Origin of the sequence: Sphingopyxis sp. LC363 (assembly GCF_000756385.1) — a bacterium.
Classification (GTDB): Bacteria; Pseudomonadota; Alphaproteobacteria; order Sphingomonadales; family Sphingomonadaceae; genus Sphingopyxis.
Genome location: NZ_JNFC01000016.1, coordinates 1 through 56,707 on the forward strand (window position 1 = coordinate 1; position 56,707 = coordinate 56,707).

The 56,707-nt window shown below is 66.0% G+C and carries 52 protein-coding genes and 1 pseudogene (1 of these 53 cut by a window edge); 33 read left to right on the forward strand and 20 right to left on the reverse strand.

The genetic code is table 11. The features are described from left to right. Together FG95_RS07625 and FG95_RS07630 are read right to left on the reverse strand one after the other, a co-directional pair. Positions 1-1,494 (reverse strand): annotated as a pseudogene (locus tag FG95_RS07625) (hypothetical protein); the annotation flags it as partial. A 71-nt stretch (positions 1,495-1,565) separates the two neighbouring features. Beyond that, entirely contained in the window at positions 1,566-2,192 is a 627-nt protein-coding gene (locus FG95_RS07630) for a DUF4126 domain-containing protein (RefSeq protein ID WP_037555071.1), read from the reverse strand. A gap of 123 nt (positions 2,193-2,315) precedes the next feature. Here FG95_RS07630 and FG95_RS07635 point away from each other — a divergent pair, with 123 nt between their 5' ends. Further along, positions 2,316-3,113 carry an NUDIX hydrolase gene (locus tag FG95_RS07635; protein WP_052182196.1) on the forward strand — a complete coding sequence of 266 codons (798 nt, stop codon included), beginning with the start codon at positions 2,316-2,318 and terminating at the stop codon, positions 3,111-3,113. Between the two features lie 175 nt (positions 3,114-3,288). Then, positions 3,289-3,516, forward strand: a complete 228-nt coding sequence (locus tag FG95_RS07640; protein WP_037555073.1) for a hypothetical protein — start codon at positions 3,289-3,291, stop codon at positions 3,514-3,516. 111 nt (positions 3,517-3,627) lie between these two features. On the opposite strand, the gene FG95_RS07645 is transcribed toward FG95_RS07640, so the two are convergent. After that, a complete protein-coding gene (locus tag FG95_RS07645; RefSeq protein WP_037555075.1) occupies positions 3,628-4,488 on the reverse strand; it encodes a carbon-nitrogen hydrolase family protein in 861 nt (286 codons plus the stop codon). An 84-nt stretch (positions 4,489-4,572) separates the two neighbouring features. On the opposite strand from FG95_RS07645, the gene FG95_RS07650 reads away from it, so the two are divergent. Then, the gene (locus FG95_RS07650; protein WP_081933061.1) at positions 4,573-7,506 is read left to right on the forward strand and encodes a M16 family metallopeptidase; all 2,934 of its coding nucleotides are present in this window, start codon (positions 4,573-4,575) and stop codon (positions 7,504-7,506) included. A gap of 95 nt (positions 7,507-7,601) precedes the next feature. Continuing rightward, positions 7,602-8,489 carry a hypothetical protein gene (locus FG95_RS07655; protein WP_152567604.1) on the forward strand — a complete coding sequence of 296 codons (888 nt, stop codon included), beginning with the start codon at positions 7,602-7,604 and terminating at the stop codon, positions 8,487-8,489. 74 nt (positions 8,490-8,563) lie between these two features. On the opposite strand, the gene FG95_RS07660 is transcribed toward FG95_RS07655, so the two are convergent. Both FG95_RS07660 and FG95_RS07665 read right to left on the reverse strand, forming a co-directional pair. Beyond that, a complete protein-coding gene (locus tag FG95_RS07660; protein WP_037555078.1) occupies positions 8,564-10,348 on the reverse strand; it encodes a cation:proton antiporter domain-containing protein in 1,785 nt (594 codons plus the stop codon). Between the two features lie 64 nt (positions 10,349-10,412). Continuing rightward, positions 10,413-11,627 (reverse strand): NADP-dependent isocitrate dehydrogenase, encoded by a 1,215-nt coding sequence (locus FG95_RS07665; protein ID WP_037555079.1) that lies wholly within the window; start codon positions 11,625-11,627, stop codon positions 10,413-10,415. A gap of 160 nt (positions 11,628-11,787) precedes the next feature. Here FG95_RS07665 and FG95_RS07670 point away from each other — a divergent pair, with 160 nt between their 5' ends. Both FG95_RS07670 and FG95_RS07675 read left to right on the forward strand, forming a co-directional pair. Continuing rightward, a complete protein-coding gene (locus tag FG95_RS07670) occupies positions 11,788-12,525 on the forward strand; it encodes a phosphatidylserine decarboxylase (RefSeq protein ID WP_037555080.1) in 738 nt (245 codons plus the stop codon). A gap of 2 nt (positions 12,526-12,527) precedes the next feature. Continuing rightward, positions 12,528-13,301: a CDP-alcohol phosphatidyltransferase family protein gene (locus tag FG95_RS07675; RefSeq protein WP_037555081.1), complete on the forward strand. Its 774-nt coding sequence runs from the start codon at positions 12,528-12,530 to the stop codon at positions 13,299-13,301. Here FG95_RS07675 and FG95_RS07680 read toward each other — a convergent pair. Further along, positions 13,285-13,545: a hypothetical protein gene (locus FG95_RS07680; RefSeq protein WP_037555082.1), complete on the reverse strand. Its 261-nt coding sequence runs from the start codon at positions 13,543-13,545 to the stop codon at positions 13,285-13,287. The two genes, FG95_RS07675 and FG95_RS07680, sit on opposite strands and share 17 nt — an antisense overlap. Before the next feature lie 311 nt (positions 13,546-13,856). On the opposite strand from FG95_RS07680, the gene rpsB reads away from it, so the two are divergent. The 12 genes from rpsB to rpmE all read left to right on the forward strand — a co-directional run bounded on the left by rpsB (position 13,857) and on the right by rpmE (position 25,340). Then, entirely contained in the window at positions 13,857-14,708 is an 852-nt protein-coding gene (rpsB, locus tag FG95_RS07685; RefSeq protein WP_037555084.1) for a 30S ribosomal protein S2, read from the forward strand. Positions 14,709-14,842: 134 nt separating this feature from the next. Next, positions 14,843-15,769: a translation elongation factor Ts gene (gene tsf, locus FG95_RS07690; RefSeq protein WP_037555085.1), complete on the forward strand. Its 927-nt coding sequence runs from the start codon at positions 14,843-14,845 to the stop codon at positions 15,767-15,769. Between the two features lie 115 nt (positions 15,770-15,884). Then, positions 15,885-16,607 (forward strand): UMP kinase, encoded by a 723-nt coding sequence (gene pyrH / locus FG95_RS07695; RefSeq protein WP_037555086.1) that lies wholly within the window; start codon positions 15,885-15,887, stop codon positions 16,605-16,607. A gap of 25 nt (positions 16,608-16,632) precedes the next feature. Next, positions 16,633-17,187 carry a ribosome recycling factor gene (gene frr / locus FG95_RS07700; protein ID WP_037555087.1) on the forward strand — a complete coding sequence of 185 codons (555 nt, stop codon included), beginning with the start codon at positions 16,633-16,635 and terminating at the stop codon, positions 17,185-17,187. A 159-nt stretch (positions 17,188-17,346) separates the two neighbouring features. After that, positions 17,347-18,027, forward strand: coding sequence for a polyprenyl diphosphate synthase (gene uppS / locus FG95_RS07705; protein WP_037555088.1), 681 nt, complete (start codon positions 17,347-17,349; stop codon positions 18,025-18,027). Between the two features lie 4 nt (positions 18,028-18,031). Beyond that, positions 18,032-18,703, forward strand: coding sequence for a phosphatidate cytidylyltransferase (locus FG95_RS07710; protein ID WP_037555090.1), 672 nt, complete (start codon positions 18,032-18,034; stop codon positions 18,701-18,703). A 1-nt stretch (position 18,704) separates the two neighbouring features. Next, positions 18,705-19,868 (forward strand): 1-deoxy-D-xylulose-5-phosphate reductoisomerase, encoded by a 1,164-nt coding sequence (locus FG95_RS07715; RefSeq protein ID WP_037555091.1) that lies wholly within the window; start codon positions 18,705-18,707, stop codon positions 19,866-19,868. After that, positions 19,861-20,991 (forward strand): RIP metalloprotease RseP, encoded by a 1,131-nt coding sequence (gene rseP, locus FG95_RS07720; protein ID WP_037555092.1) that lies wholly within the window; start codon positions 19,861-19,863, stop codon positions 20,989-20,991. The genes FG95_RS07715 and rseP overlap by 8 nt, the downstream gene beginning before the upstream one ends. Before the next feature lie 72 nt (positions 20,992-21,063). Next, positions 21,064-23,745: an outer membrane protein assembly factor BamA gene (bamA, locus tag FG95_RS07725; protein ID WP_037555138.1), complete on the forward strand. Its 2,682-nt coding sequence runs from the start codon at positions 21,064-21,066 to the stop codon at positions 23,743-23,745. After that, positions 23,745-24,428, forward strand: a complete 684-nt coding sequence (locus FG95_RS07730) for an OmpH family outer membrane protein (RefSeq protein WP_037555093.1) — start codon at positions 23,745-23,747, stop codon at positions 24,426-24,428. Before bamA ends, FG95_RS07730 begins: the two co-directional genes overlap by 1 nt. Positions 24,429-24,432: 4 nt before the next feature. Then, entirely contained in the window at positions 24,433-24,912 is a 480-nt protein-coding gene (gene fabZ / locus FG95_RS07735; RefSeq protein WP_037555095.1) for a 3-hydroxyacyl-ACP dehydratase FabZ, read from the forward strand. 200 nt (positions 24,913-25,112) lie between these two features. Next, positions 25,113-25,340: a 50S ribosomal protein L31 gene (rpmE, locus tag FG95_RS07740; RefSeq protein WP_037555096.1), complete on the forward strand. Its 228-nt coding sequence runs from the start codon at positions 25,113-25,115 to the stop codon at positions 25,338-25,340. 9 nt (positions 25,341-25,349) lie between these two features. Here the strand turns inward: rpmE and FG95_RS07745 are convergent, their stop codons facing one another. Next, the gene (locus FG95_RS07745) at positions 25,350-26,822 is read right to left on the reverse strand and encodes a glycerol kinase (RefSeq protein ID WP_037555097.1); all 1,473 of its coding nucleotides are present in this window, start codon (positions 26,820-26,822) and stop codon (positions 25,350-25,352) included. A 312-nt stretch (positions 26,823-27,134) separates the two neighbouring features. On the opposite strand from FG95_RS07745, the gene FG95_RS07750 reads away from it, so the two are divergent. The 3 genes from FG95_RS07750 (at position 27,135) to FG95_RS07760 (ending at position 31,603) form a co-directional block, all read left to right on the forward strand. Then, complete coding sequence (locus FG95_RS07750) at positions 27,135-28,541, forward strand: DEAD/DEAH box helicase (protein WP_037555098.1); 1,407 nt, start codon at positions 27,135-27,137, stop codon at positions 28,539-28,541. Positions 28,542-28,688: 147 nt separating this feature from the next. Then, complete coding sequence (locus tag FG95_RS07755; protein ID WP_037555099.1) at positions 28,689-30,356, forward strand: MFS transporter; 1,668 nt, start codon at positions 28,689-28,691, stop codon at positions 30,354-30,356. A gap of 206 nt (positions 30,357-30,562) precedes the next feature. After that, entirely contained in the window at positions 30,563-31,603 is a 1,041-nt protein-coding gene (locus tag FG95_RS07760) for an alpha/beta fold hydrolase (RefSeq protein ID WP_052182194.1), read from the forward strand. On the opposite strand, the gene FG95_RS07765 is transcribed toward FG95_RS07760, so the two are convergent. The 7 genes from FG95_RS07765 to FG95_RS07795 form a co-directional block, all read right to left on the reverse strand. Beyond that, entirely contained in the window at positions 31,557-32,309 is a 753-nt protein-coding gene (locus tag FG95_RS07765; protein WP_037555100.1) for an alpha/beta fold hydrolase, read from the reverse strand. The two genes, FG95_RS07760 and FG95_RS07765, sit on opposite strands and share 47 nt — an antisense overlap. 46 nt (positions 32,310-32,355) lie before the next feature. Continuing rightward, on the reverse strand, positions 32,356-32,595 hold the full coding sequence (locus tag FG95_RS07770) for a hypothetical protein (RefSeq protein WP_037555101.1): 240 nt from the start codon (positions 32,593-32,595) through the stop codon (positions 32,356-32,358). Positions 32,596-32,756: 161 nt separating this feature from the next. Continuing rightward, entirely contained in the window at positions 32,757-33,428 is a 672-nt protein-coding gene (locus FG95_RS07775) for a spermidine synthase (RefSeq protein WP_037555103.1), read from the reverse strand. Between the two features lie 6 nt (positions 33,429-33,434). Further along, a complete protein-coding gene (locus tag FG95_RS07780; protein WP_037555104.1) occupies positions 33,435-34,685 on the reverse strand; it encodes an N-succinylarginine dihydrolase in 1,251 nt (416 codons plus the stop codon). 2 nt (positions 34,686-34,687) lie between these two features. Next, positions 34,688-35,689 carry an arginine N-succinyltransferase gene (locus tag FG95_RS07785; protein ID WP_037555106.1) on the reverse strand — a complete coding sequence of 334 codons (1,002 nt, stop codon included), beginning with the start codon at positions 35,687-35,689 and terminating at the stop codon, positions 34,688-34,690. Beyond that, a complete protein-coding gene (locus FG95_RS07790) occupies positions 35,686-36,897 on the reverse strand; it encodes a hydrolase (protein WP_037555108.1) in 1,212 nt (403 codons plus the stop codon). Before FG95_RS07790 ends, FG95_RS07785 begins: the two co-directional genes overlap by 4 nt. A 47-nt stretch (positions 36,898-36,944) precedes the next feature. Beyond that, a complete protein-coding gene (locus FG95_RS07795; protein WP_152567605.1) occupies positions 36,945-38,156 on the reverse strand; it encodes a hypothetical protein in 1,212 nt (403 codons plus the stop codon). A 235-nt stretch (positions 38,157-38,391) separates the two neighbouring features. Here FG95_RS07795 and FG95_RS07800 point away from each other — a divergent pair, with 235 nt between their 5' ends. Beyond that, positions 38,392-39,534: a GGDEF domain-containing protein gene (locus FG95_RS07800; RefSeq protein ID WP_235211495.1), complete on the forward strand. Its 1,143-nt coding sequence runs from the start codon at positions 38,392-38,394 to the stop codon at positions 39,532-39,534. Positions 39,535-39,536: 2 nt separating this feature from the next. Here FG95_RS07800 and FG95_RS07805 read toward each other — a convergent pair whose 3' ends face one another. Further along, a complete protein-coding gene (locus FG95_RS07805; RefSeq protein WP_235211496.1) occupies positions 39,537-39,848 on the reverse strand; it encodes a WYL domain-containing protein in 312 nt (103 codons plus the stop codon). 156 nt (positions 39,849-40,004) lie between these two features. Here FG95_RS07805 and FG95_RS07810 point away from each other — a divergent pair, with 156 nt between their 5' ends. The 6 genes from FG95_RS07810 (at position 40,005) to trhO (ending at position 47,476) form a co-directional block, all read left to right on the forward strand. After that, the gene (locus FG95_RS07810; RefSeq protein ID WP_037555112.1) at positions 40,005-42,098 is read left to right on the forward strand and encodes a malate synthase G; all 2,094 of its coding nucleotides are present in this window, start codon (positions 40,005-40,007) and stop codon (positions 42,096-42,098) included. 254 nt (positions 42,099-42,352) lie between these two features. Then, positions 42,353-43,255, forward strand: a complete 903-nt coding sequence (gene dmeF, locus FG95_RS07815) for a CDF family Co(II)/Ni(II) efflux transporter DmeF (protein ID WP_037555113.1) — start codon at positions 42,353-42,355, stop codon at positions 43,253-43,255. Positions 43,256-43,325: 70 nt separating this feature from the next. Further along, positions 43,326-43,820, forward strand: coding sequence for a hypothetical protein (locus FG95_RS19840; protein WP_052182195.1), 495 nt, complete (start codon positions 43,326-43,328; stop codon positions 43,818-43,820). A gap of 43 nt (positions 43,821-43,863) precedes the next feature. Continuing rightward, the gene (locus tag FG95_RS07825; RefSeq protein ID WP_037555114.1) at positions 43,864-44,487 is read left to right on the forward strand and encodes a DJ-1/PfpI family protein; all 624 of its coding nucleotides are present in this window, start codon (positions 43,864-43,866) and stop codon (positions 44,485-44,487) included. A 92-nt stretch (positions 44,488-44,579) separates the two neighbouring features. Beyond that, the gene (locus FG95_RS07830) at positions 44,580-46,595 is read left to right on the forward strand and encodes a GMC family oxidoreductase N-terminal domain-containing protein (protein ID WP_037555115.1); all 2,016 of its coding nucleotides are present in this window, start codon (positions 44,580-44,582) and stop codon (positions 46,593-46,595) included. A 152-nt stretch (positions 46,596-46,747) separates the two neighbouring features. Continuing rightward, a complete protein-coding gene (gene trhO, locus FG95_RS07835) occupies positions 46,748-47,476 on the forward strand; it encodes an oxygen-dependent tRNA uridine(34) hydroxylase TrhO (RefSeq protein ID WP_081933062.1) in 729 nt (242 codons plus the stop codon). Between the two features lie 5 nt (positions 47,477-47,481). Here the strand turns inward: trhO and FG95_RS07840 are convergent, their stop codons facing one another. Next, positions 47,482-48,108, reverse strand: a complete 627-nt coding sequence (locus FG95_RS07840) for a class I SAM-dependent methyltransferase (RefSeq protein WP_037555116.1) — start codon at positions 48,106-48,108, stop codon at positions 47,482-47,484. A gap of 92 nt (positions 48,109-48,200) precedes the next feature. Between FG95_RS07840 and trxB the strand changes: the two genes are divergently transcribed. Beyond that, complete coding sequence (trxB, locus tag FG95_RS07845) at positions 48,201-49,166, forward strand: thioredoxin-disulfide reductase (protein ID WP_037555117.1); 966 nt, start codon at positions 48,201-48,203, stop codon at positions 49,164-49,166. Here the strand turns inward: trxB and FG95_RS07850 are convergent. From FG95_RS07850 to FG95_RS07865, 4 genes are read right to left on the reverse strand one after another with little or no spacing between them, the layout of a single operon-like run. Next, on the reverse strand, positions 49,163-49,984 hold the full coding sequence (locus FG95_RS07850; RefSeq protein ID WP_037555145.1) for a hydrolase 1, exosortase A system-associated: 822 nt from the start codon (positions 49,982-49,984) through the stop codon (positions 49,163-49,165). The two genes, trxB and FG95_RS07850, sit on opposite strands and share 4 nt — an antisense overlap. Continuing rightward, positions 49,969-50,637 carry a hypothetical protein gene (locus tag FG95_RS07855; protein ID WP_037555118.1) on the reverse strand — a complete coding sequence of 223 codons (669 nt, stop codon included), beginning with the start codon at positions 50,635-50,637 and terminating at the stop codon, positions 49,969-49,971. Before FG95_RS07855 ends, FG95_RS07850 begins: the two co-directional genes overlap by 16 nt. 16 nt (positions 50,638-50,653) lie before the next feature. Continuing rightward, complete coding sequence (locus tag FG95_RS07860; RefSeq protein WP_037555119.1) at positions 50,654-50,932, reverse strand: acyl carrier protein; 279 nt, start codon at positions 50,930-50,932, stop codon at positions 50,654-50,656. After that, positions 50,929-51,918 (reverse strand): GNAT family N-acetyltransferase, encoded by a 990-nt coding sequence (locus FG95_RS07865; protein ID WP_037555120.1) that lies wholly within the window; start codon positions 51,916-51,918, stop codon positions 50,929-50,931. The genes FG95_RS07860 and FG95_RS07865 overlap by 4 nt, the downstream gene beginning before the upstream one ends. A gap of 35 nt (positions 51,919-51,953) precedes the next feature. Between FG95_RS07865 and FG95_RS07870 the strand changes: the two genes are divergently transcribed. The 4 genes from FG95_RS07870 to FG95_RS07885 form a co-directional block, all read left to right on the forward strand. Further along, positions 51,954-53,486 carry an acyl-CoA ligase (AMP-forming), exosortase A system-associated gene (locus FG95_RS07870; RefSeq protein ID WP_037555121.1) on the forward strand — a complete coding sequence of 511 codons (1,533 nt, stop codon included), beginning with the start codon at positions 51,954-51,956 and terminating at the stop codon, positions 53,484-53,486. Next, positions 53,483-54,712 (forward strand): pyridoxal-dependent decarboxylase, exosortase A system-associated, encoded by a 1,230-nt coding sequence (locus FG95_RS07875; protein ID WP_037555122.1) that lies wholly within the window; start codon positions 53,483-53,485, stop codon positions 54,710-54,712. The genes FG95_RS07870 and FG95_RS07875 overlap by 4 nt, the downstream gene beginning before the upstream one ends. Positions 54,713-54,884: 172 nt before the next feature. Then, positions 54,885-55,538, forward strand: coding sequence for an XrtA/PEP-CTERM system exopolysaccharide export protein (locus tag FG95_RS07880; protein ID WP_037555123.1), 654 nt, complete (start codon positions 54,885-54,887; stop codon positions 55,536-55,538). Between the two features lie 48 nt (positions 55,539-55,586). Continuing rightward, positions 55,587-56,707: the 5' portion of an XrtA system polysaccharide chain length determinant gene (locus FG95_RS07885; RefSeq protein ID WP_037555124.1), read on the forward strand. The gene runs 409 nt beyond the window's last position; the window shows 1,121 of its 1,530 coding nt (coding positions 1-1,121); its start codon is at positions 55,587-55,589; the stop codon falls past the right edge of the window.

Genomic DNA, 56,707 nt, shown 5'->3' on the forward strand with positions numbered 1-56,707 from the left:
GGTTTCGGGCTCCGGCGTCGGCTCGGGCGGCGGCGGCAACGTTGATCGGAGATACCAGTTCTCGCCGCTGCCAGCCGTGGTGCCGCCGCGAAACAGGAAATATTCAAAGGCGCCGACGGCGATCCGGCTGTTGAGTGCGAAGGCACCGCTTGCGGTCGTCGCGCCATTGATCGCCTCGACGACAAGAATGCCGTTCTGCTGGGTGACCGCGCCGGTTCCGCCGGCATTGAACACACTGATCCCCGTCGTGCCCGAGGCACTGCCGCCATCGATCACCAGCTTGTCGGAAAGCGATGCGTCGTCGCCCAGTACGGTATCGATCAGCAACAATCCATCGTTGCCGACATAGTCGCCGCCGACGGTAAAGCTGTCGCCCGGCGCATTGCCGCCGTTGGTCAGATCGATGCGTCCGGCGTTGATCAGCGTCGCGCGCTCGCCCGCCGTGAAGGCGACGATCCCGCCTTGCTGGCCACCGCCGAAGATCGTGCTCGACGCGTCGAGTTCGAAGCGCCCGGTGCCCGTGCCCGCGTCGCCGAGCGTCAGCAAGCCGTCGAACGTCAGTTCGCTGTCGTTCGTCGCCTGGATATTTTCCCAGCCGTCGAAGCGCGCGACCCCGTCCGTCGTGACATTGTCGAAAACCAGCGCATCGCTGCCCACCCCGCCCGTGATCCGCGGCGAGCCGCCGAGGTTGGCATTGGTTAGATTGGCAAGCCGGGCGCTGTCGTCGTCGCCGCCCAGGTCGACCGTGCCGTGGACGACGCCGCCGCCGTCCCAGACGAGGCTGTCGGTGCCGACGCTCATCAGCACGTCGCCGCCCACCGACCCGCCGGTGATCGTCATGCTGTCGGTGCCGCCCGACACGCTGATATTACCGCCGATCGTCCCGCCCGAAAGGATGATCGTGTCGTTGCCGAAGCCGGCGACGAGGTTGCGGTCGATGATCCCGCCCGACATGTCGAAGAGATTGTCGGCAAGCTTCATATTGACGCGGCCGATCCGCCCGCCGGTCATCCGTGCCGTGTCGCCGTCGTCGAAGGCATCCACGATGCGGCCGCCGGTCATCTGGAACGTATCCATCGAACCGCCCTGATTGAGCCGGTCGATCTCGCCGCCCGTCATGACAAAGTCGTCAATGCCTTCGCCTTGCTGCACCTGGCCGGTGACGGTCCCGGCGCTAATCGAGAAGCTGTCGTCGCCATTGCCTTGGTCAACCGCGCCCTCGATCCGGCCCGAATCGATGACGACGATGTCGGCGCCGCCGCCGAAGTTGACGTCGCCCGCGAGGGTGCCGGTGCCGCCGGCCGGGAGGGTGAGTTGGTTGTTTCCGCCCGGATCGTCGAGCCCGCCCACGGACGTGCCGCTGTCGCAGATATGGAGATCGTCACCCGCGGTGGGCGTAAAGACGCATTGCGCAAGGGCGGGAGAGGCCTGTCCAAGCGCGAGGGCGGCGACGGAAGACAGGAGTATCGGCCTGAGGGACTGCTTCGGGGACATGGGACATCGCTCCCTTATCGGGTCGGTGCCCCCCTGTTCGTCGAGCTTATTAACTGAATATTGCCAAACTGTTAAGCATCGATTGGCGCCGCCGGCTCGTCGCCCAGCGCGCGCTTCAGCGTCGCCTTGACGTTGCGGAGCAGCCGCCGCAGTGCGATGATCACCACGATCGCGGCCACCGCGAGCAGGATCGCGATAATGATCGCGAGCGGCGGATAGGCGATGGCGAGTGCGAGCAGGCCGCCCGTCGCGACATCTTCGCCGGTGGAAACCGCGGCGTTGCTGAAGGGCTCGGGGCTGACGTTGACGACCGCGCGTGTCGTCGCCTTCGCCCCGTGGCTAAGCAGCGCGCCGCCACCGCCGAGCAGGAAGGCAATGACCTGCCATGCGGGGTCCGAGGAATCGACGAGCGCAAGCGCGAGGAGCGCACCGCCCAGAGGGCGGACGATGCCGTGAACCGTGTCCCAGACCGAATCCACCCACGCGATCTTGTCGGCGAGGAACTCGGCGAGCGTCCCAATTGCCGCCACGCCCAACACCCAGGGATTGGCGAGAATCTGCAGCGCCGCGAGATGTTCGGGGAGCGGGAGCCAGCCGAACCGCATCGCGACGCCGGTCGCCAATATAGTGAGGTAGAGCCGCCAGCCGGCAAGAAGGCTGAGGCTGCCGGCGACGCCCAAAATCTCGACGATTCCCAATATCCTGCTCCCCGTTCCGGATCGCCCGATTGCGCGTCATCTTGCACCCGTCCGCGCGCACCCGCAATGCCGGGATGAAATGCCGAGATGACAGGGCGGCGCGGCACAGTTATCGATTTCGTCATGACCGACACCACTTCGCCGACCACACCGCCCGCCGTCTTGCCCGATGGCGCCGTGCCCGCTGCGACGCTTGTGATCATGCGGCCGTCGGACAGCGGCGGCCCCGACGAGATATTGATGGTCAAGCGGTCGGCAAAGATGGCCTTCGCGGCGGGCGCCGTCGTATTTCCGGGGGGGCGGGTCGATCCCGACGATTATCGCGTGGCGGGCCGCTATGGCTTCGGGGTCGACGAGGCCGATGGCGCGGCGCGTGTCGCCGCGCTGCGCGAGACGCTGGAGGAAACCGGGCTGGCGGTCGGCTGGCCGGGGTTGGCGGAAAAAGAGGTGGCGGAGGTGCGTCGAGCGCTGCTCGACGGCACGCTGCTTTCCGATATTCTGGCTGCGCGCGGCGATCGAATCGCGTTGGAATCATTCGTTCCCTTCGCCCGCTGGTGCCCGAATTTCAAAGAGGCCCGGACATTCGATACGCGATTTTATGCCGTCGCCGCCCCGCCGCACAGCCATGAACTGACGGTCGAAGAAGCCGAGCACAGCCATATCTTCTGGGCGAGCGCCGAGGAGACGCTGGCGATGGCTGATCGCGGCGAGGTGTCGGTGATCTTCCCGACCCGCCGCAATCTCGAGCGTATTGCACAAGCCACTGATTTTGCAGGATTTTCCGTTCATTCTCGGCAGTTTCCGGTCGAACTCGTCACGCCGTGGGTCGAAGATCGCGAAGGGCAGAGCTATCTGTGCATTCCAGCGCATCTCGGCTACCCCGTGACAAGCGAATCCTTCGATCGCGTGCGGCGCGGATAAGCGCTATTCTTTGCGACAAGTTTTTCCCTATTTATTATTTACTAAGATTTGGCGAGCTAGGGCAAATCGTCGTTGCAATTGCTGAAGGCCGTGCCTAAGAAGGCGCTGCAGAAGCAGACCGGGGAGGTTCCTCCGGTGTGATTCGACAAGAGTAATCCAGTGGACGGAGAATAAGATGAACCTGCTTAAGAAGGCTGCGATCTCTCTCGCAGCGACCTCGATGCTCGCGGCTCCGGTCGCCGCATCGGCAGCCCCCGCGGCTCGCGCGGCTTCGGCCGTTGACGGCCAGAGCGAACTCGAAGGCAGCACGAGCTGGATCATCGCTGTCCTCGCTCTCGTTGCCGTCGTTGGTGGCATCATCATCGCGTCGGACAACGACGACGACGAACCGACCAGCCCGTAATTTCGGCTGATCGTACCGATACCAAAAGGCTCCGAGCTCCGCTCGGGGCCTTTTGTGCATTTGGGGTTCCGAATATCGATGGCTGGCGCGCGCAGCCATTGCGTCGATTGGTCAGGGCGTGATGTTTCGCATTGCGCGGGATCGTTCCAGCGGGATCGCCAGACGAGCGCGTTCGCTGGCCGCCGCATCGACGGGGGCCAGCGCCAGCACATAGTCCTTCCCGGCCATCGCTTCCTCTCCGTTGGCGTCGGCAAGGATCGCTCCCCATGGATCGATCGCGACGCTGTGGCCATAGGTTTGCCGGCCGTCGACGTGCGTGCCGCATTGCGCTGCTGCCAGGACATGGCATTGCGTCTCGATCGCGCGCGCGCGCATCAGCACATGCCAATGCGCCTCGCCGGTCGATACGGTGAAGGCGGCAGGAATCGCGATGACCGTCGCGCCGCGGTCGGCCAGCGCCCGATAGAGTTCGGGAAATCTCAAATCGTAGCATATGCTGAGACCCATCCGTCCGAGCGGCGTGTCGACGATCGTCAACCTGTCCCCGCCCACATAAGTCGCCGATTCCCGCCAGTTTTCGCCTGAAGGCAGCGCGACGTCGAACATGTGGATCTTGTCATAGCGCGCCCGGATGCCGCCGTCGGCGGCGATGACATGACTGCGGTTGACGCGCCGCTCGCCGTCGTCGGCAAGCAAGGGCATCGATCCCGAATGTAACCAGACTCCGTGCTTTTGAGCCATTTCCTGTAACGCCGAGGGCCAAGGGCTGTCGGCTTCGCGGGCGATATGCCCGCCCGATCGCGTGCGGTCGCGGTCGAGCAGCAGCGACATCTCGGGAAGAAAGGCCATGGCAGCGCCCCGCGCCGCGGCCTCCGCTAGCGCGCGATCGATGGTCGCCAGATTCGCGTCGGGGTCGATGCCGCTCGTCATCTGGATCAGCGCGGCGAGCGGGACGGGAGATGAAGCGTTCATTCTAGCTGGCTAAGCCCATGCTGCGCCCCGGGCAAGCATGACAGTTCAGTGGCCAGCAAGGTTCGGAGGCGATAAGAAGGGGCAATGTCCTATTCTCCCCCGCGCCGCCCGCTTCGTTTCGCCCGTTCGCTTTTTCTGTCCGGCGCCGCCGCACTGCTTCTGGCACCGCTCGCCGCAAGCGCGCAGGCAGACAGCGCGACGGCGACCGCGCAGAGCCAGGCGAAGAACGCCGACTGGCTCTATGCCGGCAGCGACATTCCGCGCGACACCGCGTGGCAGTTCGGCGTGCTCCCCAACGGCGTGCGTTATGCCGTGCGTAACAACGGCGTGCCGCCGGGGCAGGTGTCGATCCGCGTGCGCATGGACGTGGGGTCGATGTTCGAAACCGACGAAGAGCGCGGCTATGCGCATTTGCTCGAACATCTGACTTTCCGCGGGTCTGAACATATCCCTGACGGCGAAGCGAAACGCATCTGGCAGCGCTTCGGCGTGACCTTCGGAAGCGATTCGAACGCGCAGACGACGCCGACGCAGACGGTCTACCAGCTCGACCTGCCCAGCGTCACGCCGGCCAATCTCGACGAAGGCATGAAATTGCTGTCGGGGATGATCCGCGCTCCGCGCATCTCCGAGCTTGCGGTCGCCGCCGAACGCGGCGTCGTGATGGCCGAACTGCGCGAATCCGATGGTCCGCAAAAGCGGATCGCCGATGCGACCAACGCGCATCTTTTCGCCGGCCAGCTGCTCGGCGATCGCTCGCCGATCGGCACCACGGAGTCGCTCGGCAAGGCGAGCGCGACAACGGTCGGCGCCTTTCACGATCGCTGGTATCGCCCCGACCGGGCGGTGGTCGTCATCTCGGGCGACGGCGACCCGGCCGAATTCGCCCGGCTGATCGCCAAATATTACGGCGACTGGCAGGCGGACGGCCCGAACCCGCGGGCGCCCGATTTTGGCAAGCCCGATCCGAAACAGCCCGCCGCGCTCGAAATTGTCGAGGCCAGCCAGCCGCTCGCAATCACCCTCGCGATGGTGCGGCCGTGGAAGAAACGCATCGACACGGTCGAAAACACACGGCGGCTCTACCTCGAATATATCGCCCAGGCGCTCGTCAACCGCCGTCTCGAAAACACCGCGCGCGCCGGGGGCAGCTATCTCGTCGCGACGGTCGAGCAGCAATATGTCAGCCGCAGCGCCGACGTGACGATGGCGTCGATCGTTCCCCTGAGCGACTGGAAGGCCGCGCTCGCCGATGTGCGCGGGGTGATCGCCGACGCCGTGAAAACCCCGCCGTCGCAGGCCGACATCGACCGCGAGATGAACGAGATCGAGGCCTTTCTGCTGAAGGAGCTGGAGAACGCCCGCAACGAACCCGGTGCGCGGCTCGCCGACGATATGGTGCGCGCGGTCGATATCGGCGAGACGGTGACGAGCCCGCAGGGTCAGGTCGACATGTTCAAGGCGATCCGCGCCTCGGCGACCCCGCAGGTGATGCTCGACATCAGCAAGGCGATCTTCGCCGCGCCGGTCACGCGCGTCGTGCTGACGACGCCGACGTCGGCGGGCGGCAACGCCGCAGTGCTCGCCGCGCTGAAGGCGCCGGTGACGGCGCGCGACGATCGGCTGGCGGCGGTCGACGCCGACTTCAAGCAGCTGCCCGCGCTTGGTCCAGCGGGGACCATCACGTCGACCAGCCCCATCCTCGGGCTGCGCGCCGAGCGCATCGAATTCGCCAACGGCGTGACCGCGCTGGTTTCGAACAACAAGGTCGAACCGGGCAAGGTCCGCGTCAATGTGCGCTTCGGCACCGGCAATCGCAGCGTCGCTGCCGACGCGCCGAATCTCCTGTGGACCGGCGATTATGCGCTGGTCGCGAGCGGGATCGGCCCATGGGGTCAGAACGAGATCGACAAGCTGACCAATGGTCGCCAGATTCAGATGAATTTCGCGATCGACGACGATGCGTTCGAGCTGTCGGCCGAAAGCCGCCCCGCCGACCTTGCCGACCAGATGCGGCTCATCGCGGGCAAGCTGGCCGTTCCCCGCTGGGATCCCGCACCGGTCGAGCGGCTGCGTATCGGTTATCTCACCGGATATGATCTCAACGACGCGACGCCCAATGCGGTGCTCGACCGCAATCTGCGCGGCTGGCTGACCGACAATGACGCGCGCTGGGCGGCGCCCGACAAGGCGCAGATCGAGGCGCTGACGCCCGCCGCCTTCCGCGCCTTCTGGGAGCCGCGCCTCGCGAGCGGGCCGATCGAGGTGCAGATTTTCGGCGACCTCGAAACGGTCGATTACAAGAAGATCCTTGCCGAAACATTGGGCGCGCTGCCGTCGCGCAAGACCCTCGCGCCGCCGAGCGGCCAGCGGGTCGCCTTCGCCAAGCATGTGACCGAGCCCGACATCGCCTATCACCGCGGCGAGCAGGGGCAGGCGGCGGCGATGACGGCCTGGCCCACCGGCGGCGGCCTTGCCAGCCCGCGCGACGCGCGCGGGCTCGAGATCCTCGCGGCGATCTTCAATGATCGCTTGTTCGATCGTCTGCGCGCCGAACAGGGCGCAAGCTATGGCCCCGTCGTCGACAGCCACTGGCCGACCGGCTTCGACAGCGGCGGCTATCTGCTCGTCGGCAGCTTGCTCGCGCCGAAGGATCTCGACCGCTTCTATGCCATCGCGCGGGAAATCGCCGCCGATCTGGTGTCAAAGCCAGTCAGCGCCGACGAGTTGGCGCGCAACGCCGGGCCGATCCGCGAACAGGTCGCGCGCGCCTCGACGGGCAATGTCTATTGGATGTTCCTGCTCGAAGGCGCGACGCGCGACCCGCGCGTCGCTGCGGCGGCGCTATCGATCCAGGACGATATCTCGGCGGTTACCGCCGCCGACGTCCAGCGGCTCGCGCGTCAATATCTGGCGCCCGAGCGGCAATGGTCGCTGGCGATCCTGCCCAAGGGGATGACGCTGGCCGATGCGCGCGGGATGGATGCTGCATCGGCGGGGGGGCAGGCGGCCAATTGATTCTGGGTCGCATGTGCTTGACAGCGTCGGGAGTAGAACAGATCGTCTGCGCGAATGTGACTGTGCGATTTGGGAAGCGTATAGAGATGCGACGGTTGATGTTGCTGATTGCGTTGGTCTGGGCCGCGCCGGTTTCCGCCCAGGAAAATGTTGATCGGGAGACGCCGATCATCGTGACCGGCGAGCGTGCGGAGCAGGCCGAGCGCGCCGCCGATCAAGCTCGAGCGATCACGTTGCGCCCTTCGGCCGACAATCCGCTTCCGCGTCGCTATGCGCCGCTGTGCCTTAAACTTTTTGGCATCGACGCCGCCTATGGCGCTGCCATTGCCGAGCGCATCCAAGACAATGTGCGCACGCTGCGCCTGACGGTCGGCGGCGGCGATTGCCAGCCCAACATCTGGATCGGGTTCGTTCGCGATAGCCGGGCCGCTGTGAGGCGCCTGAGCCAGGAAGCGCCGGAACTTTTCTCGTCGCTCAAATCCTTTGAAATCGATCGCATTTTTCGCGGCAGTGGCAAGGCGCAGCTGTGGAACGCCACCGAAATCCGCAACCGTGACGGCCGGTCGATCCCTGTATTTGTTGATGGCCAAACGGGTGCCGAGTACAAGAGCAACAGCCTGTATCAAACCGGGCGGCTGACTTCCCCTATTCGCAGCGATATTAACGGCACGATCCTGCTGTTCGATTCCGGTCATGCCAACGGCCACAGTGTGCGGCAGCTTGCCGATTATGCCACCTTTCGGATTCTTGCGCCGGTGCAAGATTTTGCTGAGGTACCGCAAGGGGGGATGGCATCCATCCTGACGCTCTTTACCGAAGGCGCCGCGCCCCCCGATGGGCTGACCGATTTCGACTGGGCCTATCTTTCCGCATATTACCGGCTGGACCGCGGAGCCAAGGCCAGCGCGGTGCATGATGCCGTCAAGCGGACGGTTCTGGATGGTTCCGGCCAAAGGTTGCGCGAACAAGCGTCCGCCGAATAGCGAGGCTTGCGAAGCCGGCGTCGGAGTAATCTTTCGTCGCGTCGGACTTTGTCCAGACATGGAGTCTTGTCCTCCTAGAGCGACTCCTCACCCGCCGCGTGACGGCGCGTCCGCCTGATCCGTGGCTCCTGCTCGAGCTTGCCCTTGGTCATGATGTCGTGGCGCATCTTGGCACGCACGTCGTGGATCGATGCGATCACCGGCCCCATCGCGACGCCAAGGTCGATCAGCACCGCTTCGGCGAGTTGCAGCGAGCTTTCGAGCGTTTCGGGCACCGCATCGTTCGCGCCCGCCTGATAGAGTGCGCCGGCGTGGTCGGCGTCGCGCGCGCGGCTGATGATCGGCAGCGCCGGGTACTTCCGCCGCAGCTGCCGCGTCATACGCAACTGCTGAACGGGATCGTCCATCGTCAGCACGATGGCCTGGGCATGCTCGATGCCCATCTTGTCGAGGCTGCCGGCGCGCGCGACGTCGGCGAAGCGGACGCTGAAACCGTCGCGCCGCGCCGCGGCGACCGTGTCGATATCGGCATCGACCGCGATATAGGGTCGGCCATGTTGGCGCAGCAGCTCGGCAACGGTGTGTCCGACGCGCCCGAAACCCACGATGACGGTGCGACCTTCGGGCGTTTCCTCGGTCCGTACGTCGCCTGTACGCATCTCGATCCGCCGCGCGACGTCATGCCCGATGCGCGCGAGCAGGGGGGTGATCGTCAGGCCGATTGCGGTGACGAGCTGCCAGAATTCGGCCGTGCTGCGGCTGATCAGCTGCGCCTGCAAGGCGGTCGCGAGCACGATCAGGGTCGTTTCGGACGGGCTGGCCATCAGGAGGCCGACTTCGGCGGCGGTCCCGCGCCGGACAAGGCCCGAAAAGCGGAGCAGGGCGGCGGTCACGATCGCCTTGGCCAGAACGACACCGACGACCGCGGCGATCAGCTGCGGCCACTGGGCGGCGATGGTTTTCAGGTTCAGCCCCATGCCGACGCTGATGAGGAACACGCCGAGCGCCAATCCCTTGAACGGCGCGGTGATCGCCTCGACTTCCTCGTGATACTCGGTTTCGGCGATCATCAATCCCGCGAGCAGCGCGCCGACGATCGGTGACAGCCCGACGGCGGCGGTCGCGAGCGCCGCGACGATGACGACGAGCAGGCTGGCCGCGAGGAATAGTTCGGGATCCTTCGCGCGCGCGGCCTGCGCGAAGATGCGCGGGAGCAGGAACCAGCCGCCGATCGCCAGTGCTGCGACAACCACGGCGCCCTGCCACAGGGTCGTCAGCAAAAGCTCGGCGCTGTCGCCCGTCGCCGTTGGAGCAAAGGCGCCGAGTACAAAAATGATCGGAACGATCGCAAGATCTTCGAACAGCAGCATCGAAAAGGAGGCGCGACCGACCGCCGACTTCGTGCCGGCGATCGGCAGCACCAGCGCCGTCGAGGACAGCGCGAGCGCGATGCCAAGGCCATAGGCCGATGCTGCCGACTGATCGCGAAACAACAGGATGGCGGTGCCGAGGATAGCGCCGCCAAGGAAGAGTTCGGCCGCCCCGATCCCGAAAACGAGCTTTCTGAGCTGCCACAGGCGGCGGAACGACAGCTCGAGGCCGATCGAGAAGAGCAGCAGGATGATGCCGAATTCGGCGAACAGCGCGATATCCTCGGTCGAGGCGATCGTGACATGTTCGAGCCACGGATAATCGGCCGCGAGCGCGCCGAGCCCCGACGGGCCGACGAGCAGCCCGACGAGGATGAAGCCGATCACCGGCGAAATCCGGAATCTCGCGAAGGCGGGGATTACGACGCCCGCCGCGCCAAGGACAACCAGCGCGTTGCCGATGGCGGAGGTTTCGGTTTCGGATACCATAAGGGCCGACCTTATGCAGGCCGGCCCCGATTGGCTAGATGGCTATCTCAACTAATTCGCTTGTTTAAGCGCCCATCTTCTTGTCGAGATTTTCGACGATCGCCTCGAAGAAGCCTTCGGTCGTCAGCCAATTCTGGTCGGGACCGATCAGCAGCGCGAGATCCTTGGTCATCTTGCCGCTCTCGACCGTCGCGACGCAGACCTTTTCGAGGTCGTCGGCGAACTGCACCAGCGCGGCATTGTCGTCGAGCTTGCCGCGGTGCTTGAGGCCGCCCGTCCACGCGAAGATCGATGCGATCGGATTGGTCGAGGTCGCCTTGCCCTGCTGGTGCATGCGATAGTGGCGGGTGACGGTGCCGTGCGCGGCTTCGGACTCGACGGTCTTGCCATCGGGGGTCATCAGCACGCTCGTCATCAGCCCGAGCGAACCGAAGCCCTGCGCAACGGTGTCCGACTGGACGTCGCCGTCGTAATTCTTGCAGGCCCAGACGAACTTCCCGCTCCACTTGAGCGCCGAGGCGACCATGTCGTCGATCAGGCGGTGTTCGTAGACGATGCCGAGCGCGTCGAACTGCGCCTTGAATTCCGCCTGGAACACTTCCTCGAACAGGTCCTTGAAGCGGCCGTCATAGGCCTTGAGGATCGTGTTCTTGGTCGAGAGGTAAACCGGCCATTCGCGAGCGAGGCCGTAGTTCAGGCTGGCGCGCGCGAAGTCGCGGATCGAATCGTCGAGGTTGTACATGCCCATCGCGACGCCCGACGACGGGAACTGGAACACTTCCTCGTCGATCAGCGTGCCGTCCTCGCCTTCGAAAACCAGGCGCAGCTTGCCGGGGCCGGGGACGCGGAAGTCGGTCGCCTTATACTGGTCGCCGAACGCGTGACGGCCGACGACGATCGGGTCGGTCCAGCCGGGGACGAGGCGCGGGACGTTCTTCATGACGATCGGTTCGCGGAAGACGACCCCGCCGAGGATGTTGCGGATCGTGCCGTTCGGCGATTTCCACATCTTCTTGAGGCCGAACTCCTCGACGCGGGCTTCGTCGGGGGTGATCGTCGCGCATTTCACGCCGACGCCATATTTCTTGATCGCGTTCGCGGCATCGACGGTGATCTTGTCGTCGGTGCGGTCGCGTTCCTCGATGCCGAGGTCGTAATAATGAAGGTCGACGTCGAGATAGGGAAGGATCAGCCGCTCGCGGATCCACTGCCAGATGATCCGGGTCATTTCGTCGCCGTCGAGTTCGACGACCGGATTGGCTACCTTGATCTTGCCCATGCTTTCAGCCTTTTTCCTTGGGGAGTCGGAGTTGCAGCGGGCCTTAGGCAAAGCGGGACGATTGATCAACCGCCCGTCGTGCGTCCTCGGTGGTCCGGGCGGCAACGATCGGGCTGCCTTATCCATTGTCAGTATAGAAGCCGCACCTTAGAAGAACGCCATGTCCATAATCATCTCATCGAACCGGCCCGGCGGCGGCATCAAATGGCAATGGCCCTCGGTTCATCCCGAAGGCCGGAAATTCCTGCTGATCTCGGGCATTATCACCCTCTGTCTGTGGCTGCTGCCTATCTGGAACCTGTTCGGCTGGCTGATGCTCGGCGTGACAATCTGGGTCGGCGCCTTCTTCCGCGATCCGGTGCGCATCACCCCGGCGAGCAGCGACCTGATCGTCGCGCCCGCCGACGGACTCGTCACCCAGATCGCCGAAGTGCCACCGCCGCCCGAAATCGCGGGCCCCGACGGGCTCGGCGCCGCGCCGATGCTGCGCGTCTCGATTTTCATGAGCGTCTTCGACGTCCACATCAACCGCACCCCCGTCGCGGGCGCCCTGCGCAAACTCGTCTATATCCCCGGCAAATTCGTAAACGCCGACCTCGACAAGGCGAGCGAGGAGAATGAACGCCAGCATTTCGTCGTTGAGCGCGCTGACGGCGTGCGCATCGGCTTCACCCAGATCGCGGGGCTGGTCGCGCGGCGGATCATGCCCTTCGTGTCGATGGGTAACGAACTCAAAACCGGCCAGCGCGTCGGCCTCATCCGGTTCGGCAGCCGCGTCGACGTCTATCTGCCTGCGGGGACGACGCCGCAGGTGCTGCTCGGTCAGCGCACGCTGGCGGGCGAGACCATCGTCGCGCGGATTGGCATCGGGGAGACGATCGAAGGCGTCGGGCAATAGGGATGGCGGAAGACGCCCAAGTTTCTCTCGATGCCGAGCATCGCCGCATCGGCGGGATTCCGCTGCGCGCCTTTGCGCCCAATGCGATCACGCTGCTCGCGCTTTGCTCGGGGCTGACCGGGGTCCGTTTTGCGATCGATGGCGATTGGGCGGCGGCGATAACGATGATCATCGTCGCCGGGGTGCTCGACGGAATGGACGGACGGATTGCGCGGCTGCTGCGCGCGCAAAGCAAGTTCGGCGCCGAGCTCGATTCGCTCTCCGACGTGATCGCCTTTGGCGTCGCGCCGGCGATGATCCTGTTCTTCTGGTCGCTCAACGCGGCGCCGAAATTTGGCTGGACCGCCGCGCTCGCGCTCGCCGTGTGCTGCGCGCTTCGGCTCGCGCGTTTCAATTCGCGCATGGATGCCGAATTTCAGCCGCACAAGTCGGCAGGCTTCAACACCGGCATTCCTGCACCGGCGGGGGCGGGACTGTCGTTCGTGCCCATCTATCTGTGGCTGACGACGGGCAACGACCTGTTTCGCGAATGGTATGTCGTGATGCCGTGGGCGCTCGGCATTGCGATGCTGATGATCTCGGCGATCCCGACCTACAGCTGGTCGTCGATCCGGCTGCGCCGGTCGTGGCGCCTGTTCGCTCTCGCGGGGGTAGGCCTCCTCGGCGCTGCGCTTGTCACCGCGCCCTGGCTGACCTTGCTTGCGGTCTGTGCGCTCTATGCCGCGACGCTGCCTTTCGGCCTCGCTAGCTATGCGAAGGTCAGGCGGCGCGGCTGATCGCCGGCCGCATCCGCGCCGCGGCGCGGATCGGGCGCGGGGCATCGCGGCGCGCCGGTGAACGGCGCAGCGTCACCTTGTGCGGAGCGGGGCCGGGTTGCGGCGCGGCGTCGGCCGGGAAGGCGCCTTCGCCGAGCAGCGCCGACAGAATCGCATCTTCATTATTCTTGAGCATGGCGAGGATCACCGTGACGCCGAGCCCCGCGGCGAGGGCGAAGAGAAGAGCGGCTGCGACCTGAACCATGATCTTGTCCTTCCGGCTTTCTTGTGCGAAACCTTCGTAATCAGCGACGGTTTTCGTGGGATTTTTGTTCCATGTTCCCGTTTTGTTCTCAAGTCTTTTGCGACGAACGGAGTCGCTTTATCGCCGAACCGAGTCCGTCACGCGCGCTCGATTGAGCGCGAAAAGGCGCCGACACCCCTTGCTTTTGGCGGCCAAGGCGGCTAACGGGCCGCCCATTCCACATGGAAGGCGCACATACCGGTGCCGGGATCATCTCTTCGCGGATGCCTCGGTTCTTGCTTTCCAGAGGACTAACCGGAAGGAGAAAGACTATGGCGGCACCTGTCGTCACGATGCAGAATCTTATCGAAGCTGGCGCCCACTTCGGCCACCAGACCCACCGTTGGAACCCGCGCATGAAGCCGTATATCTTCGGCGCGCGCAACGGCATCCACATTCTCGACCTGTCGCAGACCGTGCCGCTCTTCGCGCGCGCGCTCGACTTCATCGCCTCGACCTCGGCCGCCGGCGGCAAGGTGCTGTTCGTCGGCACCAAGCGCCAGGCGCAGGGCGCGATCGCCGATGCGGCGCGTGCGTCGGGCCAGCACTTCGTCAACCACCGCTGGCTGGGCGGCATGCTCACCAACTGGAAGACGATCTCGGGTTCGATCAAGCGCCTCAAGACACTCGAAGAGCAGCTCTCGGGCGACACCTCGGGCCTCACCAAGAAGGAAGTGCTCAACAAGACCCGCGAACGCGACAAGCTCGAGCTCAGCCTCGGCGGCATCCGTGACATGGGCGGCATTCCCGACGTGATGTTCGTGATCGACGCGAACAAGGAAGAGCTGGCGATCAAGGAAGCCAACGTCCTCGGTATCCCGGTCGTCGCAATCCTCGATTCGAACGTCTCGCCCGACGGCATCGCTTTCCCGGTTCCGGCGAACGATGATGCCGCGCGCGCCATCCGCCTCTATTGCGAAGCGGTTGCCCAGGCGGCAACGCGCGGCGGCCAGCAGGCCCGCGCGAACCGCGGCGAAGATCTCGGCGCCGCGGTCGAGCCCGCCGCCGAAGCCGCGCTGACCGAAGAAGCGGCCCCGGTTGCCGACGCCGCTGCTCCGGTGACCGAGGACGAGCAGGTCCCGGCCGAAGCCGCCGCCGAAACCGAACGCCAGAGCGACGCCTGATCGCTTGCAGGCATGACGGGACGGCGCGGCAAGGGTTCGCGCCGTCCCTGTCATCGCATTGACTTATCGCCCCGCCATGCGCGCGAGGCGTCCCGCGGGCCAGACGGGCTCGCCCCTTTTGAAAGGAATATTCCATGGCTGAAATCACGGCCGCTCTCGTCAAGGAACTGCGCGACCGCACGGGCGCAGGCATGATGGATTGCAAGAAGGCGCTCGCCGAAAACAACGGCGACATCGAAGCGTCGATCGACTGGCTGCGTACCAAGGGCCTCGCCGCCGCCGCCAAGAAGGCCGGCCGCGTCGCCGCCGAAGGCCTCGTCGGCGTCGCCACCGACGGCAACCGCGGTGCGATGGTCGAAGTGAACAGCGAAACCGACTTCGTTGCCAAGAACGAACAGTTCCAGGGCTTCGTCCGCGACGTGACGCAGGTTGCGCTCGCGGGCAGCATCACCGACATCGACGCGCTGAACGTCGCCGCCTATCCGGGCGGCGCCACCGTCGCCGAACAGCTGACGCAGAATATCGCGACGATCGGTGAGAACCAGTCGCTGCGTCGCTCGGCGATCGTTTCGGTGAACTCGGGCGTCGTCACCGGCTATGTCCACAACGCCGCCGCGCCCGGCATGGGCAAGATCGGCGTGCTCGTCGCGCTCGAATCGACCGCCGGCGCCGACGTTCTCGAACCGCTCGGCAAGCAGCTCGCGATGCACGTCGCCGCCGCGAACCCGCTGGCCCTGAACGGCGACGATCTCGACGCCGACCTCGTCGCCCGCGAACGCGCGATCGCCGAGGAAAAGGCCGCCCAGTCGGGCAAGCCCGCCGATATCGTTTCGAAGATGGTCGACGGCGCGATCGCCAAGTATCGCAAGGAAAACGCGCTGCTGTCGCAGCTCTTCGTGATGGACGGCAAGACCCCGGTCGCCGAAGTCGTCGCCGCCGCCGGCAAGGATGTCGGCGCGACGATCACGCTGAAGGGCTTCGTCCGCTTCCAGCTCGGCGAAGGCATCGAGAAGGAAGCAAGCGATTTCGCGGCGGAAGTCGCGGCGGCCGCTGGCGTCTGAAAGACACGATACGGATTGCCGCATTCGCCGCGGCAGTCCGCTTGGCAATGGCGCGTGCCCGCTCTAGGGTGCGCGCCATTCGCTTATTCATCGATACCAAGAGGTTCCCCACGACATGGCATTGCCCGGCATGAAACGCATTTTGCTCAAGCTGTCGGGCGAGGCGCTGATGGGCCCCAGCCCCTTCGGCATCGACCCCGAAACGGTCGCGAGCATGGCGGCCGAGGTCAAGGAAGCCAAGGGCCGCGGCCTTGAAATCTGCCTCGTCATCGGCGGCGGCAATATCTTTCGCGGCATGGCGGGCGCGGCCAAGGGTATGGACCGTGCGCAGGCCGACTATATGGGCATGCTCGCGACCGTGATGAATGCGCTCGCGATGCAGAATGCACTCGAGCAGCTCGGCGTCGAAACGCGCGTCCAGTCGGCGATCGAGATGGACAAGGTGTGCGAGCCGGTGATCCGCCGCCGCGCCGAACGCCATATGGAAAAGGGGCGCGTCGTGATCTTCGCTGCGGGCGTCGGCGCGCCCTATTTCACCACCGACAGCGGCGCCGCACTGCGCGCCGCCGAAATGAAGTGCGACGCGCTGCTCAAGGGCACCAGCGTCGACGGCGTCTATAACGCCGACCCCAAGAAGGATGCTTCGGCGGTGCGTTACGACACGCTGAGCTATGACCGCGTGCTCGCCGACAATCTCAAGGTGATGGACGCGAGCGCGGTGGCGCTCTGCCGCGACAACCATATCCCGATCGTCGTGTTCAACATCCGCGAGCCCGGCAATCTGGCGCGCGTGCTGGCGGGCGAGGGCGTTTCGACCGTCGTCGGCGACGCCGGCTGACAAGATATTCAGAGAGGAAAGACAGATGGCGAAATATGACAAGGCCGACCTCGAACGACGCATGCACGGCGCGGTCGAATCGCTGAAGCACGACCTTGCAGGCCTGCGCACCGGCCGCGCGCACACCGCGCTGCTCGATCCGGTGACGGTCGAGGTCTATGGCAGCCACATGCCGCTGAACCAGGTCGCCTCGGTCAGCGCCCCCGAACCGCGCATGCTGTCGGTGCAGGTGTGGGACAAGTCGAACGTCGGCCCGGTCGACAAGGCGATCCGCTCGGCGGGCCTTGGCCTCAACCCGATCGTCGACGGCCAGATGCTGCGCCTGCCGATCCCCGAAATGACGCAGGAGCGCCGCAAGGAGCTGTCGAAGCTCGCCGGCCAATATGCCGAAAAGGCGCGCGTGGCCGTCCGCAACGTCCGCCGCGACGGCATGGACAATCTCAAGGCCGACGAAAACAAGAAGGAAATCAGCGAGGACGAGCGCAAGCGCCACGAGACCGAGGTGCAGAAGCTGACCGATGCGACGATCGCCGACATCGACGCCGCCGCGACCGCCAAGGAAAAGGAAATCCTGGGCTAAGCCAATGCACGACGCAGCGGCCATCGCGATCCTCCCCGGAACGGGGAGGGGGACCATGCGCAGCATGGTGGAGGGGCACCCTCCATCATACGCTCCGTGTATCCTCATGTGCCCCTCCACCACCTTCGGCGGTCCCCCTCCCCGTGCCGGGGAGGATTTATGAGTCATCATGGCGCGCGCCATGTCGCGATCATCATGGATGGCAACGGCCGCTGGGCGAAAAAGCGCCTGCTGCCCCGCGTCGCCGGACACAAGGCGGGGGTCGAGGCGGTGCGGACGATCGTGCGCGCCGCGGGCGACCTCGGCATCGAGGCAATGACGCTCTACGCCTTCAGCTCCGAAAACTGGAAGCGGCCCGAGGAAGAGGTCAGCGACCTGATGGGGCTGATGAAGCGCTTCATCCTCTCCGACCTCGACGAATTCGCCGCGAACGATGTGAAGCTGAAAGTGATCGGCAACTGGCGCGCGCTCGCGCCCGACGTCGTCGCGCTGATCGAAAATGCGCTCGAGCGCACTTCGGGCAACAAGCGCACGACGCTCGCGGTCGCGCTCAACTATGGCGCACAGGACGAACTGGTGCGCGCTGCGAGCGCCGCCGCCGCGCAGGGCGGGATCACGGCGGAAGCGATCGAGGCGAACCTCGACACCGCCGACATGCCGCCGCTCGATTTGCTCATCCGCACCTCGGGCGAGGTCCGGCTGTCGAACTTCCTGCTGTGGCAGTCGGCCTATGCCGAACTCTATTTCACCGACACCTTGTGGCCGGACTTCAAACCGGCCGATCTCAAAGCGGCGCTCGACCATTTCGCGCGCCGCGATCGCCGTTACGGGGGACTTTAAGGGCATGGCGACAGCGGCGAAATCGGATCTCTGGGTGCGGCTCGTCTCGGCGATCATCCTGTTCGCGATCGCGGGCGCCGCGCTATGGTTCGGCGGCATCGCCTTCGGTCTGTTGCTGCTGGTCGGCGGGGCGCTCGTCCTCGTCGAATGGTTCCAGCTTGTAAAGGCGATGACGCTCGGCGGCGGCGGCAAAACCGCGTTCCACATCCTCGGCCCGATCCTCGTGCTCGGCGCAATGGCGGGGCTGTGGTTCGTTCGCGACCATCTCGGCATGACCGCGGCGCTGTGGGTGTTCGGCATGGTCTGGGCGACCGACATCGGCGCCTATTTCGCCGGCCGCGCCTTCGGCGGCGCGCGTCTCGCGCCGAAAATCAGCCCGTCGAAAACCTGGTCGGGGCTGTTCGGCGGCATGGTCGCGGCGCTGATCGCCAGCGCGACGATCGGCGACCGCGCCGGCATCGTCGGCGTGCCGCTGTGGATCGGCCTGTTCATGGGCCTCCTCGCGCAGCTCGGCGACCTCGCGCAAAGCTGGATGAAGCGCCGCGCCGGGGTCAAGGATTCGGGCAAGCTCATCCCCGGTCACGGCGGCCTTTTCGACCGCGTCGATGGCGTGCTGCCCGTGGCGTTGCTGCTCGGCGCGCTGGCCTTCGCGGGCCAGATCGCGGTGCGCGGCTGACATGACGCGCCGCCTCTCCCTGTTCGGTGCAACCGGCTCGGTCGGGCAATCGACCCTCGATCTCGTGCGCCGCGATGGAGAGGCCTGGCGGGTCGCGGTGCTGACCGCCAATTGCGACGTTGCCGAACTCGCAAAGCTCGCCAAGGAATTCCGCCCAGAATTGGCGGTCGTAGCCGACGAAAGCTGTCACGTCGCGCTTAAGGACGCGCTTTCAGGGACTGGCATCGAAACCGCCGCGGGCGCCGCCGCGCTCGTCGAGGCGGCGCAGCGGCCCACCGACCTCGTCATGGCGGCGATCGTCGGCACCGCGGGCCTCGCGCCGACGATGGCGGCGCTCGAAGCCGGTCATGACGTCGCGCTCGCCAACAAGGAGGCGCTGGTGTCGGCGGGCGAGTTGATGACGGCCGCCGCACGCGCCTCGGGCGCGACGATCCTGCCCGTCGACAGCGAGCATAATGCGATCTTCCAGTGCCTTTCGGGCGGGCGCATCGATCAGGTCCGGCGCATCATCCTGACCGCCTCCGGTGGTCCCTTCCGCACGATGCGCGCCGCCGACATGGGCGCCGTCACCCCGGCGCAGGCGGTCGCGCATCCCAACTGGTCGATGGGCGCAAAGATCAGCGTCGATTCGGCGACGATGATGAACAAGGGGCTCGAACTGATCGAGGCGCATCATCTGTTCCCCGTCGGGCTCGACCGCATCGAAATCCTCGTCCACCCGCAGTCGGTTATCCACAGCCTCGTCGAATATATCGACTGCTCGACGCTCGCGCAGCTCGGATCACCCGACATGCGAATCCCGATCGCGTCGGCGCTCGCCTGGCCGCAGCGGATGGCGACGCCGTGCGCGCCGCTCGACCTCGCGACCATCGCGCGGCTCGATTTCGAGGCGCCCGACGAGGTGCGCTTCCCCGCGACCGCGCTCTGCCGCGCCGCGATCGCCGAGGGCGGCGCGCGCCCGGCGCAGCTCAACGCCGCGAACGAGGTGGCGGTCGCCGCCTTCCTTGGCGGCCGCATTTCCTTCCCCGCGATCGTCGACACGGTGCGCCGCGTGATCGATGCCGACGCCCCGGCCGTCCCGACCTCGCTTCAGGACATATTCAGCGTCGATACCGCATCCCGCGCGGCCGCTCAGCATTTTGTGGACCAGCTCGAACATGCCTAACGTGCCCATCTGGCTCTATTTCGTCGCTTTTCTGGCGGTGCTCGGCCCGCTCGTCTTCGTGCACGAATATGGTCATTATATCGTCGGCCGCTGGTGCGGGGTGAAGGCCGACGCCTTCTCGATCGGTTTCGGGCGCAAGATCCTCGGCTGGACCGACAAGCGCGGCACCGAATGGAAGATCGGCTGGCTCCCGCTCGGCGGCTATGTCCAGTTCGCGGGCGACCGCGACGCGGTCAGCCAGCCCGACGCCGAATGGCAGCAACTGCCCGCTGAAGCGAAATCGCACACCTTCCCCGCGCAGCCGGTGTGGAAGCGTGCGTTGATCGTGCTCGCGGGGCCGGTGACCAACTTTCTGTTCGCCATCCTGATCTTTGCGGCCTTTGCAATGGTTTACGGCGTTGGCCGCACCCCGGCCGTTATCGGCGCGGTAGAGGCGGACAGCGCCGCGCAGGAAGCGGGGCTGCGGGCCGGCGACAGGATCGTCAGCATCGACGGTCGAACAATGGATACGTTCAACGACATTCAGGGCGCGGTGGCGTTCAACCTCGGCAAACCCGCCAGCCTTGAGATTGCGCGCGGCAACGAGCGGTTGAACGTCATATTGCGGCCGCGGATCATCTCCGAACGCGACTCCTTCGGCAACAAGAGCGAGCGCGCCGTGATAGGGATCCGTTCGGGGCCGCCGGTTTATACGGCCGTGGGTCCCGTCGCGGCGTTCCAGGAAAGCACTGCGCAAACCTGGGAGATGGTACGGCTGACGGGGAGCATCCTCGGCCAGTTCGTAACCGGCCAGCGTTCGATCAAGGATATGGGCGGACCGGTCAAGATCGCCAAGCAGTCGGGCGAGATGGCGACACTGGGGATCGGCACGCTGATCTTCTTCGCCGCCTTCATCTCCATCAATCTGGGGTTCATCAACCTCTTGCCATTGCCGATGCTCGATGGCGGTCATCTGGCCTTTTACGCCTATGAGGCGATCCGGCGACGTCCCGCGCCCCCAGAAGCGCAGGAATGGGCGTTCCGATTCGGTTTTGTGGCGATCGCGACCCTCATGCTGGTCGTGACTTTCAACGATTTGGGCTCAATTGGCGTGTGGGACAGGATCGCCCGCTTGATTGGCTAGCGAGTCTGGGGCAGGGAGTGGCGCCAAGCCCGCGGTCAGGCGGGTTTGTCGCTTTTGAGTTATTTTTTCGGGATGAACAGCGTGGCTTCACACAAATTTTCGGCGCGGACGCAGCTGTCGGTGGTTCTTCTGGCCGGCACGATGCTCGCGACGCCGTTGATGGCGCAAGAAGTTGCGCCGCCGCCCGTCCCTGCGCCGACGGTGCCGGCGCCGGCCCCCGAAGCGGCGCCGACCGCGACGACGGTCCAGTCGATCACGGTCGTCGGCAACCAGCGGCTCGAGGCGCAGACGATCCTGTCGTACCTGCGCTTGCGGGTCGGCCAGCAATATGACCGCGCGGTGCTCGACCAGGCGCTGAAGGACCTCGCCGCGACCGAGCTGTTCAAGGATTTCCAGATCACCGACAACAATGGTGCGCTGACGATCCAGGTCACCGAAAACCCGGTGATCAACCGCGTGATCCTCGAGGGCAACAAGCGCCTCAAGGAAGACAAGATCCGCCCCGAGATCAAGATGGCGCCGCGCCAGATCTACACACGCTCGAAAGTCCGCGCCGACGTCGCGCGCATCATCGAACTCTACAAGCGGCAGGGCCGCTTCGCCGCGACCGTCGAGCCCAAGATGGTCTCGCTCGACCAGAACCGCGTCGACGTCGTCTTCGAAATCAACGAAGGACCGAAGTCGAAGGTCCGCCAGATCAACATCATCGGCAACGAGAAGTTCAGCGACGGCGACCTCAAGGACGAGATGGCGACCAAGGAGGCGGGGCTGCTGACGATCCTGTCGTCGAACACCAGCTACGACCCCGATCGCCTCGCCTATGACCAGCAGAAGGTGCGCCTTTTCTACCTGACCAACGGTTACGCCGACTTCCGCGTGATTTCGGCGGTGGCCGAGCTCACGAGCAACAAGCAGGACTTCATCATCACCTATGTCGTCGAGGAGGGCGAACGCTACAAGTTCGGCGACGTCGACGTGCAGAGCGAGATCCGCGACTTCCAGCCCGAGATGCTGAAAAAGCTGCTGCCGATGAAGACCGGCGACTGGTACGACGCCAAGCTGGTCGAGGATACGGTCGAAAGCCTCAGCGAGACCGCGGGCTTGTTCGGCTACGCCTTCGCCGACATCAATCCCGAATTCCGCCGCAATCCCGAAGACCGGACGATGGCGATCACCTTCAACGTCGGCGAAAGCCCGCGGACTTATGTCGAGCGCATCGACGTCAACGGCAACACGCTGACCCACGACAAGGTTGTGCGCCGCGAGTTCCGCCTGAACGAGGGCGACGCCTTCAACAGCTTCGGCGTCAAGCGGACCGAGAGCCGCATCAACAGCCTCGGTTATTTCCAGGAAAATCTGGAGATCGAGCGCAAGGAGGGCAGCGCGCCCGACCGCATCATCCTCGAAACCAATGTCGAGGAAAAGCCGACCGGTGAACTGTCGCTCTCGGCCGGTTTCTCGTCGATCGAGAATTTCCTGCTCCAGGCGTCGATCCGCCAGCGCAACTTCCGCGGTCTCGGTCAGCAGCTCCAAGCCTCGGTCAATTATTCGAGCTATTCGAAGTCGATCGAGCTCGGCTTCACCGAACCCTATCTGTTCGATCGCAACATCTCGATCGGCGGCAGCGTCTATCGCCGCGATTTGAACTCGTTCAACTTCATCGACAACGACCGCCGCACGACCTTTGAACAGGTCACGACCGGCGCGCAGATCAACGTCGGCGTGCCGCTGACCGAATTCATGTCCTTCTTTGGCCGCTACAGCATCAACTTCGACGATGTGACGCTCGACAGGTCGATCTATTATTTCGGCGACGAATGCGATCCGCTGGTCGCCGGCCGTTATCTGTGCGACGCGATCGGCAGTCGCACGACGTCGCTGCTCGGTTACACGCTCGCCTATGACGACCGCGACAATCGCATTCGTCCGACGCGCGGCCAATCGCTGTCCTTGAGCCAGGATTTCGCCGGGCTCGGCGGCAGCGTCAAATATGTCCGCACGCGCCTCGCGGGCAGCAAGCACTTCAACCTCGGCAGCCGCTTCATTCTCAATATCTCGGCCGAGGGCGGCTATATCTATCCGTTTGGCGGGCGCCCGACCCCGACCAGCGACAAGGTTCGTCTGACCGACCGCTTTTTCCTCGGCGAACCGCAGATGCGCGGCTTCGACATCCGCGGCGTCGGTCCGCGCGTCATTCGTTATGCCGCGACCTATGATCCGCTCAATCCGGTGATCGACACCAGCAACGACAATCGCGGCCAGATCGACGACGCGCTCGGCGGGCGTGCCTATTATCAGGGGCGGATCGAGCTCGATATCCCGCTCGGCACCGGGGCGAAGGAACTGGGGCTCAGGCCGTCGATCTTCCTCGATGTCGGCTCGGTGTTCAGCGTGAAACGCCCGACGCTGACCACGCTCGCCGATTTCCGCGATCCCGCGGACGGCTTCACAAAATTCCTCTGCCGCAACGCGACGACGGGCGTCAGCCAATTCGCGACCGAAACCACGACGACGACCGATGGGGTTACGACGGGAACCGGCGACTATACGACCTGCCCGGAAGGCTTCTCGTCGCTCGCGCCGTTCGAGGAACGTTTCTTCGGCGACACCTGGATGCCGCGCGTCTCGATCGGCGCCGGGGTCAACTGGAACTCTCCTTTCGGTCCCTTCCGGATCGATTTCGCTTACGCCCTTCGCAAAGAAGAGGGCGATGATATCAAACGCTTCTCATTCAATGTAGGAACCCAATTCTGATGAAGAAAATATTTGCCGCATCCGCGCTGGCGATCGCCGCGCTGTCGGTTTCGCCCATCCTGTCGGCCCCCGCCATCGCGCAGGCGAAGGGCGTCGGCGTCGCCGACGTGCGCGTCGCCGCCGCGCGTTCGAACGCCTTCCGCACCGCGTCGCAGCAGATCGAAACCACCTACAAGGCGCAGATCGACCAGCAGCAGTCGCGCGGCCAGACGCTGCAGGCCGAAATCAATGTCCTGATCGCCAAATATAACGAAGAGGCGAAAAAGACGCCGCAGAACCAGGCCGCGCTCCAGGCCGCGGCCAAGGCGGTGCAGGACAAGCGCCAGGCCGCCCAAGCCGAACTCGGCCAGATCGGCGCGCCGGTCGACCTCGCTATCGCCTATGTCGAAGACCAGATCAGCGTCCGCATGAACGAGGCGATCAAGGCCGCGATGACCGCGAAGAAGATCGACCTGCTGCTCAACCCCGACGCCGTGCTCGCGCGCGAAAACAATGTCGATATCACCGACGCGGTGGTGACCGAACTCAACCGTATCCTGCCCAGCGTTTCGATCGCGGTCCCGGCCGGCTACCAGCCCGGCCAGCTCGTCCAGCAGCGCAACCAGCAGTTGATGGACGCGGCCCGCGCGTCGCAGGGCACTCCGGCTCCGGCGCCGACCGGCACCCAGCCGACCACGCGCTGATCCGATGGCGGACGGGGAAAATGGGGCAGGGGCGCTGGGCCCGGTGGACATCCGCCGGATCCTGACGCTGCTGCCGCACCGTTATCCGATGCTGCTCGTCGACCGGGTGGAATCGATGGTGAAGGACACCTCGATCCACGCGGTCAAGGCGGTGACGATGAACGAGCCCTTCTTTCAGGGGCATTTCCCCGGCCGGCCGATCATGCCCGGCGTCCTCATCGTCGAGGCGCTGGCGCAGGCCGGCGGCATCCTCGCGGTCGAATCGCTCGGCCTCGGCGGCTCGGGCAAGCTCGTCTATTTCATGGGAATCGACGGGGTGAAGTTCAGGAAGCCCGTCGAACCCGGCGTGCTGCTCGATCTCCACGTCACGATCCTCCAGGCGAAGCGGAATATCTGCAAATTCGAAGGGCGGGCGATGCTGGGCGATCAATTGGCGACCGAATGCCAGTTCACCGCGATGATCGCCGATCCGCCGAGCGACTAAGCGACACGTCTCCGCTTCGTCACCCCGGACTTGACCCGGGGTCCACGACTTCGACGCCGCGATGGACCCCGGATCAAGTCCGGGGTGACGAAGCAGGGGAGTTGCATTTTTCCAGCCAGCCCACTAAGGGCGCCACTTCGCGTTCTCGGACGCACAGACTCAGCCGCTGGTCGGTAACCAGCGGCACAGGAGCTTGAGACATGAAAAAAGACGTTCACCCCGACTATCACATGATCACGGTCAAGATGACCGATGGCACCGAATATCAGACGCGCTCGACCTGGGGCAAAGAGGGCGACGTAATGACGCTCGAAATCGACCCCACCGCGCACCCGGCCTGGACCGGCGGCACCGGACGCCTGCTCGACGCCGGCGGCCAGGTCGCGAAGTTCAACAAGCGTTTCGGCGGTCTCACCCTCAAGCGTTAATTCGGCTCCTCAGCCGAGGACTTTTGCAAGCGCGCTTTGCCATCCGGCAAGGCGCGTTTTGCGTTTCCGGGCGTCCAGTGCCGGCGTGAAACGCGTCGCGGTGCCGCGCATTGTCGCGGCGGCGCTCGCGAGATCGGGATAAAGGCCGGCCCCCGTCGCGGCGAGCATCGCGGCGCCGAGCGCGGTGCTTTCGACGAACCCCGGGCGTTCGACCACCAGATCCAGCATGTCGGCCAGATCCTGAGCCATCCAGTCGTTCGCGGCCATGCCGCCGTCGATCCGCAACTCGGCCCAATCGACCCCGTCGGCGGCGAAGGCCGATTTGAGGTCGTGCGCCTGATAGGCCTGCGCCTCGAGCGCCGCGCGCGCGACATGCGCTTTCGTGCTCGCAAAGCTGAGCCCCGACAGCGCCGCGAGCGCATCGGGCCGCCAGTGCGGGGCGCCGAGCCCCGCGAGGGCGGGGACCAGATAGACGCCGCCATTGTCGGCGACCGACCGCGCGAGCCCCTCGCTCTCGCCCGCACTCGCCAGCAGGCCCAGCCCGTCGCGCAGCCATTTGATCAGGCTGCCGGCGACGAACACCGATCCCTCGAGCGCGTAAGAGCGGGCGCTCTCCTCCTGAACCAGGATGGTCGCGAGCAGGCGGTTCGCCGACTGCGGCCGTTCGGGACCGCTCGCCGACAGGATGAAAGCGCCGGTGCCGAAGGTCGCCTTGGTCTGCCCGGGCGACAGGCACGCCTGTCCGATCGTCGCCGCCTGCTGGTCGCCTGCCATGCCGCAGATCGCGATCGGACTCCCGAACAGCGCGGGTTCGGTCACGCCGACGCGCGTCGTGCAGCCGGTGATTTCGGGGAGCAGCGCCATGGGCACGCCGAGCAGGTCGCACAATTGCTCGTCCCAGCCGCCATCGCCGTTGATATCCATCAGCAGCGTGCGCGAGGCGTTGGTCGCATCGCTGACATGGGCGCCGCCGGTCAGGCGGTAGACAAGATAGGATTCGACCGTCCCGACCGCGAGCCGGTCGCCCGCTTCGCGAAGCTGCGGCCAGTGTTGCAGTGCCCAGCCGATCTTGCTCCCCGAAAAATAGGGATCGAGCAGCAGGCCGCTTCGCTCCTGCACCATCGCCTCGTGCCCCGCCTCTTTCAGCGCCGCGCAATCGGCGGCGGTGCGGCGGTCCTGCCAGACGATTGCGGGCGCCAGCGGCTCGCCCGTCTTGCGGTCCCAGAACACCACCGTTTCGCGCTGGTTGGTGATGCCGATCGCGGCGACCTGATGCGCGCCGCCCGCCCGTTCGACCATATCGCGCGTGCAGGCGAGCGTCGCGTCCCAGATTTCGGCCGCATCATGCTCGACGAGCCCCGGTGCAGGATAATGTTGCCGAAACTCGCGTTGGGCGCTGCCGAGCGGGGTGCCGTCGGCGTCGAAGAGCATCGTGCGGGTCGAGGTCGTGCCTTCGTCGATCACGATGATCTTTTCCGGCATGATGTCCTCCCTCTCCCGTTCGCTCTTCGCCAAGCTCAGCACGAACGGGGGAAGCGAGCAATCCCGTGCCGAGCAATAATCTTGCAATATCGCGCAACCCATGCCATATGATGGTGCAGCGCAGCATGGCGGACCCTTCCGCCGTAACCACCGGCAGCGTGATTTTCCCGCCCGAAACAGGCGCGGGACGAGCCGGACCGGCGCTTTGTCCCCAGAGGCACCCTTTCACGCGGGTCGTTTCGAACCCGCGGCCGTGCGCCGTCCGTTCGATGCGAACGGATGCGCCTGCGCGTCGCCCCATGTGAGTATTTTATGACGACTTTTAACGACTTTGGCCTGCACGCCGACATCAACCGCGCGCTTGCCGCCAAGGATTATACCCAGCCGACCCCGATCCAGACGCAGGCGATCCCGCCGCTGATGAAGGGCCGCGACCTGTGCGGCATCGCGCAGACCGGCACCGGCAAAACCGCGGGCTTTTCACTGCCCTCGATCCATCACCTCCTGACCTATCCGCACCGCGCCAACCCGCGCAGCTGCCGGATGCTCGTGCTCGCGCCGACGCGCGAGCTCGCGGCGCAGATCGCGCAAAGCTGCCGCGACTATGGCCGCTTTACCAAGCTCAGCGTCTCGACCGTCTTTGGTGGCGTGCCCATCAACAAGCAGATCCGCGACCTGTCCGGCGGCGTCGACATCCTCGTCGCCACGCCGGGCCGCCTGCTCGACCTGATCGACCAGCGCGCGCTGCGTATGGACGACGTCGAAATCTTCGTCCTCGACGAAGCCGATCAGATGATGGACATGGGCTTCATCCATTCGCTGCGCCGCATCGCCAAGCTGCTGCCGTCGCGCCGCCAGAACCTGTTCTTCTCGGCGACAATGCCGAAAGAGATCGCGGGCCTCGCCGACCAGTTCCTCAACGACCCGGTCACCGTGTCGGTCGCGCCGCAGGCGACGACCGCCGAGAAGATCCGCCAATATTCGACCTTCGTCGAACAGAAGGAAAAACAGGCGCTGCTCACCGCGGTGATCGGCCGCGAGGATATCGATCGCGCGCTTATTTTCACCCGTACCAAGCATGGCGCCGACCGCGTCGTGCGCCACCTTGCGGGCGCGAAGATCAAGGCGATGGCGATCCACGGCAACAAGAGCCAGTCGCAGCGCACGCAGGCGCTGCAGGCGTTTCGCTCGGGCGAGATCAAGCTGCTCGTCGCGACCGACATCGCCGCGCGCGGCATCGACGTGTCGGGCGTCAGCCATGTGATCAACTTCGAGATCCCGAATGTTCCCGAACAATATGTCCACCGCATCGGCCGCACCGCGCGTGCCGGCGCGGAAGGTAAGGCGATCAGCTTTATCGCCCCCGACGAGCGCACCTATATGCGCGACATCGAACGCGTGACGCGGACCAAGTCCGAACCGATGCCGCTGCCCGAGAATTTCAGCGAGCTGGTGCGCAACCTGCCCAAGCCGGTCCAGCCGCCGCGCGATACCGGCAGCAAGGGCCGCAACCCGCAGCGTCAGCGCGAGGACGCGCACCGTCAGCGGGATGGGGGCCAACGCGCCGCCGGGCACCGTGATGGCGGTCAGCCGCGCGGCGATCGCGGCCCGCGCCGTGAGGTTCCGGCTGCCGATGACCAGCCCCAGCGCAAGCGCCGCTTCCGCCCGCGGAACAAGAGCGTCGGCGCACACAAGGGCGCGGTGAAGCGCGTCGGCTAAATTACAGACAAACCTCATTTTCCGTTCGTGCGCTTGTCGAAGCACCGCCCTTTCCTCTAGCATTGCGCAAAAGGAAGAACGGCCCCTCGACGGGCTCAGGGCGAGCGGATGTTGGGATGAACCACTTCCGAAAAAAGGGAGTGGCAAATGACGGACGGCGCGGGCGTAGCGACAACAGCACTCGGCACCCGCCAAAGCGAGCGCAAGGTCATCCTCGCGTCATCGCTCGGCACGGTGTTCGAATGGTATGATTTCTATCTCTACGGCCTGCTCGCGACGATTATTTCGGCGCAATTCTTCTCGGGCGTCAACGAAACCACCGGCTTCATCTTCGCGCTCGCGGCTTTCGCCGCGGGCTTCGCGGTAAGGCCGTTCGGCGCGCTCGTCTTCGGGCGCATCGGCGATCTCGTCGGGCGCAAGAACACCTTTCTCGTCACCATGGGGCTGATGGGCGCCTCGACCTTCCTCGTCGGCGTGCTGCCCAGCTATGCGTCGATCGGCGTCGCGGCGCCGATCCTGCTCGTGCTGCTCCGCCTCATCCAGGGACTCGCGCTCGGCGGCGAATATGGCGGCGCCGCGACCTATGTCGCCGAACATGCCCCCGACGGCAAACGCGGCCTGTTCACCAGCTTTATCCAGACCACCGCAACGCTCGGCCTGTTCGCGGCGCTCGGCGTCGTCATCGCGATCCGCACGGCGATGGGCGAGGCGGCGTTCGCCGACTGGGGCTGGCGCATCCCCTTCCTGATCTCGATCGTCCTGCTCGGCGTTTCGCTCTGGATCCGCCTCCAGCTCGAGGAAAGCCCGGTCTTCAAGCAGATGAAGGAGGAGGGGACGACGTCGAAAGCGCCGCTGACCGAGGCGTTCGGGCGCTGGGAAAATCTCAAATGGGTGCTCGTCGCGCTCTTCGGGGCGGTCGCGGGGCAGGCGGTCGTCTGGTATTCGGGGCAATTCTACGCGCTCTTCTTCCTCGAAAAGACGCTGAAGGTCGACGGTGCGACCGCGAACATATTGATCGCCATCGCGCTCGCGCTCGGCACGCCCTTTTTCATCTTCTTCGGCTGGCTCAGCGACAAGGTCGGGCGCAAGCCCATCATCCTCGCAGGCTGCGCGCTCGCCGCGCTCACCTATTTTCCCGCCTTTCAGATGCTGACCGAAGCCGCCAATCCGGGGCTCGCGGCCGCGCAGGCCAAGGCGCCGGTGACGGTGATCGCCAACCCCGCCGCCTGCTCGTTCCAGTTCGATCCCATCGGCAAGAACAAGTTCGATCGAACCGCGTGCGACGTCGCGAAATCGCATCTGGCCAAGGCCGGCGTGCCCTATGTTTCGCAAGACGCGGGGAGCGACTGGGCGACGGTCACCATCGGGCGAGAAGTGATCACGATCGCCAATCCGCAAGGGGGTCTCGGTCCCGGCATGAACGCCGCCGGCATTCCCGCCCGGCTTGCCGAGATGGACGCGGCGCTCGCCGCCGCCGGCTATCCCGCCAAGGCCGACCCCGCCGTGATCGACAGGCCGCTCGTCGTCGCGATCCTCTTTTACCTCGTGCTGCTCGTGACGATGGTCTACGGCCCGATCGCCGCCTTGCTCGTCGAGCTGTTCCCCAGCCGCATCCGCTATACCGCGATGTCGCTGCCCTATCATATCGGCAACGGCTGGTTCGGCGGCTTCCTGCCGACGACGGCGTTCGCGATGGTCGCGGCGACGGGCAACATCTACTACGGGCTCTGGTATCCGGTGGTCGTGGCGATGATCACCTTGGTGATCGGCCTGTTGTTCCTGCCCGAGACCTTCCGGCGTAAAATTCACGAATAGGCCAAATTGCTCCTCCCTGTCGCGCAGCGATGGGGAGGTGGCAGCCCGAAGGGCTGACGGAGGGGCTTTGACGTCACCGTCGCGGCCCCTCCACCACTCGCTTCGCGAGCGGTCCCTCTCCCCATCGCTGCGCGAGGGGAGGAGCTTCACATTGACGGAGCAGCTCGGCGCGCTAGGGTCGCTTCACGCCTTGAGGGGGGCGCGTGATGGTTGCTGACGATATGGATTTCGACGAGCCGCAGCCGCGGCGGCGTCCCTTGTTCCGGCGCAAGCGGGTGCTGATCCCGCTCGGCGTCCTGCTCGCGATCGTCGCCGGTTTCCTGCTGCTGTTGACCCCCGACACCGATCGCGACGCGATGATCGCCAAATATGGCGGCCCGGACGCGGCCTTTGTCGCGGGGCCGGCCGGCCAGCGTATCCATTACCGCGATCAGGGCCGCGCCGACGGCCCGCCGATCATCCTGATCCACGGCGCCAACGCCAGCCTCCATACGTGGGAGCCGCTGGTGAAGCGGCTCGGCGCCACCTGGCGCATCGTCACGCTCGACCTGCCCGGGCACGGACTGACCGGCGCGACCCCCGACACCGATTATTCGGCCGAGGGAATGATGAACGCCGTCGACGTCGTCGCGGCGAAGCTCGGCCTCGATCATTTCATTCTCGGCGGCAATTCGATGGGCGGCTGGGTCGCGTGGCGCTATGCGCTCGCGCAGCCCGCGCGCGTCGATGCGCTGCTGCTGATCGACGCCTCCGGCATGCCGTTGCGGCCGGGGGAGAAACGGCCCGAATCGAACGTCGGCTTCCGCGTCCTCGAATATCCGTTCGGCCGCTGGCTGGCGACGCGGGTGACGCCGCGGATGCTCGTCGAACAGTCGCTGCGCGGCTCGGTCGAGAAAGAGGACATCGTCGATGACGCGATGATCGACCGCTATTGGGAGCTGCTCCTCTTCCCCGGCAATCGCGAAGCCACGGTGCTGCGTGCGCGGATGGATCGCGAGCCCGAGTTTGCGGCGCGGGTCGGCGAAATCGCGGCGCCGACCCTGATCCTGTTCGGCGACAAGGATCGGGTGATCAATCCGAGCGCGGCCAAGACGTTCAACGAACGGATAAAGGGGTCGGAGGTCGTGATCCTGCCGGGCATCGGTCATTTGCCGATGGAGGAAGCGCCCGATGCGACCGCCGCTGCCATTTCCGGCTTTCTCAAGCGGCGGCTTGCGCCCGCTCCGGCTGGTCCAGAAACGCGCTGATCCGTACCGAAATCGTCGCCGCGTGGGTGAAGGGGAAGAGGTGCGATCCCGGCACCACCTCCAGCTCCGCGCCGTCGATCAACTCGGCGATCGCCTGGCCGTGGCACGCGGGAACGACGCCGTCGCGCTCGCCCATCAGGACCAGTACGGGCGTGCCTTTGAGGTGCGGCAGCATCGCGGCGCTCGTCCACCCCGCCATTGCCATCGACTGATAGGCGAGGCCGAGCGGGGTCGCGGTCGGCAGCTTGAGGCCGCTCGCCAGCATATCGTCGTCGAGCAAAGCCCCCCAGCCGATCCCCGGCGCGCCCACCGTCGGGGTCGTCGCCATCAGCACCAGCCGGCGCATGCGCCCGGGAAACTGGATCGCGACCTGCTGCGCCAGCGCGCCGCCCCAGCTGAACCCCGCGACGTCGATCACCTTGTGACCGAGCCGGTCGGCAATCTCCATCACCACCGCCGCGATCGTGGGGGCGGCATAGGGCAGCAGCGCGTCGGGCGAGCCGCCGACGCCGGGCATGTCGAGCGTCCACACTTCACGGCCGTCGATCTGCGCGAGCAAAGGCGCAGCGGCGGCGATGTCGGCGCCGATGCCGTTGAGGAACAACAGCGGTGTACTGGGCGCGCCTTCGCGCCAGCGCGCGACGCGCAGGCTCAGGCCGTAAACATGCTCGGTGCTGATGGTGGGCCGCCCGCTGATCCTGCTCATGGGCCGTGCCTTGGCATATCCTGATGACCGGCGAAAGTCCGGTGCGCTAGCCCGCCCGCCTCGCGGCCTCCGCCGCCTGCTCGTAGCGCAGACAGTCGAAAATCTTCGCGCCGGCAAGGAATACTGACCCCGTGCAGGCCAACAGCAACAATTTGCCGCCGTAACCGGGATATTCGTGCAGATAGGCCGCGCCGCGCGCCATCGCGCCGACGGCGAGCGCATAGATGATCAGGCACGCCTCGAGGCGGGTCTTGATGACGAACAGGCGTCCGATCTTTTTCAGCATCGCCCTATCCCAAGCAAGCGCCGTGCCACCGGCGCAAATCGGGGATTCGACGCGCCGGTCTTATGGTAAATTGTAAGTTAATCCGACAGGTGACGGAAGGGCCGGGAGCTTGCACATAGCGCGAAACCGGCCCGACCTGCCGCGTCCGGCCAGTAACGGATCTATCCCGCCCGCGCGAACCAGATCACGTGCCGCGCGCCCTTGCCGCCCGCTCGCGCCCGAACGCCGACCTCCTCGACCCGAAACCCTGCCGCCATCAGCCGCCGCGTAAAGCGCGCGTCGGGGGCGGCCGACCAGATCGCGAGCACCCCGCCCGGCCGCAGCGCCGCTTTCGCCGATGCGAGCCCCGCCGCCGAGTAAATCCCGTCGTTCGCCGCGCGCACCAGCCCGTCGGGGCCATTGTCGACGTCGAGAAGGATCGCATCATAGCGGCTTCGCCCGCCCGCAATGGCCGCTGCGACGTCGCCGACGACCAGCTCGACGCGCGGATCGTCGAGGCAGCCCGCCGCAAGCTCCACCATCGGCCCGCGCGCCCAGTCGATGATTTGGGGGACGAGTTCGGCGACGGTGACTTTCGCGTCCGGGCCCAGCGCCGCCAGCGCGGCGCGCAGCGTGAACCCCATGCCATAACCGCCGATCAGCAATTGCGCCGCGTCGGGCCCGCGCAGCCGGTCGCAGCTCATCACCGCGAGCGCCTCTTCGGAGCCGCTCATTCGGCTGTTCATCAATTCATTGCCGCCGATCGCGATGATGAAATCGTCTCCGCGCCGGTACAGGCGGAGTTCGTCTCCGCCCGGAATCTGAGCGGTGTCGATCAGTTCGCGTATCTTCAAGGAAGATCAGTCCAGTTCGCTGAGGCCAAGCTCGGCGAGCAGGGCGCTCCGTGCCTTGCGTACGTCGCTCGCCAACGCAGCCGAGCCAAGGTCGCCAGGCGCGATCGCCTCGGGCCAGAGTTTCGCCACCACGGCGGCGATGCTATCGAGTTTCGCCTCGTCGGCGATGAAGCGCGGATCGACGGTGGCGGGATCGGCGACGACGCGCAGACGCAGGCAGGCGGGGCCGCCGCCGTTCGCCATCGACTGGCGGACATCGACGGGCAGCAGGCGGCGGATCGGGCCGTTGCCCGCGATCATAGCTTCCAGCCAGTTCCACACCGCCGGCGTGCCCTGCGCCTCGGTCGGCAGCACCAGTCCCATGCCGCCGCCATCGGGCAGGCTGACGAGCTGCGCGTTGAACAGATAGGATTTGATCGCATCGGGCAGGCTCACCGCGCTGGCCGGCACCTCGACGATCTCGACCGCGGGGAAGGCCGCGCGGATTTCGGCGTGCGCCGCCTCGCGGTCCTCGAACGCGGTTTCGTGCGTGAACAGCACATGCTCGTTGGCGACCGCGACGACGTCATTGTGAAAGGCGCCGCCCTGGATCGCGCTGTCCGACTGGCGGATGAACAATGTGCGCGCCGGGTCGAGGCGGTGCGTCCGCGCGATCGCCTTCGACGCGTCGAGATGCTGGCGCGCGGGGAAGCGGCCGCCACCGACGCCATAAACAAAGATTTCGACGCCTTGCCCGTCGTGCCCGCTGCAGAGCCGCATATGGTTCGCCGCGCCCTCGTCGCCGAACGGCGCGGGGACTGGGGCGTGTACCTGAAACGCCGGATCGGCGAACGCAAGGCGAAGCTGCGCGAGCGTGCCCGGCCATTCGTGGCTGCGGTGCGGCATGGTGACGAGGTTCGCGACGGTCAGATGGCATTTGCCGTCGGCGCTGTCGGGCGCGGGCGAGACCGTCGCGGCATTCGCCGCCCACATCGACGAGGCCGACCAGGCCTGCGCGCGCAAATGGCTTTCGGCCTCCTCCAGCGTCGTGCCGAGCGCCGCAAGCCAGGGCGCATCGGGACGATCGAGCGGGACGAGAAAACCTTGCGGCAGCCCGAGCGCCAGATTGTGGCGCATCTTCTCGATGCCCTGCAGCGCCGCGGCGCGCGGCTGCGACACGTCGCCGGCATGGCTCGCCGACGCGATATTGCCGCGGCTGAGCCCCGCATAATTGTGGCTGGGGCCGATAATCCCGTCGAAATTGATTTCGGTGAGCATGGTTACCGCCCGATCCAGCTGATTTCGTCGCCCTTGCCGACGCCCAAAATGCGCGCCGCCTCCGCGTCGACCGTGCCGTCGGCGCCGACCTTTCCGAAACAGCAGCGGAAATCGCCGAGCCGCCCGGTCGCGATCAGCGCGTCCTCGCCGCTTTCGGCGATGCCCGTCACCTCGACATGTTTCGCATCGCGCACGCTCGCGACCTGATCGGTGCGTGCTGTCATCGTCGGGCCGCCATCGAAGATGTCGACGTAATTTTCGAACGCGAAACCTTCATTTTCCAGCATCCGCATCGCGGCGCGGCCGGTCGGGTGCGGGACGCCGATCACGCTGCGTGCATGTTCGTTCAGCATCGCGATATAGACGGGATGCTTGGGCATCAGGTCGGCGATGAACTGATTGCCGTGGACGGCGTTGAACTGGTCGGCTTCCTGGAAATTCATCCCGAAGAATTTGCCCGCGACCCCGTCCCAGAAGGGCGATCCGCCCGCCTCGTCGATCACCCCGCGCAGCTCGGCGAGGATACGGTCACCAAAGCGCGCACGGTGCCGCGCGATGAACAGATAGCGCGAGCGTGCGAGCAGCAGCCCGAGCCCGCCGGCGCGCGCCGCGGGATGCAGGAAAAGTCCGCCGACTTCGCTCGCACCGTTGAGGTCGTTGCTCAGCATCAGCACCTGTGCATGAAAGGTGCGGCCCAGCTGCTCGCTATGCTTGCTGTCGGTGCCGATGCGATAGGAATAAAAGGGCCAGCGCTGGCCGACCTGCCCGAAAATCTGGCAGGTGCCGCGCACTTCGCCGCTGTCCAGATCCTCGAGCACCATCAGGTAAAGCTCGTCGGCGGGATATTCCTTTTCCGATGCGAAACTCGCTTCGGCGCGCTCGAGCTTGGCGCGGAGCGCCTTCTTGTCGGGGGGCAGGTTGGTGAAGCCGCCACCGGTCAGCTTCGCCATCTCGTAAATGCTTTGCAGGTCGCCCGGTTTGGCCGCCCGGATCACATAATTCACACTACCCCCCGTTCCGCTATTCTCAACATGGTCAGCGCCGACAGCCGCGCCCGTTCGGCGAGGCTGTCGACGATCAGAAATTCGTCCGAGCTATGAATCGCGCCGCCTCGCGGTCCCATCGTGTCGACCACCGGAATCCCGCACGCGGCGATATTGTTGCCGTCGCACACGCCGCCGGTCGCGTTCCAGCCGATCGCCGGCAGGCCGAGCGCCGTCCCGCAGTCGCGCACCAGCTCGAACAGCCGCGTCGCGGCGGGGTCGAGCGGCTTCGGCGGCCGGTTGAAACCGCCATGGACATGGCAATGCACGTCATGTTCGCGCGACACCGCCGCGACGGCATCGCGCATCGCGGCTTCGGCCGCCGCCATCGCTTGCGGAGTTGTTGGGCGCATGTTGACGCGCAGGATCGCCTGATCGGGCACGATATTGTTCGGCCCGCCGCCGTCGATCTTCGCCGGATTGACCTTCAGCGCATCGGATTTGAGCGCGCCGAGCCGCAGCGCGAGGTCGGCGGCGGCGAGCAAGGCGTTGCGCCCCTCCTGCGGGTTGCGCCCCGCGTGCGCGGCGCGGCCGTGGACGATTACCGAGAAATTGCCGCTCCCCGGTCGCGCGCCCGCGAGCGTGCCGTCGGGGAGGGCGGGTTCATAGGTCAGCGCCGCGGTCTTGCCCTTCGCGAGCTCGGCGATCAGCCGCGCCGACGCCTGGCTTCCCGTTTCCTCGTCGCTGTTGATCATCACGTCATAGCCGACGCGCTCGGCGAGCGGCGAGGCTTCGAGTCCCGCGAGCGCGGCAAGGATCACCGAAATGCCCGCTTTCATGTCCGCGGTCCCGGGGCCGTTGAGCACGCCGGGCTCGAGCCATTTCAGCGTCTGGAACGGATGGTCGGCGGCAAAGACCGTGTCCATATGGCCGGTCAGCAGCAGCTGCACGGGCGCGTCGGGCCGCACGCTAAGGTGCAGATGGTCGCCGCGCTGGATGATGTTGACGGTGCCGGCGCTATCGACGCTCTCGACCGGATCGGCGGCGACGAGCCGGACCTCGCCCGGTAACGCGGAAAAGGCATCGGCCAACTGGCCCGCGACGCTCTTCAGCCCCGCAAGATTGCCCGTGCCGCTGTTGATCGCGGCCCATCGCTCGACCTGCGCGAGCATGGGCGCGTCGGCGGCGCTTTCGAGCGCGGGGGCCTCGGCGGTCGTGACGGAGTTCATGCGCCGGCTATAGACGTGCCTGCCGCCCTTTTGCCACCCCCGACGCGCTATGGGGTCTTTGCAGCAGTAGCGACGGGTTCGAGGAGCGGTGTATAACCGCGAAGCTGCAACGCCTTGCGCGGCGAAAGCGTCGCGGCGAGCGTGCCCAGCACTTGCTGCGCCCGCACATCCTTGCCCTCAGCGAACAGGGTGCGGGCGAGTTCGACCCGCGCCCGCTGGCGCACGTCCAGATTGCCGAAGGGGTCGAAAAAGGAATCGATGCGGCTCTTATCCTTGACGCCGGTCCAACCGAAAGGCTTGGCGCTGGCCGCATCCTCGGCAATCGTCGTATAGCTCCGTGCGGCTTCTGCGAGCGATATCTTGCCCGTCAATATGCCGTATCGCGTCTGGAACAGCCGCGCTTCGGGCGAGGGCGCCTCGCCCGCGAAATCGGCGAGAATGCGCTCGACCCATCCCCAGTTCACGACGCCCGTGGTCGCCTGCATTCCGAGTAGGTTGAAGGCGAGGATCGCACCGCGATGGTCCGCTGTCGTCGCCGCGCGCACGGCAGCGTCGCCGGGGCGGCCGAGGCTCGCGGCGGGCACGAGTTCGATCGCGGGATCGTGCTTCAGGATCGCCTCGATGTCGGGCTTGTGGAAATATCCGACGACCACCAGCACGGTTTCGCCTTTCCGCTTATGCGCGATCGCGCGGACGCGCTGCGCCTGCATGAAGGTGCGATAGAGATAGAGGCGGCGCGGCAGGTCGCGGTCGGCACGCGGCGCGGGCTCGGTTGCCCATTTCTGCAACGGCGCGAGCGTCGCGGGGTCATCGGCCGAAAAGAAATCCCAACCGAGTATCTTGCGGTCGGGGAAGGTCAGGAAGCCCTGAAATCCCTGCGCCTTCCGCACTTCGAGCGGCGTATCGAGATCGAGGCCGAAGCCGAGCAGTTGGTCGTGGGCCGGCGGCATCCAGTCGATCGGGCACAGCTCGGTCGCATTCTTCGCGGCCCAAGGCAGGATGATGCCCTGGATTTCATAAGTGAATTCGTAATAGTCCTGCCGCGACGCCTGTTCGGGCGGGCGTTCGATACACACCGCCGCGGGCTTTACGAGATCGAGCCAGGCCGCGAGCATCCCCGGTTGATCCTTTTCGGCGACGAGCTGGGCGGCGTGCTCGACGCCGAGGATCGCGACGCGCGTTCTGACTTCTTGGGCATGGACAAGGGACGGAATGACGGCGACCAGGAGAGCAAACCACGGAAAGGCACGTCGCAGCACGGTAGATATCCTCGGCTAAGGAAATGGATGCTCGCATAGCATGGGTGGCGGCGGGGGCAACGCGGGAACCCGCGATACGGTAAAGTCGCTGCGGCGGGCCCGCCAATCGGCTAACACGCGCGCGAATCAGCCCGAATCGCAATATATTAACCGAAAGTTGGGGACAGTCCGGCTAGGCTGACGGACCGATGATGAGTGGGGGGCGATGACTTCTGCCTTTATATTCGGCATTAGCATGTCCGTGGCGGCCATTTTTGCCGTCGCGTTTGCCGTGGTCGCCGCGACCAACCGCACCGCGCGCGGCGCGCGGTGGCTCGCGCTGGGCTACGGCATGGGGATCATTTATGTCGGCCTCGAATTTCTGCTGACGCAGCAGGCCGATCCGACCGGCGTCGGCATCGGCATTTTCCTCGTCTTCATGCTCGCGCTCAGCTTCGCGCTGGTCGGCGTTGCGCATCATTATCGCGTGCCACTGCCCTTGCCTGCGATGGCGGTAATATGGGGCCTCACGATCCTCGCCGTGCCCGCGATCTTCAGCCTGACCTATGGCTCGACGCTGCGGCTCACCCTCTATCAGCTTCCCTATTTCGCGATGCAGTCGCTGCTCGGGCTGGTGATCTGGCGCTCGGGCCGCCGCCAGGCGCTCGACCTGCTGCTGATTGCGCTGCAGGCGGTCGCGGCGATCATCTATGTCGCCAAGCCCTTCATCGCGGCGACGGTCGGAACGGCGAGTTCGCCGCAGGACTATATGGCGACGACCTATGCCGCCATCTCGCAGACTGGCAGCGTCGTTACCCTCATGGCAATCGCGCTTGTCATGCTGCTCGTGATCATGCGCGACACGACGGCGGAAATGGTCGCGCGTTCGGAAACCGATCCGCTGTCGAGCGTGCTCAACCGGCGCGGTTTCGAACATCATGCCGAAATGGCGTTTTTGCGCGGTGGGGCGGCGGTGCTGATCACCGCCGATCTCGACGATTTCAAGAAGATCAACGACAGTTTCGGCCATGCGGCGGGCGACGGCGTGATCGCGCATTTCGCGGCGATGCTGGCCGGTGCCGCGCCTGCCAATGCGATCGTGGGCCGCATCGGCGGCGAGGAGTTCGCGGTCCTGCTTCCCGACGCCTTGCTGTCCGATGGACGGCTTTATGCCGAAACCGTGCGCGCCGCGTTTGCATCGGCGCGCTTGCCGGTGCTCGGGGTCGATCGCGGCTTCACGGCGTCGTTCGGCGTCGCCCAGCGAACGTCGGACCGTTCGCTGTTCGAACTGGCGCGCCGCGCCGACGCCGCGCTCTATCGGGCCAAGGCCGCGGGACGGAACCAGGTTCGCGTCGCGCTCGGTGAAATGCCGCCTGTGCCGGCAGTAGGCGTCGCCTGACGTCAGACGCCGAGCAGCGGCGTGTCTTCCTCGCGCGGGGGTGCCGCTTCGAAACCGGGCAGGGGCTCGAAACCCTCTTCGCTGAGCTCGATCGACGCGAGGCCGCCGAGCTTGAAATGTCCCAGCCGCGGCTCTTCGTCCGACCGCCAGCTCTTATTGAGATTCAGCGCGCTGATGAACAGGTCGCCGCGGCGTTCGAACAGCAAATGCGGCGCCAGTGTAAGCGTCTGGCCGTTATACTGCGCCGTCACCAGCTTCTTGCGGGCGATGGCTTCCATCAATTTCAGTCGTGTGTCGTCCATGGATCCGGTCATCAGGGGAGGGTGTTTTTTCGTTGTGCGTTGCAACGTAACCTACGCGGCTCCCATTGAAAAGCGCCCATTGCCAATCGAATCCAATCGCGGCATAGGGCGCTGGCCCTTTCCTCCCCGGGTCCACTGGCGCAGCCGCGCCGACCAGAGGGTATTTGCATGACCGAATTTCTCGATCGCTCCGGCCTGTCCGTCGATTCGCGACTGGCCGATTTCATCGAACGGCGCGCGTTGCCGGGGACCGGGCTCGACGCCGCCAAATTCTGGAGCGATTTCGCCGGGCTGCTCAGCAAGTTCGCACCCGAAAATGCCGCGCTGCTGGCGAAGCGCGAGGATCTGCAGGCGCAGATCGATGCGTGGCACGAAGCGCGCGCTGGACAAGCGCACGATGCCGCCGCCTATCAGGCTTTCCTGCGCGAGATCGGCTATCTCGTCCCCGAACCCGCGCCGTTCAGCGTCGGCACAAAAAATGTCGATCCCGAAATCGCGACGATGGCGGGGCCGCAGCTCGTCGTGCCCGCGCTCAATGCGCGCTTCGCGCTCAACGCCGCCAATGCGCGCTGGGGCAGCCTTTACGACGCGCTTTACGGCACCGACGCACTCGACGCGCCGCCCGCGAAGCCCGGCGGCTATGATGCGGAGCGCGGCGCGGCGGTGATCGCGCGGGCGAAGGCATTCCTCGACGAAGCGGTGCCGCTCGCGTCGGGGAGCTGGGCCGACTGGCAGGGCGGGCAGCTCGCGCTCGCCGACCCGGCGCAATGGGCCGGCAGCAAGCCCGGCGGCATTTTGCTGAAGCATAACGGCCTTCACATCGAACTGGTGATCGACCCCGACAGCGCGATCGGCAAGACCGACCCCGCGGGCATCGCCGACGTCCTGATCGAGGCCGCCCTGACGACGATCATCGACCTTGAGGACAGCGTCGCCGCGGTCGACGGCGAGGATAAGGTTCTCGGCTATGCAAACTGGCTCGGCTTGATGCGCGGCGATCTCGTCGAAAGTTTCGACAAGGGCGGCAAGACGGTCACGCGCGCGATGGAAGCCGACCGCGAATGGACTTCGCCGTCGGGTGAGGCGTTCACGCTCCACGGCCGCAGCGTGATGTTCGTGCGCAACGTCGGTCATCTGATGACGACGCCGATGATCAAGCTGCCGAACGGCGCCGAAGCGCCCGAAGGGCTCTGCGACGCGGTGATCACCAGCCTCTGCTCGCTGCACGACCTCAAGGGCCTCGGCACGCTCAGGAACAGCCGCGCGGGCAGCATCTATATCGTCAAGCCCAAGCAGCACGGGCCCGAGGAATGCGGCTTCACCGACAGGCTGTTCGACGCGGTCGAGGACATGCTCGGCCTTGCGCGCCACACGATCAAGGTCGGCGTGATGGACGAGGAGCGCCGCACCAGCGCGAACCTTGCCGCGTGCATCGAAGCGGTGAAGAACCGCATCGTCTTCATCAACACCGGCTTCCTCGACCGCACCGGCGACGAGATCCACACCTCGATGCGCGCGGGACCGATGATCCCGAAGGGCGAGATGAAGGCATCGGACTGGATCGCGAGCTACGAGGATCGCAACGTCCGTATAGGCCTTGCCTGCGGCCTGTCGGGCAAGGCGCAGATCGGCAAGGGCATGTGGGCGATGCCCGACCTGATGCGCGGCATGCTCGACGCCAAGATCGGCCATCCGAAGTCGGGCGCGAACACCGCTTGGGTGCCGTCGCCGACCGCGGCGACCTTGCACGCGCTGCATTATCATCAGGTCGACGTCTTCGCGCGCCAGAAGGAAATTGCGGGCGAGGCGGTGCCGTCGCTCGACCGGCTGCTCGCGATTCCCGTCGCCACCGGCCGCAACTGGAGCGAAACCGAAATTGCGCGAGAGCTCGACAATAATTGCCAGGGCATCCTCGGTTATGTCGTGCGCTGGATCGACCAGGGCGTCGGCTGCTCGAAGGTCCCCGACATCGACGACGTCGGATTGATGGAAGACCGCGCGACGCTGCGCATTTCGAGCCAGGCGCTCGCCAACTGGCTGCTCCACGGTGTCTGCACCGAGGCGCAGGTCGACGCGGCGCTGGCGCGCATGGCGGCCAAGGTCGATGCGCAGAACGCGGGCGATCCGCTCTATGAAAAACTGTCGCCCGACGGCATCGCTTATCGCGCCGCGCGCGCGCTGATCTTCGAAGGCGTGGCGCAGCCGTCGGGCTATACCGAGCCGCTGCTGCACAAATACCGGCAGATGAAAAAGGCGGGTTGAAAGAGCTGCGGCCGCTTACGGCCGATAGCTGCGATTGATCCTCCCTGCGGCGAAGCCGTGGGGAGGGGGACCGCCGCGGAGCGGTGGTGGAGGGGCCGCATCGGCCGCGTCATAGCCCCTCCGTCAGCGCTTCGCGCTGCCACCTCCCCATCAATGCGCGACAGGGAGGAGCTTACGGCCGGTCTTCACCCCAAAGCCATCTCCACACCCACGCCCCTTGTCGAATAAGCCGCGATGCGAAATAGATAGGCGGCATGTCCGAATCCCCGTCCACCCAGCATCTGCATGACTTCCTCGGCGCCTCGCACGACGAGAATGCGAAGCGCACCCTGTGGGTCGTCGCGCTGACCGCGGTGATGATGGTTGCGGAGATCGCGGCGGGTTACTGGACCGGGTCGATGGCGCTGCTCGCCGACGGCTTCCATATGGCGACCCACGCCGGCGCGCTCGGCCTCGCCGCGCTCGCCTATCGCTATGCCAAGAAGCATCGCCACGATCCGCGCTACAGCTTCGGTACCGGAAAGGTCGGCGACCTCACCGGTTTTGCTTCGGCGCTGATCCTTGGCATTTTCGCGATCGGCATCGCGGTCGAATCCTTCCTGCGGCTGATCGATCCGGTTCGCGTCGATTTCGCGAGCGCGACGCTCGTCGCGGTGCTCGGCCTTCTGGTCAATGTCGTCAGCGCGCTGCTATTGATGGGCGGACATCATCATCATGGGCACGGACATGACCATGATCACGCCCACCACCACGGTCACGACAATAACCTTCGTTCGGCCTATTTCCACGTCCTCGCCGACGCGCTGACCTCGCTGCTCGCGATCGGCGCGCTGCTCGCGGGGCGCTATCTCGGACTCCACTGGATGGACCCCGCGATGGGTATCGTCGGGGCGCTGGTGATCGCGCGCTGGTCGTGGGGACTGATGCGCGACACCTCCGCGATCCTGCTCGACACGAATGACGATGAGGCGGCGGCGGCGATCCGCTCGCGCGTCGAGGCGGCGGGGGCGGTCGTCACCGACCTCCACGTCTGGCGCGTCGGGCCAGAGGCGCGCGCGGCGATCGTCGAAGTGAAGGGCGACGTGTCGTGCGAGGAGCTGCGCGACCGGCTGACGGACATCGTGGCGGTCGCGCATCTGACGATCGCGCTGCGCTGACCCGTCGATAGCGGTTGCGCCGCGGCGCGATTTGATTAGAACATAGAGGGAACATTCTGGAGTCCCGCCTATGTCCGCTGCCGTCGATCGCGCCTATCGCCACCATCCGAAAGCAGCGCGCTATCATTCGTGCGTCGAGGCCGGCGGCGCCGCGCTGAAACTCTATCATCTGACCGCCCCCGACGCGCCGGTGCCGGACGATGTCAAGACGCTGGCGGCGCAGTGGTTCGCGGAGCAGGCGCCCGCGACGCTGACCGAAAATGATTGCGGCTTCGTCATCCTCCACCGCTGCGGCGCCGATTTCTATTTCCTGCTCGTGTCGGTGTGGCGCGGCTCGAACGAGCTGTGGGAAGCGGTCTGGTACCGGCATGGAGACATGCCCGCCTTCGTGCCCTTCGACGCGGCCTATCCGCCGCAGCCGGGCGTGGTGCGCCCGACCTTCTGTGTCTGGGAGCTCGGCATCGTCGCGCACGAAAGCGCGGCGTGGGCCCGCTATCTCGGTTCGCCGCGCGACGATGCCGCGCGGTCGCGCTGGGTTGATGACATCTTCGAAGGCGCGGTGTAGGCGCGAGCCCCTTTGGTCCTTCATCTTTCGCAGGAGTTTTTACGTGCAGATCGCGGTGCTGACCTTCGACGGCTTCAACGAACTTGATTCGTTCGTCGCCGCCGCCATCCTCAACCGCCTGCGCGGACAGGGCTGGGAGGCGCATATCACCGCGCCGACGCCGCAGGTCACCTCGATGAACGGCGTGACGATCGAGCGGCAGCAACCGCTCGACTTCGCGGCAAAGGCCGATGCGGTGATCATCGGCAGCGGCATCCGGACGCGCGAGATCGCGGCCGATCCGCTGATGCTCGGCCGCATCCGGCTCGACCCCGCACGCCAGCTTGTCGGCGCGCAATGTTCGGGAACGCTGCTGCTCGCGCGGCTCGGGCTGATCGGCAATCTCCCCGCCTGCACCGATCTCACCACCAAACCTTGGGTGATCGAGGCGGGGGTGGAGGTGCTCGATACGCCCTTCGTCGCGCACGGCAATGTCGCGACGGCGGGCGGCTGCCTCGCGTCGCAATATCTTGGCGCGTGGATCATCGCGCGCCTCGCCGGGACGGCGGCGGCCGAAGAAGCGCTCCACTATGTCGCGCCGGTCGGCGAAAAGGCCGATTATGTGAGCCGCGCGATGGCGGCGGTGCGGCCGTTCCTGCCGGTCGAGACCCTCGCGCGCAGCGCTTAGGGTCGGCTCTGATTGGCGATCCCATACAATACAGCTTGCTCCACCCCCCTATAAGGCGGCATTTTGCGGCATTGGGCAATGGGGGCAGGGCGATGACGGCACCGTTCAATTTCGGGCAGCTCAAATTTCTGAAGGCGCTGACCGAGGCGCTGTTCCACGAGGCCGAGATGGTGATTTCGGCCGACCAGGTCGTCGCCAATGTCTGCGATCTGTTCGAAAAGGTTGGTGGCACCAAGCTCGATGAAATCCGGCTGTCGCTGACCGCGACCGAGCTAGTGCTCGGCGGGCCCTTTTTCACCGAGAATGATATCGCGGACCGCGTGGAACGGCTGACCGATCGCCTCAAGAACAGCCAGATCGATCTGTTTCAGGATATGGCGCGGCTGCGCGGCATCATCTACGCCTGCTATTACGGCCATTGGCAGCCGGGGCTGGAACCCGGCGATCAGGGTGCCAATGCCGCCAATCCGGTGCATCGGCAGATCGGCTTCACGCTTCCCGCCTTTCGCCAGCGCGGCGCCTTCGAGGTCCCGCTCGACCCCGTCCACGGCCGCGAAATCGACCCAGCGCACATATTGGATGCTGGCAGCGTCGAAGATGAATATGACGTCGTCGTCATCGGCTCGGGCGCGGGGGGCGGGGTCGCCGCGCGCAATATCGCGGCGCAGGGTTACAAGGTGCTGATCGTCGAGGCGGGGCCCTTCTATCCCAGCCACGCGATCACCCATCACGAACTCGACATGATCGCGCGGCTCTACAAACATGGCGCGCTGCAAACCTCGACCAACCGCGATTTCGTCGTGTTCCAGGGCCGCTGCGTTGGCGGGTCGTCGACGATCAACAACGGGATTTGCCTGCGCGTCAACGAAGCGGGGCGGACGCATCCCGACGCGCAGGATGTGCTCGCCAAATGGGCGAGCATCGGCGCCCCGATCGACGCCGCCGCCTTTCACGCCAGCTATGACGCGGTGCAGGCGCGGCTCGGCATCGCGCCGATCGAACCGCGCAGCGGGCGTCACAACGGCCCACATCTGATCGAGGGGTGGCGCGCTTATGCCGCGACGTCGAACAACCCGCGCGATCAACGTGCCGTTACCGACTGGTTCGCCAAGAATTTCGGCCCGCCGAATACGGCCAGTGCCTGCGCTTATTGCGGCTATTGCAATTCGGGCTGCGCCTACGGCCGCCGCATGGGGATCGCGCAGACATATCTGCCCGAGGCGTGCCGCGATTTCGGGGCGCGGATACTCCCCGATACCAAGGTCGACCGGATCGTTTGGCAGACCGCCTACGACGGCCGGCGCGAGGCCGAGGCGGTGAAGCTGGTCCTGCCCGACGGGTCAAAGACGCTCGTCCGCGCGCGCGTCGGCGTCGTGGTCGCGGCGGGGACGATCGCCTCGTCGAAGCTGCTCGACCGTAGCGACATCGACCGCACCGGCTATCAGGTCTCGCTCAACGTCGCTTCGCCGGTCGTCGCGCTGATGCCCGATGGCGTCGGCGGCGCCGCGTGGGACGAGGATCAGATGTCGAGCTATGTCGATTGCGGCGACTATCTGCTCGAAAGCCATTTTCAGCCGCCGATGTCGATGGCGTCGCTGATGCCCGGCTGGTTCGGCGATCACGCGAACCGCATGAAGAATTTCGGCCGCGTCCATTCGGCGGGCATCTTGTTCCCGGCCGACCGGCGCGGGCGGGTGAAGGACGGCAAGCTCGAATTCCGGCTCGACACCAGCGACGACCTGCCGGTGCTGCGCGACGCGATGGCGACGCTGACCAAGGTCCATTTCGCCGCCGGCGCGCTCGAATGCTATCCCGCGCTGGCGAAGGGGCAGAAGGTGACGCCCGACATGGATGTCGATGCCTTCTTCCGCGATGCGATCCGCGAACAGGACGATGTGACGCTGTCGAGCAGCCATCCGCACGGCGGCAATGCGATCAACGAGGATCCGCAACATGGCGTCGTCGACCTCGATTGCCGCGTCCACGAAACGACCAATGTGCTCGTCACCGACGCCAGCGTCTTTCCGAGCTGCATCCGCGTCAACGCGCAATGGACGACGATGGCGATGGCGCAATATGCGACCGGGCGGGGCGATCCGTTCGGGTAAGGCCAATCTTCATATCGTCATCCCGGCGAAGGCCGGGATCTCAACCTCCCGTCATGACGATCCGGCGAGATCCCGGCCTTCGCCGGGATGACGGAATGAAGGGAAACGGCCCTTCGACAAGCTCAGGGCGAACGGCTATGGGGGCGGGCGCCATGACCTACACCGTCGCCGCCCTCTACCGCTTCGCCTCGTTCGACGATCCCGCGGCATTGCGTCAGCCCTTGCTCGACCTGTGCATGGACGAAGGCATCAAGGGAACGCTGCTCCTCGCGCGCGAAGGCATCAACGGCACCATCGCGGGAACCGTCGATGGCATCGCCGCCGTCATCGACCATATCCGTGCGCTTCCCGATTGCGCCGGGCTCGACGTCAAATATTCGGCCGCCGCCAACATGCCGTTTCAGCGGATGAAGGTGCGGCTGAAGAAGGAAATCGTCACGCTCAAGGTTCCCGGGCTCGACCCGGCGCGCGAAGCCGCGCCTTATGTCGACCCCGCCGACTGGAACGCGCTCGTCGACGATCCCGATACGGTGCTCATCGACACGCGCAACGCGTTCGAGGTCGGCTATGGCAGCTTCGCGGGCGCGGTCGATCCCGGCACGCAAAGCTTCGGCGACTTCCCCCGCTGGTGGCGCGCCAACGCCGATAAATTCGCGGGCAAGCGCGTCGCGATGTTCTGCACCGGCGGCATTCGCTGCGAAAAATCGACCGCTTTCCTGCGCCACGAAGGCGTCGAGGACGTCGTCCACTTGAAGGGCGGCATCCTCGCCTATCTCGAACAGGTGCCCGAGGGCGACAGCCGCTGGCACGGCAGCTGCTTCGTTTTCGACGAGCGGGTGAGCGTCGGGCACGGACTGGTCGAGGTAGGCGAGAAGAATTGAGCCCGTCAGCCCGCCGAGTGCGCGACGCCATATTCGACCCAGCCGAACGGCCGCGGCGTTTTCGGCATATAGGCGGCGCCCTGCCGGTCGACGGCAAATCCCGCCTTTTCATAAGCGTCGCCAATCGGACGCGTGAGGTGGCAATTGCCGCCGATGCGCTTCCAGATCGGTTCGATCCGCCGCTGCCATTTCGCGACCCCCGCGTCGGGTGCGGAGCCATGCTCGAGGAACAGTGCCGTCCCGCCGGGCTTCAGCACGCGGCGGATTTCGGCGAGCACCGCCGCCTGATCGGTTACCGAACAGAGGGTGAAGGTCGTGACCACGGTGTCGAACCGCGCGCTTTCGAACGGCATCGCCTCGCCGACGCCGCTCCGGATGTCGGCGTCGATCCCGCGTTCCGCAGCGGCCGCGTGGCTCATCGCGAGCAGCTCGGGCGAGGGGTCGAGGCCCGAAAAGCTCTCGATCTGCCCGGGCCGGTAGAATTCCATATTGATCCCGCCGCCGCAGCCGAGTTCGAGCACATGGCCGCGCGCGAGCGGCACGACCCTGCTCCGCACCTTCATGATCTGCCCCTGCGAACAGGCGCATTTGATCAGCCGCGGCACTCCATGACGTTCCCACCAGCTTGCCATTCGCCAGTCTCCCCTTGGCGCGGAAGGTGACCCTTGCTAGCGCAGTTGGCAACACCCATCTGTGCCTGCCGCACAGCCAATGAAAGATCGCCATGCCCGCCGTTCACCATACCAAGATGCTCATCCTCGGTTCCGGCCCCGCCGGCCTCTCGGCCGCCATCTATGCCGCGCGCGCGGGCATGATGCCGATCGTGGTGCAGGGGCTCCAGCCCGGCGGCCAGCTGACGATCACCACCGACGTCGAAAATTATCCGGGTTTCGCCGAGGTGATCCAGGGCCCGTGGCTGATGGAACAGATGACCGCGCAGGCGACGCACGTCGGCACCAGCATGATCTGGGACACCATCGTCGACGTCGACCTGTCGCGCCGCCCGTTCAAGCTGACCGGCGACGGCGGCGACCTCTACATGGCCGAAACGCTCGTCATCGCGACCGGCGCGCAGGCGAAATGGCTCGGCGTTCCAGGCGAGCAGGAGCTGGGCGGCAAGGGCGTATCGGCGTGCGCGACGTGCGACGGCTTCTTCTATCGCGGCAAAAAGGTCGTGGTGATCGGCGGCGGCAACACCGCGGTCGAGGAGGCGCTCTACCTGACTAACCATAGCGACGATGTGACGCTGATCCACCGCCGCGACAGCCTGCGCGCCGAAAAGATCCTGCAGGACCGGCTGCATGCCAACCCCAAGATCAAGGTGCTGTGGAACAAGAAGGTCGACCGCTTCGTCGCGGGCGAGGGCGTGTCGGGGCTCGTCGGCGTCGACCTGATCGACACCGTCACGGGTGAGGCGAGCCACGAGCCGACCGACGGCGGTTTCGTTGCGATCGGCCACAGCCCCGCGACCGAGCTGTTCAAGGGCAAGCTGCCGCTCGACGCCGACGGCTATCTCGAAGTGACCCCGGGCACCTCGCTCACCGCGATCCCCGGCGTCTTCGCCGCGGGCGACGTCACCGACAAAATCTATCGCCAGGCGGTGACTGCTGCGGGCATGGGCTGCATGGCCGCACTCGATGCGGAGCGGTTCCTCGCCGAAGCCGAATATCACGCGATGGCGGACGCCTAGACGACCAGAGCCGCCAAAACCCGCGCCGTCAGCCAATCGCCATCCTCGCCGGCAAAGCTGTGCGACGCGCTGTCGAGGCGCTCGACGCGGATTGTGCCCGGCTCTTTCCCGCTACAGGCCAGCGCCCGACCGCAGCTCTCCGCAAAGGCCTGCGCGGTGCGGTCGCCGGTCGCGAGCAGGATCGTCACCGGGCAGGAAAGTTCGGCGAACGCGCTTTCGAGGCGGTGGGCGAGGCTGTCCGCCATTGCCGGTCGCGGCGCTTGTTTGAGCGCCGAAAGGCCGCGGAACAATTTGCGGAGATCGATCTCGCCCTTCAGCAGGCGGAGCAGGCTACTGGGGTTCTTGAGACGCGACAGATAACGCGCGCGGATGGCGGACGCGGGCGGCAGCGCGGATTTGTCGCTGCCATCCTCATCCGGCCCTTCGTAAGTCCATGGATTGGCGAGGATCAGCGCGTCCAGCGCGAGCGGCTGGTGCAGCAGCAGCGCGCTCGCCGCGTCGCAATTGCCAAAGGCGACGACGCGCGTGACATGGGGCGCAGCCTGCCGGAAGGCGGCGATCGCGGCAGCGATGTCGGGGCCGCTTCCTTCGAAGCCGCGGTTTTCGCCTTCGCTGTCGCCGATCCCGCGCCGGTCGAAACGGAATACCGGATGCCCCGCCGCCGCCACGCGCTGCGCCAGCATCGCCATGCCTCGATGCGCGCCGCTGCGGATTTCATTGCCTCCGGACACGATCAGCAGCCCGGTGCCGCCGGGCGCATCGTCGAGCGAGGCGGCAAGCGCCGCGCCTTCGCAGTCGAAGCTCAACTGATGCCGCATGACGTGCTCCATGCCGCAATGTCGGCCGCGAGCGCCGCTGCCATCGCGGCATCCTCGCCGGGTTCGGCGCGCAGCCACAGCGGCGTGCCCGCGATGCCATCGGCGCCCAGCGCGATGCTGCGCAGCGGTTCGACGGACTGCGCTTCGGCGGCGCCCAGTTGGGCGACCATCGCGGGCGACAACGCATTGCCGGCGACAAGCAGCGGCGCGGTTTCCGCCGCGGCCTGCAGGCTTTCGAGCGACGAGTTGAGCCCCGCCTCGCGGTCGGCGGCGATGCGCGCGCGCATCAGCGTCCGGAGCAGCGAAGCGCCGCCGACGGGGGCAAGGCGCCACCATGCCGCGACGCCCGCGCGATGATCGATCAGCGCGCCGCCGCGAACCGACGCGGCGATAACCGGGCCGTCGATGGCGGCCGCAACCTCGGCGAGCGCGTCCTGCCAGCGCGTCAGGTCGGCCTCGACCAGCGGGACGAGGCTTTCATTCTGACCCGGCAGGTCGGGCAGGACCGCCGCGAAGCCATGGGCCGCCAGCGCGCTCATCGCGAGCACCAGCGTCCGGCGCGTGCGGTTCGCTTCCTCGAACAGCGGCGGAACGATCAGGACGGTGGCGCGCGGCGCGCCGACGGGGTCGATACGCAGCAGATGTTCGATCATGCGCGCATCGGCGAGTTCAGCCGTTCACCTTGCGCCACGAGAAGGCGAGAAGATTGCCATAGGTTTCAAAGATTTCGCCATCGACCTCATCATCGTCGATGACGATACCGAGCCGGTCCTCCATCTCGGTGAGCACCGTCGCCACCGCCATCGAATCGAATTCGGGAAGCTCGCCGAACAGTCCGCTGTCGTCGGTCAGCGCGGCCGCGCGCGCTTCGCCGAGCCCGAGCACATCGGCGAGCAGCGCGCGAAGGGTGGCGTCGACGCCGGTTGCGTCAGGGGCGGGTTCGGTCACTTCTCTTTCCTCAGCAGCGAGTGGGCAAAAGCCTTCAACGCCGGTCCCCATGCCGCGACACGCGACGGATTGAAAGCCTCGATACGCCACAGCCGCTCGTGCCGGTTCATCCAGTCGCGCTTATAGGCGTCGTTGCCGGTGCCGAAATCGACGCGATTCACCCCATCGACCTCGATGACATGACGGAACAGCGCCGCCGAGAGCAAAGTGCCGGGTGAGGCTTTCAGACTGTCCTCGACATGCGCGAGCTTGTGAATGAAGGCCGTACCGTCCTCGACCGTCCAGAACTGCGCGGCGACCGGGACTCCCTCGATCCGGGCGATTCCCATGCGAAAAGTCTCGCGCGCGCTTTCCATTTCCGCGAAGGCGCGGAGCAGCGCGGGGTCGCCTTCTTCGGGCTTCCAGCTCGCGGCGTAGATTTGTTCATAGGCCGCCCAGCTTCCGGGATCGAAAGTGGTGAGTAGCTCGACCGCGACGATCCCCTTTTTTGCCTTGCGCTGGACGGTGCTGCGCAGCGCCCCGGGGCGGCTTGCCCACCAGCTATCATGGTCCAGATCGGACAGATCGAGCCAGTGGCGGTCGCCGACGGGGTTGGCTTTCACCCACCAGCCGGCGTCGCGAAGCGCCGACGCGATGCCCGCCCGGTCTTCGTCGCGAACCGGATAAAGCGTCAACCGCGCCGCTTGGGAGCGCAGATCGCGAAACAGCGCGAGCAGCGCGGCGCGATGGTCGCTTCCGCCCAAAAAAAGCGGCCGGATCGCAAAGCTGTACCAGTTCGTCAGCCCCGCCAGATGCCCCGGCCTTTCGACACGCAGCGGCAGCGACGCCGCGGTGCCGTTCGCTGCGCCGCGTGCATCGATCCGGCCTTGCCCCGCAAAGCCATGCGCCGTCAGCAGGTCGAACCATTCTGCCCGATCGAAGGGCGAGACGAAGCCTGCGGCGCGCGCCGCAATATCATTAGCCTGATCTTCACCGTTCCCTTGCATCGTGCGGCCCTCTATCACCTCACTCCTAACAGCCGATGACCAAAGCCGAAAACCCGCCTTCGTTTCCGATCGACCATCTCGCCCTTCGCGGCGCGGCGGATGCGGCTGCGCTGCTGATCGGCGACAAGGTCACGACCTTCGCCGAACTCGACGCCGGGATCGGCCGCCTCGCCGCGTGGCTGCTCGAACAGGCGGTTGGACCCGGCGAACGCGTCGCGAGCTGGAGCGCGAAAACCAGAGCCGCCTGCCTGATGCCGCTCGCCGCGGCGCGCGCGGGGCTGATCCATGTGCCGGTCAACCCGCTGCTCAAGGGGCCGCAGGTCGCGCATATCCTCGCCGACAGCGGGGCGAAGCTGCTCGTCACCAATGGCTCGCGCGCCGATATGCTCGGCGATGGACGTCCCGAAGACTGCGCGCTCCAGGATTTGAAGATCGCCGAAGAGGTGATCGATTCGGGCGGGCAGGGGCTGCCGCCGTCGATCGCCGAGCCCGACGATCTTGCCGCCATCCTCTACACCAGCGGTTCGACCGGGCGGCCGAAGGGCGTGATGCTGAGCCACGCGAACCTGTGGCTCGGCGCCGAAAGTGTCGCCTCCTATCTCAAGCTGTTCCCCGACGACCGCGTGCTCGGCGTGCTGCCGCTCAGTTTCGACTATGGGCAGAATCAGTTGCTTTCGAGCTGGTACGCGGGCGCGGCGGTCGCGCCGCTCGACTATCTCACCGCGCGTGACGTCGTGAAGGCGGTCGCGCGGCACGCGATAACGACGCTCGCCGGGGTGCCGCCGCTCTGGGTGCAGCTCGTCGAGGCTGAATGGCCCGCCGAGACCGCCGGCGTACTCCAACGCCTGACCAACAGCGGGGGGGCGCTGACGCCGTCGCTGATCGACGCAATGCGCCGGACGTTCCCGGGCGCCGACATCTACCCGATGTACGGGCTGACCGAGGCGTTCCGCTCGACGTATCTGGATCCCACGCTCGTCGCCGATCATCCAACCTCGATGGGCCGCGCGATCCCGCACGCCGAAATCCTCGTCTGCCGTCCCGACGGCAGCGTCACCGCCGACGACGAGCCGGGCGAACTCGTCCATGCGGGACCTCTGGTCGCCAAAGGCTATTGGCGCGACGAAGAACGAACCGCGCAGCGCTTCAAGCCCGCGCCCGCCGCCTCGCGCTATGGCGGCACCGCGGTATGGTCGGGCGACACCGTTCGCCGCGATGCCGAAGGCCTGCTCACTTTCGTCGGCCGCGACGATGCGATGATCAAGACCGCGGGCAATCGCGTCAGCCCGACCGAGGTCGAGGATGTCGCGGTCGCGTCGGGGCTGATCTATGAAGCCGTCGCCTTCGGCGTGCCCGATGCGCGGCTCGGCGCCGCGATCGTCCTGATCGTGCGCGGCAGGGACGGCGCCGCCGACGACGAGAGTCTCGCGGCTTATCTTCGCCAGAACCTCCCCAATTTCATGCAGCCGCAGGCCATCGAATGGCGGAGTGAACTGCCGCGCAATCCGAACGGCAAGCTCGATCGCGTCGCGATCGCCGCGGGCTGGACGCGGGAGGAAGTGCAATGAAACCGCACGGCCCGATCCCGCCCGGCTTTCGTGCCGATCCCGATGGCATGCTGCTGATCGGCGGCGACCGCGCCGCCGCGCTCGCCGACGTCGCGGGCGACACGCCGCTCTTCGTATACGACAGCGCGATGCTCGCCGCGCGCGTCGCCGAATGGCGCGCCGCGATGCCTGCCGAGGTGCAGCTTCATTATGCGATGAAGGCGAACCCCTATGCGCCGCTGCTCGCCTTCATGGCGGGGCTCGTCGACGGCTTCGACGTGGCATCGGGCGGCGAACTCAAGGCCGCGCTGGCGAGCGGCATCGCGGCGGCGGACATCAGCTTCGCCGGTCCCGGCAAGCGCGACCGCGAGCTCGAAGCGGCGATCGGCGCCGGCGCGACGCTCAATCTCGAATCGGCGGGCGAGGCGGCACGCGCGCTGTCGATCGCCGATCATCTGGGCGTGACGCCAAGACTTGCGGTGCGCGTCAACCCCGACTTCGACCTCAAGGGGTCGGGGATGAAGATGGGGGGCGGCGCCAAGCCTTTCGGGGTCGATGCCGCCGAGGTTCCCGCGCTCGTCCGCCGCCTGATCGACGCCGGCGCCGACTGGCGCGGCTTTCATATCTTTGCGGGGTCGCAGGCGCTGGGCGCGGCTGCGATCGCCGAGACGCAGGCGCAGACCGTTGCGCTCGCCGCGCGGCTGGCGAGTGAAATCGGCGGGCCGCCGCCGCTCGTCAATATCGGCGGCGGCATGGGGGTGCCCTATTTCCCCGGCGACATGGCGGTCGATGCGATGGCGGTCGGGCAGGCGCTCGGCGAAACGCTGCGCGCGCGCGACCCGGTCCTCGCGGACAGCCGCTTCGCGATGGAACTCGGCCGCTGGCTCGTCGCCGAGGCGGGGGTCTATCTGACGCGCATCGTCGATCGGAAGGTCAGCCACGGCGAGACCTTTCTCGTCACCGACGGCGGCCTCCACCACCAGCTCGCCGCGAGCGGCAATTTCGGCACGGTGATCCGGCGCAACTATCCGATCGCTCTCGCCAACGCCTTCGGGCGCGAGCCTGTCGAGACGGTATCGGTCGTCGGCTGCCTTTGCACCCCGCTCGACCGGCTCGGCGATCAGGTCGCGCTCCCGCGCGCCGAGGTCGGCGACCTGATCGCGATCTTCCAGGCGGGCGCTTATGGCGCGAGCGCGAGCCCGGCGGCGTTTCTGGGGCAAGGGCCGGCGCGCGAAATGCTCGTCTGACGCCGCACGACCTGTTCCCAATCGGGACAGTTTGATGCGGCCGCGGTCCAGACTTATGTCAATACTAACATTATGTTCACCCTTTCCGAGCAAGGACGGACGCTGACGCAATGGCTGTCGCCGCTTAAGTTCTGACCGCGGCTCCCCCCGGCGGCTCGAAAGGTTGATGATTATGGCTTCGTTTCCCTCGCTCCGTATCGCGCGCGCCGCGCTCGTCTCGGGCATTGCCGCGACCGCGCTCACCGGCTGTATGGGGGCGGGAAACGCGCCGCAGCTTCCCAGCGCGAATTTCGTCGCGAACCAGGAAGGGCCGGGCGAGGAATATATCATCGGCCCGCTGGACGAGCTCCAGATCTTCGTGTGGCGCAACCCCGAACTCGGCGGCAAGGTGCAGGTGCGCCCCGACGGGCGCATCACCACGCCGCTGATCACCGACATGCCCGCGGTGGGGAAAACCCCCACGATGCTGCAGCAGGATATCAAGCTCCAGCTCAGCCAATATATCAACGACCCGATCGTCAGCGTGATCGTCACCAGCTTCAACAGCACCTTCTCGCAGCAGGTGCGGATCGTCGGCGCGACCGAGAAGCCCGCCTCGATTCCGTTCCGCGCCAACATGACCGTGCTCGACGCGATGATTGCAGTCGGCGGCCTGGGCGAATATGCCGCTGGGAACAAGGCGCGACTCGTCCGTTTCGACAAGGGCAGTGGGAAGCAGCAGGAATTTGCCCTGCGGCTTAATGACCTGATCAAGCGCGGCGATATCAAGGCGAACGTGCGGCTTCAGCCGGGCGATGTGATCATCATCCCCGAAAGCATGTTCTGATATCGACCGGCGGCCACTCACCCATCTCCCAAGGATAGATTTCGAGCGATGAACAGCCTCTACGACGAATTCCGGGTGGCAGTGCACAGCGTCTGGACGCGCCGCTGGCTCGTGCTCGCGGTCGCGTGGGGTATTTGCATCCTCGGCTGGCTCGCGATCGCGTCGATCCCGAACCGCTATGACAGCCGCGCGCGTTTGCTCGTCGAGATCAACCAGATTCTGCCCGACGAGGCGCAGGGCGGCCGGGGGCCGCGCATCGACCAGATCCGCGAGACGCTGACCAGTGCGCGCAATATGGAAAAGGTCGCGGCGACGACGGGCCTGCTTCCGGCGGGCGCGAACGACCGCGAAAAGGCCGGCACGGTCGCGATGCTGCAAAAGAGTATCAAGGTCGTTCCGCAGCAGGACAATATCTTCGAAATCACTTCGAGCATCGCGGTGGGCAGCCTTTCCGACGCCGACAATGCAAAGCTCGCGTCGGGGGTGCTCGACAGCCTGATCACCGTGGTTCGCGACGATCAGCTGCGCGGCGGCCGGATGAACGCGCGCGAGAGCCTGAAATTCCTCGATTCGCAGATTGCCGACCGCGAAAAGGCGCTGCGCGAGGTCGAGGCGCGCCGGGCGGCGTTCGAGGCGCAGAATATCGGGCTGATCCCGGCTGGTGCGGGCTCGCCCGCGCAGCGCGTCGAGGCGGCGCGCGCCGAACTCAGCCAGATCGATTCGCAGCTCGTCTCGGCGCAGGCGCAGCTCGCGGCGGCGAACGGACAGCTCGCCTCGACCCCGCAGTCGATCCCCGGCGGCGGCGGCGGCGTCGGCGGCGGCGTCGCGCGCCAGCAGCTCGCCGGTGCGCAGAACGAGCTGTCGGCGATGCGCGCACGCGGCCTGACCGATGCGCACCCCGACATGATCGCGATCAAAAGCCAGATCGCCTCGCTGAAGGCCATCGCCGACCGCGAAGGCACGGGCGGCGGTGGCGGCATCCAGAACCCCGCCTATGCCTCGCTCGCCGCGATGCGCGCCGAGCGTCAGGCGACGGTGAGCGCGCTGTCGGCGCGCAAGAGTCAGCTGATGGGCGACATATCGAAGATCACGGCGCAGCAGATCCAGAACCCCGGCATCGCCGCCGAATATGACCGGATCAACGGCGAATATACGGCGTTCAAGGCGCA

What these genes read in the sequence shown, in the direction of transcription:
- FG95_RS07830 (WP_037555115.1), top strand. Translation starts at nt 44,580, where the DNA reads ATGACGGCACCGTTCAATTTCGGGCAGCTCAAATTTCTGAAGGCGCTG.
- frr (WP_037555087.1), top strand. Translation starts at nt 16,633, where the DNA reads ATGGCGAAATATGACAAGGCCGACCTCGAACGACGCATGCACGGCGCG.
- rpsB (WP_037555084.1), top strand. Translation starts at nt 13,857, where the DNA reads ATGGCGGCACCTGTCGTCACGATGCAGAATCTTATCGAAGCTGGCGCC.
- FG95_RS07680 (WP_037555082.1), bottom strand. Translation starts at nt 13,545, where the DNA reads ATGGTTCAGGTCGCAGCCGCTCTTCTCTTCGCCCTCGCCGCGGGGCTC.
- trxB (WP_037555117.1), top strand. Translation starts at nt 48,201, where the DNA reads ATGCCCGCCGTTCACCATACCAAGATGCTCATCCTCGGTTCCGGCCCC.
- FG95_RS07880 (WP_037555123.1), top strand. Translation starts at nt 54,885, where the DNA reads ATGGCTTCGTTTCCCTCGCTCCGTATCGCGCGCGCCGCGCTCGTCTCG.
- FG95_RS07765 (WP_037555100.1), bottom strand. Translation starts at nt 32,309, where the DNA reads ATGAGCAGGATCAGCGGGCGGCCCACCATCAGCACCGAGCATGTTTAC.
- rpmE (WP_037555096.1), top strand. Translation starts at nt 25,113, where the DNA reads ATGAAAAAAGACGTTCACCCCGACTATCACATGATCACGGTCAAGATG.
- FG95_RS07755 (WP_037555099.1), top strand. Translation starts at nt 28,689, where the DNA reads ATGACGGACGGCGCGGGCGTAGCGACAACAGCACTCGGCACCCGCCAA.
- FG95_RS07665 (WP_037555079.1), bottom strand. Translation starts at nt 11,627, where the DNA reads ATGGGCAAGATCAAGGTAGCCAATCCGGTCGTCGAACTCGACGGCGAC.
- FG95_RS07800 (WP_235211495.1), top strand. Translation starts at nt 38,392, where the DNA reads ATGTCCGTGGCGGCCATTTTTGCCGTCGCGTTTGCCGTGGTCGCCGCG.
- tsf (WP_037555085.1), top strand. Translation starts at nt 14,843, where the DNA reads ATGGCTGAAATCACGGCCGCTCTCGTCAAGGAACTGCGCGACCGCACG.
- dmeF (WP_037555113.1), top strand. Translation starts at nt 42,353, where the DNA reads ATGTCCGAATCCCCGTCCACCCAGCATCTGCATGACTTCCTCGGCGCC.
- FG95_RS07855 (WP_037555118.1), bottom strand. Translation starts at nt 50,637, where the DNA reads ATGATCGAACATCTGCTGCGTATCGACCCCGTCGGCGCGCCGCGCGCC.
- FG95_RS07770 (WP_037555101.1), bottom strand. Translation starts at nt 32,595, where the DNA reads ATGCTGAAAAAGATCGGACGCCTGTTCGTCATCAAGACCCGCCTCGAG.
- FG95_RS07745 (WP_037555097.1), bottom strand. Translation starts at nt 26,822, where the DNA reads ATGCCGGAAAAGATCATCGTGATCGACGAAGGCACGACCTCGACCCGC.
- FG95_RS19840 (WP_052182195.1), top strand. Translation starts at nt 43,326, where the DNA reads ATGTCCGCTGCCGTCGATCGCGCCTATCGCCACCATCCGAAAGCAGCG.
- FG95_RS07650 (WP_081933061.1), top strand. Translation starts at nt 4,573, where the DNA reads ATGTCCTATTCTCCCCCGCGCCGCCCGCTTCGTTTCGCCCGTTCGCTT.
- FG95_RS07750 (WP_037555098.1), top strand. Translation starts at nt 27,135, where the DNA reads ATGACGACTTTTAACGACTTTGGCCTGCACGCCGACATCAACCGCGCG.
- FG95_RS07730 (WP_037555093.1), top strand. Translation starts at nt 23,745, where the DNA reads ATGAAGAAAATATTTGCCGCATCCGCGCTGGCGATCGCCGCGCTGTCG.
- FG95_RS07850 (WP_037555145.1), bottom strand. Translation starts at nt 49,984, where the DNA reads ATGCGGCATCAGTTGAGCTTCGACTGCGAAGGCGCGGCGCTTGCCGCC.
- bamA (WP_037555138.1), top strand. Translation starts at nt 21,064, where the DNA reads ATGAACAGCGTGGCTTCACACAAATTTTCGGCGCGGACGCAGCTGTCG.
- FG95_RS07715 (WP_037555091.1), top strand. Translation starts at nt 18,705, where the DNA reads ATGACGCGCCGCCTCTCCCTGTTCGGTGCAACCGGCTCGGTCGGGCAA.
- FG95_RS07675 (WP_037555081.1), top strand. Translation starts at nt 12,528, where the DNA reads ATGGCGGAAGACGCCCAAGTTTCTCTCGATGCCGAGCATCGCCGCATC.
- FG95_RS07840 (WP_037555116.1), bottom strand. Translation starts at nt 48,108, where the DNA reads ATGGCAAGCTGGTGGGAACGTCATGGAGTGCCGCGGCTGATCAAATGC.
- FG95_RS07645 (WP_037555075.1), bottom strand. Translation starts at nt 4,488, where the DNA reads ATGAACGCTTCATCTCCCGTCCCGCTCGCCGCGCTGATCCAGATGACG.
- FG95_RS07760 (WP_052182194.1), top strand. Translation starts at nt 30,563, where the DNA reads ATGGTTGCTGACGATATGGATTTCGACGAGCCGCAGCCGCGGCGGCGT.
- FG95_RS07790 (WP_037555108.1), bottom strand. Translation starts at nt 36,897, where the DNA reads ATGAACTCCGTCACGACCGCCGAGGCCCCCGCGCTCGAAAGCGCCGCC.
- pyrH (WP_037555086.1), top strand. Translation starts at nt 15,885, where the DNA reads ATGGCATTGCCCGGCATGAAACGCATTTTGCTCAAGCTGTCGGGCGAG.
- FG95_RS07870 (WP_037555121.1), top strand. Translation starts at nt 51,954, where the DNA reads ATGACCAAAGCCGAAAACCCGCCTTCGTTTCCGATCGACCATCTCGCC.
- FG95_RS07640 (WP_037555073.1), top strand. Translation starts at nt 3,289, where the DNA reads ATGAACCTGCTTAAGAAGGCTGCGATCTCTCTCGCAGCGACCTCGATG.
- FG95_RS07660 (WP_037555078.1), bottom strand. Translation starts at nt 10,348, where the DNA reads ATGGTATCCGAAACCGAAACCTCCGCCATCGGCAACGCGCTGGTTGTC.
- uppS (WP_037555088.1), top strand. Translation starts at nt 17,347, where the DNA reads ATGAGTCATCATGGCGCGCGCCATGTCGCGATCATCATGGATGGCAAC.
- FG95_RS07805 (WP_235211496.1), bottom strand. Translation starts at nt 39,848, where the DNA reads ATGACCGGATCCATGGACGACACACGACTGAAATTGATGGAAGCCATC.
- FG95_RS07635 (WP_052182196.1), top strand. Translation starts at nt 2,316, where the DNA reads ATGACCGACACCACTTCGCCGACCACACCGCCCGCCGTCTTGCCCGAT.
- FG95_RS07810 (WP_037555112.1), top strand. Translation starts at nt 40,005, where the DNA reads ATGACCGAATTTCTCGATCGCTCCGGCCTGTCCGTCGATTCGCGACTG.
- rseP (WP_037555092.1), top strand. Translation starts at nt 19,861, where the DNA reads ATGCCTAACGTGCCCATCTGGCTCTATTTCGTCGCTTTTCTGGCGGTG.
- trhO (WP_081933062.1), top strand. Translation starts at nt 46,748, where the DNA reads ATGACCTACACCGTCGCCGCCCTCTACCGCTTCGCCTCGTTCGACGAT.
- FG95_RS07875 (WP_037555122.1), top strand. Translation starts at nt 53,483, where the DNA reads ATGAAACCGCACGGCCCGATCCCGCCCGGCTTTCGTGCCGATCCCGAT.
- fabZ (WP_037555095.1), top strand. Translation starts at nt 24,433, where the DNA reads ATGGCGGACGGGGAAAATGGGGCAGGGGCGCTGGGCCCGGTGGACATC.
- FG95_RS07780 (WP_037555104.1), bottom strand. Translation starts at nt 34,685, where the DNA reads ATGCTCACCGAAATCAATTTCGACGGGATTATCGGCCCCAGCCACAAT.
- FG95_RS07670 (WP_037555080.1), top strand. Translation starts at nt 11,788, where the DNA reads ATGTCCATAATCATCTCATCGAACCGGCCCGGCGGCGGCATCAAATGG.
- FG95_RS07710 (WP_037555090.1), top strand. Translation starts at nt 18,032, where the DNA reads ATGGCGACAGCGGCGAAATCGGATCTCTGGGTGCGGCTCGTCTCGGCG.
- FG95_RS07865 (WP_037555120.1), bottom strand. Translation starts at nt 51,918, where the DNA reads ATGCAAGGGAACGGTGAAGATCAGGCTAATGATATTGCGGCGCGCGCC.